Source organism: Chryseobacterium aahli (assembly GCF_022699665.1).
Lineage (GTDB): Bacteria > Bacteroidota > Bacteroidia > Flavobacteriales > Weeksellaceae > Chryseobacterium > Chryseobacterium aahli.
Genome location: NZ_JALDNB010000003.1, coordinates 346,029 through 403,699 on the forward strand (window position 1 = coordinate 346,029; position 57,671 = coordinate 403,699).

The 57,671-nt window shown below is 33.6% G+C and carries 48 protein-coding genes (2 of these 48 cut by a window edge); 36 read left to right on the forward strand and 12 right to left on the reverse strand.

What is annotated here, in order from left to right; genetic code table 11:
- Positions 1-497, forward strand: partial view of a type 1 glutamine amidotransferase domain-containing protein gene (locus MQX03_RS07715; RefSeq protein ID WP_242802395.1) — the 3' portion only. It extends 52 nt beyond the left edge of the window; only the last 497 of its 549 coding nucleotides appear in the window; the start codon falls outside the window, past its left edge; it ends in the stop codon at positions 495-497.
- Positions 498-827: 330 nt separating this feature from the next.
- Entirely contained in the window at positions 828-1,214 is a 387-nt protein-coding gene (locus MQX03_RS07720) for a hypothetical protein (RefSeq protein ID WP_242802396.1), read from the forward strand.
- Between the two features lie 79 nt (positions 1,215-1,293).
- Here the strand turns inward: MQX03_RS07720 and MQX03_RS07725 are convergent, their stop codons facing one another.
- The 4 genes from MQX03_RS07725 to MQX03_RS07740 all read right to left on the reverse strand — a co-directional run bounded on the left by MQX03_RS07725 (position 1,294) and on the right by MQX03_RS07740 (position 6,567).
- Entirely contained in the window at positions 1,294-3,555 is a 2,262-nt protein-coding gene (locus MQX03_RS07725) for a glycoside hydrolase family 3 C-terminal domain-containing protein (protein WP_242802397.1), read from the reverse strand.
- A gap of 478 nt (positions 3,556-4,033) precedes the next feature.
- The gene (gene metQ, locus MQX03_RS07730) at positions 4,034-4,843 is read right to left on the reverse strand and encodes a methionine ABC transporter substrate-binding lipoprotein MetQ (RefSeq protein WP_242802398.1); all 810 of its coding nucleotides are present in this window, start codon (positions 4,841-4,843) and stop codon (positions 4,034-4,036) included.
- A 46-nt stretch (positions 4,844-4,889) separates the two neighbouring features.
- Positions 4,890-5,546: a methionine ABC transporter permease MetI gene (metI, locus tag MQX03_RS07735; RefSeq protein WP_129534458.1), complete on the reverse strand. Its 657-nt coding sequence runs from the start codon at positions 5,544-5,546 to the stop codon at positions 4,890-4,892.
- Entirely contained in the window at positions 5,539-6,567 is a 1,029-nt protein-coding gene (locus MQX03_RS07740) for a methionine ABC transporter ATP-binding protein (RefSeq protein WP_242802399.1), read from the reverse strand. The genes metI and MQX03_RS07740 overlap by 8 nt, the downstream gene beginning before the upstream one ends.
- A 347-nt stretch (positions 6,568-6,914) precedes the next feature.
- Between MQX03_RS07740 and MQX03_RS07745 the strand changes: the two genes are divergently transcribed.
- The 5 genes from MQX03_RS07745 (at position 6,915) to MQX03_RS07765 (ending at position 13,389) form a co-directional block, all read left to right on the forward strand.
- The gene (locus MQX03_RS07745; protein ID WP_242802400.1) at positions 6,915-7,661 is read left to right on the forward strand and encodes a metallophosphoesterase; all 747 of its coding nucleotides are present in this window, start codon (positions 6,915-6,917) and stop codon (positions 7,659-7,661) included.
- Between the two features lie 120 nt (positions 7,662-7,781).
- The gene (locus MQX03_RS07750) at positions 7,782-8,336 is read left to right on the forward strand and encodes a DUF2652 domain-containing protein (RefSeq protein ID WP_242802401.1); all 555 of its coding nucleotides are present in this window, start codon (positions 7,782-7,784) and stop codon (positions 8,334-8,336) included.
- Positions 8,337-8,447: 111 nt separating this feature from the next.
- The gene (locus MQX03_RS07755; protein WP_242802402.1) at positions 8,448-9,767 is read left to right on the forward strand and encodes a phosphoribosyltransferase-like protein; all 1,320 of its coding nucleotides are present in this window, start codon (positions 8,448-8,450) and stop codon (positions 9,765-9,767) included.
- A gap of 284 nt (positions 9,768-10,051) precedes the next feature.
- Positions 10,052-11,203, forward strand: coding sequence for a reverse transcriptase family protein (locus MQX03_RS07760; RefSeq protein WP_242802403.1), 1,152 nt, complete (start codon positions 10,052-10,054; stop codon positions 11,201-11,203).
- A 59-nt stretch (positions 11,204-11,262) separates the two neighbouring features.
- On the forward strand, positions 11,263-13,389 hold the full coding sequence (locus MQX03_RS07765; RefSeq protein ID WP_242802404.1) for a type IA DNA topoisomerase: 2,127 nt from the start codon (positions 11,263-11,265) through the stop codon (positions 13,387-13,389).
- A gap of 121 nt (positions 13,390-13,510) precedes the next feature.
- Here the strand turns inward: MQX03_RS07765 and MQX03_RS07770 are convergent, their stop codons facing one another.
- Both MQX03_RS07770 and MQX03_RS07775 read right to left on the reverse strand, forming a co-directional pair.
- Positions 13,511-14,818, reverse strand: a complete 1,308-nt coding sequence (locus MQX03_RS07770) for a helix-hairpin-helix domain-containing protein (protein WP_242802405.1) — start codon at positions 14,816-14,818, stop codon at positions 13,511-13,513.
- Between the two features lie 329 nt (positions 14,819-15,147).
- Positions 15,148-15,492, reverse strand: a complete 345-nt coding sequence (locus tag MQX03_RS07775; protein ID WP_034757421.1) for a MerR family transcriptional regulator — start codon at positions 15,490-15,492, stop codon at positions 15,148-15,150.
- Positions 15,493-15,609: 117 nt separating this feature from the next.
- On the opposite strand from MQX03_RS07775, the gene MQX03_RS07780 reads away from it, so the two are divergent.
- Positions 15,610-16,488, forward strand: coding sequence for an AraC family transcriptional regulator (locus tag MQX03_RS07780; RefSeq protein WP_242802406.1), 879 nt, complete (start codon positions 15,610-15,612; stop codon positions 16,486-16,488).
- 3 nt (positions 16,489-16,491) lie between these two features.
- On the opposite strand, the gene ccoG is transcribed toward MQX03_RS07780, so the two are convergent.
- Positions 16,492-17,934 carry a cytochrome c oxidase accessory protein CcoG gene (gene ccoG / locus MQX03_RS07785; protein WP_242802407.1) on the reverse strand — a complete coding sequence of 481 codons (1,443 nt, stop codon included), beginning with the start codon at positions 17,932-17,934 and terminating at the stop codon, positions 16,492-16,494.
- Positions 17,935-18,179: 245 nt separating this feature from the next.
- Here ccoG and MQX03_RS07790 point away from each other — a divergent pair, with 245 nt between their 5' ends.
- Complete coding sequence (locus tag MQX03_RS07790; RefSeq protein ID WP_242802408.1) at positions 18,180-19,070, forward strand: SMP-30/gluconolactonase/LRE family protein; 891 nt, start codon at positions 18,180-18,182, stop codon at positions 19,068-19,070.
- A gap of 64 nt (positions 19,071-19,134) precedes the next feature.
- Here MQX03_RS07790 and MQX03_RS07795 read toward each other — a convergent pair whose 3' ends face one another.
- Together MQX03_RS07795 and MQX03_RS07800 are read right to left on the reverse strand one after the other, a co-directional pair.
- Positions 19,135-20,442, reverse strand: a complete 1,308-nt coding sequence (locus MQX03_RS07795; RefSeq protein WP_242802409.1) for a DEAD/DEAH box helicase — start codon at positions 20,440-20,442, stop codon at positions 19,135-19,137.
- 123 nt (positions 20,443-20,565) lie between these two features.
- Positions 20,566-21,147: a hypothetical protein gene (locus MQX03_RS07800; protein WP_242802410.1), complete on the reverse strand. Its 582-nt coding sequence runs from the start codon at positions 21,145-21,147 to the stop codon at positions 20,566-20,568.
- A gap of 133 nt (positions 21,148-21,280) precedes the next feature.
- Here MQX03_RS07800 and MQX03_RS07805 point away from each other — a divergent pair, with 133 nt between their 5' ends.
- The 5 genes from MQX03_RS07805 to MQX03_RS07825 all read left to right on the forward strand — a co-directional run bounded on the left by MQX03_RS07805 (position 21,281) and on the right by MQX03_RS07825 (position 25,676).
- Positions 21,281-21,703, forward strand: coding sequence for a PaaI family thioesterase (locus MQX03_RS07805; protein WP_242802411.1), 423 nt, complete (start codon positions 21,281-21,283; stop codon positions 21,701-21,703).
- Between the two features lie 58 nt (positions 21,704-21,761).
- On the forward strand, positions 21,762-22,106 hold the full coding sequence (locus MQX03_RS07810; protein ID WP_242802412.1) for a phage holin family protein: 345 nt from the start codon (positions 21,762-21,764) through the stop codon (positions 22,104-22,106).
- A gap of 325 nt (positions 22,107-22,431) precedes the next feature.
- Positions 22,432-24,426: a S9 family peptidase gene (locus MQX03_RS07815; protein ID WP_242802413.1), complete on the forward strand. Its 1,995-nt coding sequence runs from the start codon at positions 22,432-22,434 to the stop codon at positions 24,424-24,426.
- A 67-nt stretch (positions 24,427-24,493) separates the two neighbouring features.
- Entirely contained in the window at positions 24,494-25,177 is a 684-nt protein-coding gene (locus tag MQX03_RS07820; protein WP_242802414.1) for a hypothetical protein, read from the forward strand.
- 10 nt (positions 25,178-25,187) lie between these two features.
- Positions 25,188-25,676, forward strand: coding sequence for a DNA-deoxyinosine glycosylase (locus MQX03_RS07825; protein ID WP_242802415.1), 489 nt, complete (start codon positions 25,188-25,190; stop codon positions 25,674-25,676).
- A gap of 56 nt (positions 25,677-25,732) precedes the next feature.
- Here MQX03_RS07825 and MQX03_RS07830 read toward each other — a convergent pair whose 3' ends face one another.
- Positions 25,733-26,425, reverse strand: coding sequence for an AIM24 family protein (locus MQX03_RS07830; RefSeq protein WP_242802416.1), 693 nt, complete (start codon positions 26,423-26,425; stop codon positions 25,733-25,735).
- Positions 26,426-26,625: 200 nt separating this feature from the next.
- On the opposite strand from MQX03_RS07830, the gene queA reads away from it, so the two are divergent.
- From queA to MQX03_RS07855, 5 genes are all read left to right on the forward strand, one after another.
- Complete coding sequence (gene queA, locus MQX03_RS07835) at positions 26,626-27,675, forward strand: tRNA preQ1(34) S-adenosylmethionine ribosyltransferase-isomerase QueA (RefSeq protein ID WP_129534440.1); 1,050 nt, start codon at positions 26,626-26,628, stop codon at positions 27,673-27,675.
- Positions 27,676-27,722: 47 nt separating this feature from the next.
- A complete protein-coding gene (locus tag MQX03_RS07840) occupies positions 27,723-28,070 on the forward strand; it encodes a four helix bundle protein (RefSeq protein WP_242802417.1) in 348 nt (115 codons plus the stop codon).
- Between the two features lie 81 nt (positions 28,071-28,151).
- Positions 28,152-29,186, forward strand: a complete 1,035-nt coding sequence (gene rlmN / locus MQX03_RS07845; RefSeq protein ID WP_242802418.1) for a 23S rRNA (adenine(2503)-C(2))-methyltransferase RlmN — start codon at positions 28,152-28,154, stop codon at positions 29,184-29,186.
- Between the two features lie 104 nt (positions 29,187-29,290).
- Positions 29,291-30,169 (forward strand): hypothetical protein, encoded by an 879-nt coding sequence (locus MQX03_RS07850; RefSeq protein WP_242802419.1) that lies wholly within the window; start codon positions 29,291-29,293, stop codon positions 30,167-30,169.
- Between the two features lie 70 nt (positions 30,170-30,239).
- The gene (locus MQX03_RS07855; protein ID WP_242802420.1) at positions 30,240-31,217 is read left to right on the forward strand and encodes a polyprenyl synthetase family protein; all 978 of its coding nucleotides are present in this window, start codon (positions 30,240-30,242) and stop codon (positions 31,215-31,217) included.
- Between the two features lie 58 nt (positions 31,218-31,275).
- On the opposite strand, the gene MQX03_RS07860 is transcribed toward MQX03_RS07855, so the two are convergent.
- Positions 31,276-31,572, reverse strand: a complete 297-nt coding sequence (locus tag MQX03_RS07860) for a hypothetical protein (protein WP_242802421.1) — start codon at positions 31,570-31,572, stop codon at positions 31,276-31,278.
- A 138-nt stretch (positions 31,573-31,710) separates the two neighbouring features.
- Between MQX03_RS07860 and MQX03_RS07865 the strand changes: the two genes are divergently transcribed.
- Both MQX03_RS07865 and MQX03_RS07870 read left to right on the forward strand, forming a co-directional pair.
- Positions 31,711-34,143, forward strand: coding sequence for an alpha-ketoacid dehydrogenase subunit alpha/beta (locus MQX03_RS07865; RefSeq protein ID WP_242802422.1), 2,433 nt, complete (start codon positions 31,711-31,713; stop codon positions 34,141-34,143).
- Positions 34,144-34,252: 109 nt separating this feature from the next.
- The gene (locus MQX03_RS07870; protein WP_242802423.1) at positions 34,253-34,771 is read left to right on the forward strand and encodes a DUF4274 domain-containing protein; all 519 of its coding nucleotides are present in this window, start codon (positions 34,253-34,255) and stop codon (positions 34,769-34,771) included.
- A gap of 185 nt (positions 34,772-34,956) precedes the next feature.
- Here the strand turns inward: MQX03_RS07870 and MQX03_RS07875 are convergent, their stop codons facing one another.
- Positions 34,957-36,159 carry a C1 family peptidase gene (locus MQX03_RS07875; protein WP_242802424.1) on the reverse strand — a complete coding sequence of 401 codons (1,203 nt, stop codon included), beginning with the start codon at positions 36,157-36,159 and terminating at the stop codon, positions 34,957-34,959.
- Positions 36,160-36,580: 421 nt separating this feature from the next.
- Between MQX03_RS07875 and MQX03_RS07880 the strand changes: the two genes are divergently transcribed.
- The 15 genes from MQX03_RS07880 to MQX03_RS07950 form a co-directional block, all read left to right on the forward strand.
- The gene (locus MQX03_RS07880; protein WP_242802425.1) at positions 36,581-37,099 is read left to right on the forward strand and encodes an RNA polymerase sigma factor; all 519 of its coding nucleotides are present in this window, start codon (positions 36,581-36,583) and stop codon (positions 37,097-37,099) included.
- A 10-nt stretch (positions 37,100-37,109) separates the two neighbouring features.
- Complete coding sequence (locus MQX03_RS07885; RefSeq protein WP_242802426.1) at positions 37,110-39,632, forward strand: vWA domain-containing protein; 2,523 nt, start codon at positions 37,110-37,112, stop codon at positions 39,630-39,632.
- 68 nt (positions 39,633-39,700) lie between these two features.
- Positions 39,701-42,466, forward strand: coding sequence for a TonB-dependent receptor (locus tag MQX03_RS07890; protein ID WP_242802427.1), 2,766 nt, complete (start codon positions 39,701-39,703; stop codon positions 42,464-42,466).
- 3 nt (positions 42,467-42,469) lie between these two features.
- On the forward strand, positions 42,470-46,993 hold the full coding sequence (locus MQX03_RS07895; protein ID WP_242802428.1) for a TonB-dependent receptor plug domain-containing protein: 4,524 nt from the start codon (positions 42,470-42,472) through the stop codon (positions 46,991-46,993).
- A gap of 47 nt (positions 46,994-47,040) precedes the next feature.
- Positions 47,041-48,636, forward strand: coding sequence for a vWA domain-containing protein (locus MQX03_RS07900; protein ID WP_242802429.1), 1,596 nt, complete (start codon positions 47,041-47,043; stop codon positions 48,634-48,636).
- 117 nt (positions 48,637-48,753) lie between these two features.
- A complete protein-coding gene (locus tag MQX03_RS07905; protein ID WP_242802430.1) occupies positions 48,754-49,257 on the forward strand; it encodes a GbsR/MarR family transcriptional regulator in 504 nt (167 codons plus the stop codon).
- 97 nt (positions 49,258-49,354) lie between these two features.
- Positions 49,355-49,732, forward strand: coding sequence for a hypothetical protein (locus tag MQX03_RS07910; RefSeq protein ID WP_242802431.1), 378 nt, complete (start codon positions 49,355-49,357; stop codon positions 49,730-49,732).
- 57 nt (positions 49,733-49,789) lie between these two features.
- Positions 49,790-50,134 carry a hypothetical protein gene (locus tag MQX03_RS07915; protein WP_242802432.1) on the forward strand — a complete coding sequence of 115 codons (345 nt, stop codon included), beginning with the start codon at positions 49,790-49,792 and terminating at the stop codon, positions 50,132-50,134.
- Between the two features lie 6 nt (positions 50,135-50,140).
- Complete coding sequence (locus MQX03_RS07920; protein ID WP_242802433.1) at positions 50,141-50,536, forward strand: hypothetical protein; 396 nt, start codon at positions 50,141-50,143, stop codon at positions 50,534-50,536.
- Positions 50,537-50,670: 134 nt separating this feature from the next.
- Entirely contained in the window at positions 50,671-51,453 is a 783-nt protein-coding gene (locus MQX03_RS07925) for a fatty acid desaturase (RefSeq protein WP_242802434.1), read from the forward strand.
- A 1-nt stretch (position 51,454) separates the two neighbouring features.
- Positions 51,455-51,904 (forward strand): SRPBCC family protein, encoded by a 450-nt coding sequence (locus MQX03_RS07930; protein ID WP_242802435.1) that lies wholly within the window; start codon positions 51,455-51,457, stop codon positions 51,902-51,904.
- Entirely contained in the window at positions 51,901-52,605 is a 705-nt protein-coding gene (locus MQX03_RS07935; RefSeq protein WP_242802436.1) for a YqjF family protein, read from the forward strand. The genes MQX03_RS07930 and MQX03_RS07935 overlap by 4 nt, the downstream gene beginning before the upstream one ends.
- Positions 52,606-52,830: 225 nt before the next feature.
- On the forward strand, positions 52,831-54,270 hold the full coding sequence (locus MQX03_RS07940) for an alpha-L-fucosidase (RefSeq protein WP_242802437.1): 1,440 nt from the start codon (positions 52,831-52,833) through the stop codon (positions 54,268-54,270).
- A 243-nt stretch (positions 54,271-54,513) separates the two neighbouring features.
- Complete coding sequence (locus tag MQX03_RS07945) at positions 54,514-57,177, forward strand: glycoside hydrolase family 3 N-terminal domain-containing protein (RefSeq protein ID WP_242802438.1); 2,664 nt, start codon at positions 54,514-54,516, stop codon at positions 57,175-57,177.
- 266 nt (positions 57,178-57,443) lie between these two features.
- Positions 57,444-57,671, forward strand: partial view of a PQQ-dependent sugar dehydrogenase gene (locus MQX03_RS07950; RefSeq protein ID WP_242802439.1) — the 5' end (the start) only. Its footprint extends 1,083 nt past the window's final position; the window shows 228 of its 1,311 coding nt (coding positions 1-228); the start codon lies at positions 57,444-57,446; its stop codon lies beyond the right edge, outside the window.

Sequence of the window (57,671 nt, forward strand, 5' to 3'; positions counted from 1 at the left end):
TAAAATCTCCCAAAGAACATTTAGAACAACAAGGCTGGACAGCTCATATCGTCAGCCCAAAGGCTGGAACCATCAAAGCATGGGCAGAAAAAGACTGGGGACAGGAATATAACGTCGATAAAACTTTAGATGAGGTTTCTGCCTCAGAATACGACGCCTTGGTACTTCCGGGAGGTGTTATCAATCCCGATCAGTTAAGAACGAATGATAAAGCTTTGTCTTTTGTTCAGGATTTTTTCAAACAGCATAAACCGGTCGCTGCCATCTGCCACGGACCGCAAATTCTGATTAATGCAGGGGCTGTTGAAGGTAGAAATCTAACTTCTGTAGATTCCATCAGTATCGACCTTAAAAATGCAGGCGCACAATGGGAAGACAGCGAAGTAGTGGTAGACAATGGTTTGGTTACAAGCCGTACTCCCGAAGATCTTCCTGCCTTTAACGCCAAAATGGTGGAAGAAATTAATGAAGGGCAGCATGAAGATCAGAATTTGTAATATTTTCTAGGTTCTTTTGCCTTGATGCAAAAAGAAGACGTAAAATAATCTCAGCAAAATATAATCAAGACGGAAAGCTTCTGATAAAATTTAAAGTTTTATTAGGAGCTTTTTCCCGCTTTCCACTATATCTTTTGTTCCGCTTTGCTGCACAAAAGGATGTCGTTGCAATCGGGGCTAGGATTTTCGTTATTCCTTAAAATATTTTAGAATTAAATCAACTTTGTCATTTTAGTGATCTCAGTTCAAAAATTTTTTACTCTACAAATATATCTTTGAAAATATTATTTTTTCGATATATATTTATATTATTAATTTTTAAAAAGAACCATGAAAAAAGTAACATTTAATTTAATCGTTGGAGCCGGATTAGTTTTAGGAACGGCTGCCTTATTTGGACAAAAATCTTTTAACACAATTACTCCAGTTACATTAGCTGAAAAAAAACAGGATGCCGGTGTTGAAGGCACTTGGAAACTCTATAAAGCAGATGGAAAAGTCGTGAAGGAAAACGTAACAAAAATATTTGCTGCTAACGGTGTAATTATTACAAAATACCCAAAAAGAACAACAAAAACGAAATGGAAAATAGAAAACGGAAAGCTTTGTACGAATGATTATGATCGTGATGAGTTTCAATGCAACGACTATAAAGTCACAAAAACTACTTTAACGTATACTTTTTTGAATTCAGAAATAATTTACACTCGTAAATAATATATTTTAATAGATAACTTTTGAAAATAAAAATGCCCGAAGAAATTCGGGCATTCGTTTTAGAAATATATAATTAAAATTACTTCAAAGTAAACTTTACCTTAGTTTTAATCGCATCAGAAGAGTTTCCGATTTGCGCTTCAAAATCTCCAGGTTCTGCAACCCAGTCGTGCTTTTGAGCATCAAAATAACTTAACGCCGTTTTGTCGATTGTGAAAGTCACTTCTTTTTGTTCACCAGGATTTAAAAATACTTTTTCAAAACCTTTCAACTCCTTTGCCGGGCGTTCAACAGATGATTTTACGTCGGTGATGTATAACTGAGCCACTTCAGCACCGGCTTTTTTACCTGTGTTTTTTACAGTAACCGTGAACGTGATTTTATCGTCCTGAGTCATCGCTGATTTGTCTGCTTTTGCTTTTCCGAACTCAAAAGTGGTGTAGCTTAAACCATGACCGAAGCTGAATAATGGTTTGATCTTTTTGGTGTCGTGCCAACGGTAACCTACAAAGATTCCTTCGTTGTATTTTATGTTGATCGGGTTTTTCTGGTCTTTACCTTTTCCTGCTGCTAACTCTTCTTTATTTCCGGGATATTCTCCCATTGTGTGAGCTGAGTTGTCTTCCAGCTTTACAGGAAATGTAAACGGAAGTTTTCCTGAAGGATTCGCATCACCCGACAAAACGGAAGCGATAGAATTTCCTGCTTCAGAACCTAAGTACCAACCCTGAACAATAGACGGAACTTCTTTAATCCACGGCATGGCTACTGCATTTCCGCTTACTAAAACTACGGTGAAATTCTTATTTGCTTTTGCCAAAGCGGAAATTACATTGTCCTGATTATACGGAAGTCCGTAACTTTTTCTGTCATTTCCTTCACTGTCCTGAAAATCAGATTTGTTTAATCCACCTATAAAAATCACATAGTCTGATTTTTTAGCGAGTTCAACAGCTTCATTCAGTAATTCTTCAGGCGAACGGCTATCTTTTAAGTCTTGACCCGATTTTACACCGTTGTATTCTCCACCCACATCTCCTACGTAACCTCTTGCAAACTGTACGTCAGAGTTCTTACCAAACTTTGTTTTGATTCCGTCTAAAGGTAAAGTTTCATATTTTACCTTTAAAGAAGATGAACCACCACCGACAGTCATTACCTTGATAGCATTTTCGCCAATAACGGCAATTTTTTTAGCTTTATTGATGTCGATGGGAAGTACGTTTCCTTGATTTTTCAACAAAACGATTCCTTCTTCACCGATTTCTTTTGCAACAGCTTTATGTTCGTCAGAAGCAATGTTTCCAAAAGGTTTTTTGGTGCTCATCGTTGTTTTATAGGCTAGACGTAAAAGTCTGGTTACTTTGTCGTCAAGCTCTGCAGTTCCTACTTTTCCTGATTTAATTAAATCTAAATAGGGTTTTGCTAAATAATAATTGTCATAAGCATTTCTTGTTCCGGCAGAAAGTCCGTTTGTCCAGCTTCCGAATTCTACGTCTAATCCGTTGTGAATCGCTTGCTCCGTATTGTTTACTGCACCCCAGTCTGAAACCACCACGCCTTTGTATTTCCATTCTCCTTTCAGAATGTCATTTAAAAGATATTTGTTCTGACTTGCGTACTGATTTTTGTACATATCATAAGCGCCCATAATCGTCCAAGAATCTCCCTCCGTCACAGCCGCTTTGAAAGGCGGAAGGTAAATTTCATACAACGTTCTGTCATCCACAATCACATTGCTTGTATGACGGAACATTTCCTGATTGTTTAAGGCAAAATGTTTCACAGAAGTGGCTACTCCGTTGGATTGTACTCCCTGAATGTACGGAACGACCATTTTGGAAGTCAGATACGGATCTTCTCCCATGTATTCGAAGTTTCTTCCATTCAAAGGTGTTCTGTAAATGTTAACTCCTGGCCCTAAAAGAATGTCTTTCTTTCTGTATCTTGCTTCCTCACCTAATGCCTTACCGTAGTTCCAAGACATTTTCTTATTCCATGTTGCGGATAAAGCTGTTAGAGCAGGGTAGGCGATAATCGAGTCGTTGGTCCATCCGGCCTGATCCCATTCATCCCACATTACTTCTGGGCGAACTCCATGCGGGCCGTCTGTTGTCCAGAATTCAGGAATTCCTAATCTCGGAACACCAGGCGAACTGAACTTTGACTGTGCGTGAAGCATCGCAATTTTTTCTTCCAGTGTCATTCTGGAAAGCGCATCCTTAATTCGCTGTTCAACAGGTTTAGATTCGTCTAAATAAACAGGAGTAGTATTGGTTTGAGCCATTGCTGAGGCAGATATTAACGTAAACAAACTTAAGAGTACAGTTTTCTTCAACATAAAAAACTTTTTATTTGATTACTTACAAAAGTAGGTAAAATAATCATTATCTCAAATTGAGAAAATAAGTTTTTTTGAAAAATGGTTATTTTTAACCAATATACTGTGATTAATTGTAGGGTTAATTTTTCACATTTTAAATATTTAAAAATTTAAATGTGAAAAATTATTCTCGCAAATTATACAGATTAATAAAAGCGTAAAATAAAATCTGCCTAATTAGCTTAATCAGCGAGATAAATTTTTTAATTATTTAGTGAGAATAAAAATAATTTTAAAATAAAAACACCGCTTCGGAGGCAATGGTTTTTCCGAAACGATGTTTGCATATAATAGATCTTTTACAAGTTCAATGTTTAATATTGTTTAGCTACTCCGTCTTTTTGCTTTTGTAAAAATCCATCCCTTCAGAGAAGGGGCATTTTTAGTTTCACCATCAACCATCAACCATCAACTGCCAACTGCCAACCAACAACTATTACTTCCAGCCTTTTACAGCGCCGCCTTTGAAAATTTCTTTGGTTTTGTCTTCCACTTCTTTAGACTGATACGCTTTTAAAAAGTTCTTCACTTTTTCATCATTCTTATTGTCTTCTCGTGAAACCACAACATTCATGTAAGGAGAATCTTTATCTTCTTTAAAGATTCCATTTTTGTTGGCGTCTAGTCCGGCTTGTGCTGCAAAATTATTATTGATAATAGCGATTACGACTTCTTTATCATCCAGAACCCTCGGAAGTTGAGGTGCTTCTATTTCGAGAATCTTCAGCTGTTTTGGATTTTCAGCAATGTCGGTTACTTTTGGCAATAATCCGATTCCGTCTTTTAATTTTAATAAACCATTTTTCTGTAAAAGAAGAAGAGAACGACCTCCGTTGGTGGGATCATTTGGAATCACAATTGTACTTCCGTTTTGCAATTCACTAATATTTTTTATTTTTTTCGAATAAGCGACAATGGGGTAGACGAAAGTGTTTCCCACAACGGCAAGTTTATAACCTCGCTGTTTAGATTGTTCATTAAGATATGGAACATGCTGAAATGCATTGGCGTCGATGTCTCCATTGTTCAAAGCCTCGTTGGGAACTACATAATCGTTGAATGAAACAAGCTCCACTTCAAGATTATATTTCTCTTTGGCTACTTTTTTTGCAGTTTCGGCAATCTCTTGTTCAGGTCCGGAAGTTATCCCGACTTTAATGAAATTAGGATCATCTTTTCTAGGTGAACTGCACGCCCCGAATAACAGCAATCCAGCTGCTAAACTTAGAATTTTTATTTTTTTCATTGTAAATTATTTTTTATTAACTGTATAACTATAAAACTGTTTAAACTCATCGATGATCAAACCTCTTCGCCAATCTGTCGCCCGAAAACTGAATGATAAACACCAAAGCGACCAAAAGACCAAGCACAAGATTCATAATCAACGCATCATAACCAATATATCCGTACTGATACCCGATTTGTCCCAATCCACCGGCTCCCACAGCTCCACCCATTGCGGAATATCCGACCAAAGTGATAAGAGTGATCGTCGCATTATTAATGAGTGAAGGCAAAGCTTCTGGCAGTAAAACTTTTTTAATAATCTGAAACGGTGTCGCTCCTAAAGCTCTTGCCGTTTCGATCAAACCATTCGGAATTTCCAAAAGACTGTTTTCTACTAATCTTGCGATAAATGGTGCTGCACCGATACTCAAAGGAACCAACGCAGCATTCATTCCGATGGAAGTTCCGACCAAAGATCTTGTGAAAGGAATCATCCAGACAATCAAAATAATAAAAGGAATTGACCTAAAAATATTAACCAAAACCGACAGAATTCTATTGTAAATGGTATTTTCTAAAAGCTGCCCTTTTCGGGTAATAAAAAGCAGAATTCCGATCGGAAGGCCAAGCACGAAACCGAAAAATCCTGATACAAAAGTCATATAAACGGTTTCCCAGACTCCTTTTGAAAGAAGTGAAAGTACAGTGTCACTAAGCATATCCTTTTAAAGTATTTTGAATGTTATTCTGATTAAAATAATAGATGGCTTTCTGGTTTTCTTCACTCTCACCTTTCAGGTGCAGAAGAAGTTTTCCAAAATTGGAATCTCCCAAATATTCCACATCAGCTTTAAGAAGTTTGTATGGAATTTTATATTGATCGTAAATGATTGAAAGCAGTTCTTCAACGCTTATTTTTTCGTTTAATTCGATTTCAACCAACGGAAAAAGTCCGTCTTGCGGCTCTTTCTGTAGTTTTTTGTTGAGTTCTTGCGGTATAGTCATAACACCTGAGTTTAAAAATTGTTTAATGATAGGATTGTCTTTGTTGGAAATAATTTCGCTCAAAGTTCCTTTTGTTACTAATTGTCCTTTGTCGATGACGGCAACATGGTTGCAGATCGCTTTGATGACTTCCATTTCGTGGGTGATCAGTAAAATCGTGATTCCCAAACGGTGGTTGATGTCTCTCAGCAACTGCAAAATAGATTGCGTGGTTGCCGGATCGAGCGCGCTTGTCGCTTCGTCGCAGAGTAGGAGATAAGGATCATTGGCTAAAGCTCTCGCAATGGCAACCCTTTGTTTTTGTCCACCCGATAAACTTTTAGGATAATCATGAGCTTTATCTTCCAAGCCTACAATTTTTAAAAGTTCGCTGACCTTTTCTCGGATTTTTTCTTTACTTAAATTGTCCAATTCCAGTGGAAGTGCGATATTTTCAAAAACTGTTCTCGATGAAAGCAGATTAAAATGCTGAAAAATCATCCCGATTTTTTTACGCTCTTTGGCGAGTTGTTTTGATTTTAATTTTGTGAAATCTGTTCCCTTGATGATGATTTGTCCGTTATCAGGTCTTTCCAGAAGATTGACGGTTCTAATCAAAGTACTTTTTCCGGCTCCCGAAAATCCGATGATTCCTACGATATCGCCTTTTTCAATGCTGAGATTGACATCATCTAAAGCTTTAAAAGATTGCTTTTTCTGATGAAAAGTCTTTGATATGTTTTTGATTTCTATCATTTTTTTGAATTGTTGTTAAATAAAAAAGGCTCTACAACGTGGTAAAGCCTTTAAAAATATGTCATAATAAAAGTAAGGTCATCCACTAAAATTCACATATAAAGGCATGCAGCATTGCATCATCATATTATTGATGTTGATCATCTTCATTGTATTGTATCTGAAATTTGTTTTCATTTTCATTTCCAAACCTGATTACGGGTGCAAATATAAAACATATATTTTTATTAGTCTACTTTTTTTGTAGACTTTTTAATGATTCATATTTAATCTTTTGATTTTTAGAGTTTTATTTTTTTAATTAAGTTGATATTTCAGTTTTATTTAAATTAAACTATTTTTAAAATATGAAAATTCAAATCATTAGCGACTTGCATCAGGAATTTGGTTCAACAGATTTATCTTTTGATAACGCAGATGTTGTTGTGCTGGCAGGAGATGTCAATTTGGGAACAAAAGGAATTGAGTGGATCAAAACTAAAATTTTTGACAAGCCCGTCATTTACGTTCTTGGAAATCATGAATATTACAAAGGTTCTTATCCGAAAACTTTAAACAAAATAAAAGAAGCTGCAAAAAATTCCAATGTATTTGTTCTGGAAGATTCTTTTGTAGATATTGAAGATGTAAGATTTCACGGAGCAACTTTGTGGACAGATTTTTCGATTTTCGGAAGTCCGATGGCTTACGGAAGTCTTTGCCAAACTCAGATGAATGATTATAAATTAATCAGACGCGATCCTTCTTATTCTAAAATGCGCAGTATTGATACTTTCAAAATTCATCAATTCTCAAGGTATTGGCTCAAGGAGAGTCTGGAAAATTCAAAAGGAATGAAAAATATTGTCGTTACGCATCATGCGCCAAGCTTAAAATCTGTTTCTGAACATTTTAAAAATGATCCGGTCACTTCAGCGTATGCTTCCAATCTTGAAAACTTTATTGAAGAATATCAGCCGTTGTATTGGATTCACGGACACATTCATACGCCTACAAGATATAAAATTGGCAACACAGAAATTATCTGCAATCCTCACGGCTATGTTACTGAAAAATATAATGGCCATGAGAAAGAGTTAATCGTCAAAATTTAATGCTCCTACGATTTCATATAATTTTACCATTTTAAAAAATGTACAAGATTTTCAAAATCCCATAAAGTAAAAACCTCACTTCTTCGTCTCTATCAGCAAAGGTTTTAAACCATGAAAACAATGAAGAATACAAACATTCAAGACGGAATTATTCTGATTCCTGATTTCAGTGGATTCACTGAATTTGTGTTCAATACAAAACTTTATACCGGAGAATATATTGTAAGACAACTACTTTCTATTTTGATTGATGTAAACAATCAATATTTTGATATTTCTGAAATTGAGGGCGATGCGATTTTGTTCTATAAATACGATCAAAAACCTTCCTACCAAAAAGTTTCTAAGATGCTTCGAAATATGAGAAATGCTTTCAATATGAAAATTTTGGAACTGAGTGAAATGTTGAATACCACCATTGAATTATCATTAAAATTTATCGTTCACTACGGAAAATTTACACAATACAACATCGGAAGTTTCAAAAAACTATACGGAAAACCCGTAATAGAAGCTCATCAAATGTTGAAAAATGATTTGGCTGAGCAACCTTCTTATGCTTTATACAGTCATTCTTTTTTGGAGAGTTCTCAGAAGGACGATGCGGATTCAAATAAAGAACCGATGCACGTATCAGAAGTTGGAGCGATTCAATATTTTGGAAATATAGATTAGCAATTTATTATTTATTATTCTTTGTTATTTACTTTTCAATATTCGGAGAATTTTGGAGTTTTTTTGTTTTAGTTCTAAAACTTCTATATCTTTAAAATGTGATAAAAAATTATGGCTGGAAATTTTATTTTTAATAGAGAGAATATTAGGCAAGTTGAATTATTGCTACCCAAACTTAAATACTCTGTATTGCCTACAGAAATTATAAAATGGTTAGAAAATTTTGAAGACGATGATATTCCACATGCATTAGATATTCTAAAAGTATTCGAATATATATCGTTTAATGAATTCATGAATAGAATAAATAGTCTATTAAAGGAGGCATATAAAATGATTCCTATTAATGAAAGAGCTATTATATTTCCTTATGGTAAAGTTGGCAAAAGTGGAACCTTAGTTACGTATCCATTATCACATACAAATGCTTATAAAAAAAGAGAAATAGAAGCTAAAGCAGCTTTTTTTAAAAATAGAAAATATGATCATAATATCATAACACATGATTTAAAGAATATACCTAATCCGAATGATTTTAAACACATTATTTTTTTAGATGATTTTATAGGTAGTGGAAAAACTTTTGTAAAAGCTATCAATGATGAAGAAACGAAAGATTGGTTAAATTGTTATAAGCTTAATAGTTATTTTTTGCTAAGTTCGATCATCATGAAAGAAGGTGAAGAGTATATTCTTTCTAAGTTTTCAAAACAGAAGCTAATTATTTGTGGGGAGAGAAGATATAAAGTTTTTGACTCAAAAAATTCTGTATTTAAGTTGTTTAGCAATCATAAGACAATTGAAAATTTAGTTAAAACTTACGGTAATGAAATAATAGTTAATTATAATCCACTTTCGACAGCACCATTAGGTTATGATAATAGTGAATCATTAATCTCTTTTTTTCATGGAACGCCTAATAATACACTTTCGATAATTTGGGGAAATAATAAATGGAGACCACTGTATCCAAGGGCTGCTGAATTAAGAATTTCAGAAGCTTCAAAATATAAAAGAAATATAAAATATTACATACTATTATGTGAAAAATTAGGAATCAATATTTTTGATGGTTTAAATAAAATTGATGATTTACCTGATAAAAGAAAAGAGGATACTATCAAAAGAAAATCACAAAATCACTCAATTATTGCCTTATTAAATTTAAAAAACAAAGGATATGAAAATATTTATATTTGTCAATTGTTAGGTTTGACTAGAGAAGAATTACATGATGTTTATATTGAAGCTAGAAATAAAAAACTTGTTAATTCTGAGTACACAAAAATTACAAATAAAGGATTTGAAATTCTCAAAGAAATGAAAGAACTTTCAAGCAAATATATTAATCGACGAGAAATTGAAAAAAATCTTGTAATAAAAGAAGAGAATAGTTTATATATACCTTTTACGTTCATGGGAATGCAATAATTTGTTAGCATTTATCTGCAAAGATTTCTCAGTGCCGTGTATTGAGAATTAATAAAGAGTCTTTATGACAAACATAATGGCTATAAGCTGATTATTTACAGTTGCAATAAGATTATTCTATATTTCTGAAAATCTAAAAGAAGGAAATGAATTAATTCAAATTAATTGATAAAAATCATTTTCTATAATTGTGGTAACATAATTTCAGAATGATAGCGGCATATGGCTTAACATTACTAGTATTTTATTAAATAAAATTTTAACATTCAAGTATAGTAGTAACAATGAATTCATTCCCAATTGAACGTTTTAAAATATTAGCGAAAGAGCAAGGTCATTCTGACGAATATATAAGAATTTGTTTAGAATATGCTTTAAAATTGACCGAAAAGAAATATCCAGTACTTTTTACTTTAGAACACTTAGCTATAGCAATAGGGGTTAAATCAAGCTTTCTTCGATTACTTATTGGTGATTTAAAAACGGAAGAAAAAATCTCAAAGTTAAAGTACCCATTAAAAGAGAAACGTTATAAACTATTTTTCATCAAAAAGAGAAGAGGAGGTAAAAGAGAGATAATGGCTCCTGATAAAGATGTCAAATATATTCAAAAATGGATTTTGTTTAATATACTTGGAAAATATCCTTTAAGAGACAGTTGTACTGGTTTTAGACCAAACATTTCTATAAAAGATAATGCTTTAATGCATGAAGGTGCATTTAAAATCTTAAAAATAGATTTATTAAAATTTTATGATACTATCACAGAAGAAAGAGTTTATGGAGTATTTAAAAGTATGGGGTATCGTAGTAATTTAGCAGTAAGTTTATCTAAATTGTGTACGTATAAACATAAACCTGAGTATTGGAATAGTTTTAATTCAAAAGAAAAAGAACTTCTAGCTTATTATGTGAAAGAAATGCCTGCGATTTTACCCCAAGGTTGTCCATCAAGTCCAATGTTGGCAAACATCATAGCATCCAAAATGGATTATAGATTTGAAGAATTAGGAAAAAAAATGAGTTTTTCATATTCTAGATATGCAGACGATTTAACATTTTCAATTAAGGGTAATGGGATTTTACCGACTTTATCATTTATAAATAAAATTATTACAGAAGAGAATTTTCATGTAAATACTGATAAAACAAGGTATATGTTAAAAGGACAAAAGCAGTATGTTACTGGATTAACAATTACTAACGGTGTTCACACTTCAAAAAAATATAGAAAAAAAATAGCGAGACATATTCATTTTTGTCGTCGGTTTGGTGTTGAAGTTCATCTAAATAGAATCCGAAAAGATTTTTTAGGATATTCTACTTTAAATTTTCATGACTGGCTTTACGGACATATTTGTTTTATTAATTCAGTTGATAAAGAGTACAGTCAAAAGTTGTTAACTGATTTTAATAAAATTAATTGGTTTATATGATAATATATTCTCAAAAAAAATCCCGACTTTTGCACCCCTTTCAATAATTCCGAATATTCATGAAACTTTGTATTGCCGAAAAACCCAGCGTTGCCAGAGATATTGCCAAAGTATTGGGCGCAACCATGCCTAAGCAGGGCTATATGGAAGGAAACGGCTACTGCGTGACATGGACTTTCGGACATCTTTGTACCCTCAAAGAACCCCATGATTACGGCCCGCAATACAAATCTTGGAATTTGTTTTTGCTGCCGATTATTCCCACCAATTTTGGGATTAAATTAATTCCAAATCAAGGTGTTGAAAATCAGTTTAAAGTCATCGAAAGATTGGTCGCCGAATGTGATGAGGTCATTAATTGCGGGGATGCGGGGCAGGAGGGAGAACTCATTCAGCGATGGGTTTTGCAGAAAGCAAAATGCGACAAACCAGTACAGCGTTTGTGGATTTCATCATTGACGGAAGAAGCAATTAAAGAAGGTTTTCAGAAATTAAAACCAGCCGAAGACTATAAAAATCTTTATCTCGCGGGAAATGCAAGAGCGATAGGAGACTGGTTGTTGGGAATCAATGCCACCCGACTTTTTACTAAAAAATTTGGCGGAAATAAAGCGGTTTTGTCAATAGGAAGAGTGCAGACTCCGACTTTGGCGATGCTCGTTCAGCGTCAGAAAGAAATTGATGCATTCTCCACAGAAGAATATTGGGAACTGAAAACGAAATATCGTGACGTTATTTTCAATGCGGCAATAGACCGTTTAAAAACATTAGACCGAGCCGAAAAAGGTTTGGAATATTTAAAGGTCAACCCTTTTGAAATTCTTTCATTTGAAATCAAAGAAGGAAAAGAAAAAAATCCAAGATTGTTTGACTTGACCGGACTTCAGGTGGAGGCCAATAAAAAGTTTGGTTATTCTGCAGACAGTACTTTAAAATATATTCAGAGTCTTTACGAGAAAAAGCACGTTACGTATCCGCGTGTCGATACGACCTATCTATCCGAAAGTTTATACCCGAAAATAGGAGGGATTCTTCAAAGCATGGTTATTTACAAAGATTTGATTTCGCCTTTGCTGGAACAGCCTATTCCAAAATCGAAAGCAGTTTTTGATGATGCGAAAGTAACCGATCACCATGCGATTATTCCGACTGAAATTCCGCCGACTCAGAATTTAACGAGAGAAGAAAAACTGATTTATGATTTGATTGCGAAACGATTTATCGCCGTTTTTTATCCTGAATGTAAAATTTCAAATACTTTGGTGGAAGCTCAGGTAGGAACGATTCCGTTTAAAACTAGCGGAAGGCAGATTCTTGAACCGGGCTGGAGAGCCGTTTACGCAAAAGATGCCAAAGAGGAACCGACTGATAAAGAAAAAGATAAGGACGAAGAACAGACTATCCCTGAATTTAAAGTTGGAGAAACCGGACCGCACGAACCGATGATTCATCAGGGAAAAACTTCTCCGCCAAAAGCTTATACTGAAGCAACTTTACTTCGAGCTATGGAAACTGCCGGAAAGCAGGTCGACGATGAAGAACTTCGTGAAATGTTGAAAAACAACGGAATTGGTAGACCTTCAACCCGTGCTAATATTATTGAAACGCTTTTCAAGAGAAAATATATTGAAAGGAAAAAGAAAAACTTAGTTGCGACTTCGACAGGAATTCAGCTGATCGATACGATTGAAGATGAATTATTGAAAAGCCCCGAATTAACAGGGGAGTGGGAATTGAAGCTTCGTAAAATCGAGAGTGGTGAATATGAAGCCAATCAGTTCAAAGATGAGTTGATTCAGATGATCAGAGAACTCACCAAAAAAGTCGTTGACGGAAAAGCGAAAGTCTTCACCTTGCATGAAGAAAAAGAAGAGGTTAAAGAAAAGAAAAAACGTGAACCTGCCGTAAAAAAAGAATTACAGTCTTGGGAAGAAACAAAATGCCCGAAATGTAAAGGACACAATTTGATGAAAGGAAAAACCGCAGTCGGATGTTCCGATTTTAAAAACTGCGGCTTCAAAGTTTCATTTGATATTTTTGGCAAAAAGCTTTCCGATAAGCAATTAATGGATTTAGTTTTAAAAGGAAAAACTTCAAGATTAAAAGGTTTCACGACTCATCCAGATAGTTTAAGTGAAGGAATTGTCTCATTGTCTCCTGAATTTATAATTCATTTGAATTCATAATCAATTGATTAATATACCGTTTGTCATTTCGAAGGAATTTAGTTTATTTATTAGATTTTTACAGTCGAGATTCCTCCGGAATGACAAAAAACATAATAATCTAATCATTGAATTTCAATAATTACTTCAAATATAATCTCATTCTCGCTTCATACTCGGGCTTGGTTTTCAAGAATTTCCAAATTTTCTTATCGTCGGGATTACTGATTCTGTAAAAAATAATTTTATCAGCAGAATATTTAAAATAAGGATGATTTTTCAACCATTCTTCGGGAGCGTCCACCAAAGTATGTCTTGCCACTTTTGAATTGTCTAATGGCGCAATGTTTAGTAATTTCTGAACCAATTCTTTGTCAATGTTATACGTTTCTAAAATCTGTTCTTTCGTCATAAAACCGCCTAATTTTTTTCTGAAACCAATCATTGAACCGGCACTTTTTTCGTCCAAGCCAAATTCTAATAACTGTTTGAATGTAATAGAATTCATATCTGTTTTTGAGAAATCTGTTTTTTCCTGCTTAAATTCTGGCTTTTTATCCATAGAATTTTTTGCCATTGTGGAAGCACTGAATTTGATGTAAGGTTTCAATTCTTCAAACTTTTCTGCTGAAATAACAAAGCAATTTTTAATATCTTCTAAAGTTTTAAAACTTCCTTTTAAATTTCTATCACGGTAATTAACAATTACATTCGCCTGTTTTTCAGAAAATCCTAAAGCCATCCAACCGTTTACATCCAATGTATTTGGATCAAAAGCAGTTTGCGGAGTTTTAGATTTAAATGTATTCGATTTTCCAGCAAAAGCATTGAAATTGGCAGGAGTTTTTGCAGGTAAAATAAGATAGGGTTCAAGTTTCGCATAGTTTTCTTTATTGATGATAAAACACTCTTTAAACTTTTCTTTGCTCACAAAACTTCCACCCAAATAACTTTTGTATTTCAAAATGGCGGCAGATTGTTTCTCAGAAAATCCCATATTTTCCCAATCGTTTTGTGACAGTTGATCGGGATTAAATTTTCTTGTAATGTTTAAAGTTTTATTTTCATAATTTTTAAATCCAGAATTTCCAGATTTTGCTTCCAAATTGGTTTCAGGCAACAAAATAAAAGAACTAAGCTGCGAAAATTTTTCTTCAGAAATCGCATAGCATTTTTTGAATTGCTCTTTAGAAAGAAATTTTCCGCCGACAATTTTCTTATACTTTAAAATCGTTGCAGTTTGTTTTTCAGAAAATCCAAGCTTTTGCCATTGATGTTCATCTAAATCATTTGGATCGAACTCAGAAACAGATTCTACGGGTAAGCTTTCAGAAATAAAGGTAACTTCAGGAAAAGGTTCATCAGATTTTTCGGTATATTTTTGAAAGGCAAGTAGCGTGAGTAAGAGCATTCCAAGAAATGCCATTTGCTGGTAATAATTTTTTTTCATCCGTTTATTATGTTTTATTTTGATGAAATGCTGCTTCTGAAACTTTCAATTATTAAGTGAAAGTTTGTCAAAAGTGAAACATTACGGAATAAAGTTATGAATTAATTTAATTCATAGATTAATAAAATGAGAAAACATTACATTTATATATTTGTTTATCAGTTAGTTGTAGTGCAAGCTTGGTATTGGGACTCAATGAAATTAGACAGGTTTTTCTATGAAATAAGCTTTGGGTTAGGTAATTCAGCACTACCAAATTCTTAATAAAATCGTATTTATCAACAATAGATATCTTTGATTTTTTACTTTTATCACTCGGAATTATAATTTTATTCAGAATCTTTTTCTACCAATGAGTCTTTTAGCTTCAGCAATTCAGCTTTTACAAATTCCAACCGGTCGATTAAAGTAACGGTTTCAGAAATTTTTGAGTTGGTGGTCAGCGCAATTCTCGCTCCGTCAAGCGTGTAACCTTTTTCTTTCACCAAGTGATAGATGATTTTCAGGTTTTTGATGTCTTCCGGAGTGAAATATCGGTTTCCTTTCTTGTTTTTTTTTGGTTTGATGATAGGGAATTCCTGTTCCCAATATCTTATTAATGAAGCGTTTACATCGAATGCTTTAGCAACTTCTCCTATCGAATAATACAGTTTGTCGGGTAAATTTGTCTTCATTGTAAATGATCCTGAAAATTCAAAGATAAATATTTTTTAAGCTCGGGTACAAATACACGTTGTAAAATGTTCAGGTTAAATGTATTTTTGTGTTCTTTCACACTTAATAAAATCAGGATGAATTCTATCTCGGTATTGCATATCAATCTTTTTCAGTCAGAGAAAAACGCTCCGGATTTTTATTTTAATACTTTAAAAAATCACTTGGTTTCGAGCCATAAGCATATTGAGAAACCGCATCGTCATGATTTCTATGTCACCGTTATTTTCACCAAAGGACAAGGAATTCATGAAATAGATTTTCAAAAATATGATGTTTCTGAAGGGAGTTTATTTTTTCTTTCTCCGGGGCAAGTGCACAGCTGGGAACTTTCTGCAGATACTGACGGTTATATTTTCTTTTTTTCTCAGCTATATTATGAGATGCATTATGTGAATCAAAAATTAAAAAACTTTCCATTTTTCAACTCGCCGAGCTTTCCGAGAAAACTTCAGATTCAATCAGAAGAATTGGATGGCATGGTTCATCTTTTTAAAGCAATTGAAAAAGAGCATTTGTCTCAAAATGTGATGAAACATAGCTTCATTCTTTCGTTGATTACCCAAATTTACATTCATTCGGTGAGAGATTTTTCTAAAAATGATCATGAAATTTCTGCTGTCGGTATTTCTTATTTTAAACATTATCAGGATTTTGAAAACTTATTGGAAGAGTTTTTCGTTTCACAAAAATCTATTTCTTATTATGCTTCCATGATGAATATTTCTCCGAAACATCTCAACAGAATTACGCAGACGGTCATGCAAAAAACTGCTTCGGAGATTATTACTGAAAGAGTAATTTTAGAAGCCAAAAGAATGCTGATTTATCTTGATGAAAGTCTGGTGGAAATCGCCTTCAGATTAGGTTACGAAGAGTATTCTTATTTCGCAAGAGTGTTCCGCAAAAATACTGGAATTACACCTTCTCAATTCGTTAAAAATCATAAAAATTAAGCTTTATAATAAAAGTTTAAACGGTCCTTCAAACGTCGTTTCGAAAGTATCTAAAATTTCTCCTTTATCGTCTAATACAGCGATGGTAATGTTTTGTTTGGAAAATTTGACGTCTTTTTCAGGGAAAGAAATACTGATAGAACCTTTCAGAATTTCATCACCTTTTAAAATAATTTTGCTTGAACCTGACGAAATAACTTCGGCATTATCGGGATAAAGTACTTTTATTGTAACTACTTTTTTCTCATTGGTTTTATTCAGAAAAGTATACGTGAAATTGTTGATGATTTTTCCGTCCCGCACAAAAAATGTTGATCCTGCAGGTTTGATAAATTTCGCTTCCATAGAACCTCGGTCGTAAATCAAAAATCCTAGAAGACCGATAAGTAATCCCAGAAAAACTGTTGTCACAACCATTCTAGAAGTTATCCCAGTTTTTTTTCCGCTTTCAATTTCTGCTTCTGTGGCATAACGCACCAATCCGGTTGGCAAACCTACTTTTGTCATTACTTCATCACAAGCGTCGATGCAGGCTGTACAATTGATGCATTCTAATTGCTGGCCGTTTCGGATGTCAATTCCTGTAGGGCAAACCACTACACATTGTCCGCAGTCGATACAGTCGCCTTTTGAAGAGGCATTTCTGTCTTCGCCATTTCTCCATTTTGCCCGGTTTTCTCCTCTTTTAGTATCGTAATAGACATTGATGGTTTGTTTATCGATCAATACGCCTTGAAGTCGTCCGTACGGACAAACCAATGTACAGACCTGCTCACGAAGCCATGCGAAAACGAAATAGAAAACCAATGAGAATGACAACATTGATATAAAATGTAAGGAATGTTCTAAAGGGCCTTCTGCAATGATTCTGAACATATTTTCATATCCGATGATATACATAAACATGAAATGTGCAATGATCAGTGAAATCATAAAGAAAACAGACCATTTTAAAACCCTTTTTTGGATCTTTTCAGAATCCCAATTTTGTCTGTCGAGCTTCATCTGTTTGTTTCGGTCGCCTTCAATCAAATATTCAATTTTACGGAAAACCATTTCCATGAAAATAGTTTGCGGACACAGCCATCCACAAAATATTCTTCCAAAAACTACCGTGAAAATCATTACAAAAATCACCGAAATTACAGCTCCCAAAGCTAAAATAAAGAAATCCTGAAGGTAAAAAGGCATACCGACAATGAAGAATTTTCTGTCAAGAAGATTGATGAGAAGAAACGGATTGTTGTTAATTTTTAAAAATGGAATTCCAAAAAATAATGCCAATAAAACATAACTTGTGTAATCTCTGTAATTGGTAAATTTCCCTTTTGGCTTTCTTGGGAAAACCCATTTTCGTTTTCCCGTATCGTCCATTGTTCCTACAGAATCTCTGAAAGCCTCACCATCACTTCCCGGAATTTTTATATTGCCTTGCTGAATACTCATCTTTGAATTTTATTTAATTAAAAGGACTTTTTAGAATATCATGAAATTATTTTCATGCTCAATTTTCCCTTAATAAAAGATGATGCAAAGCTCCTGATAATAAGTTTTGATAAATAATAATAAATACTTACAGAATAGGACAAAAAGGACATTCTGAAATGTTTTGTTTAAATTAAATAATTGATAATTTAAAATTGTCAGACCTTTTTACAAATCGTAAATTGTCAGCTTTAAATTTTAAAAGAATGAAAAATATATTGAATGCAGGTCTTGTTGGTTTGGTTTTGGCATTTCTCAGTTGTAAATCACAAAATTATAATGCTATGTTGGAGAACACTGAGCCAAAATTAATTTCAGATCAATTTACATTTACAGAAGGTCCTGCAACCGACAAAATCGGAAATGTATACTTCACAGATCAGCCCAATGATAAAATTTACGTTTGGGATTGGAAAACAGATAAAATATCTTTATTTTTAGATAAAACAGGTCGTGCCAACGGAACTTATTTTGATGATAATGACAATCTGATTACTTGTTCAGACAACGAAGGTGAAATCTGGAAAATAGGTAAAGACAAATCAATTGAGGTTTTATCTAAAGGTTTTGAGGGTAAAAGGCTCAATGGTCCTAATGATCTTTGGCTCGATGGAAATGGCGGAATTTATTTCACCGATCCTTTGTACAAAAGAGATTACTGGGAAAATTTCAAAGTAGAGATTCCTGAGAAAAATCTTTACTACCGAAATAAAGACGGCAAAATTTCAAAGTTGGAAACTTTTGTACAGCCGAATGGAATTATTGGAAGTACTAAATTGAAAAAGCTATATGTTTCAGATATAGATGCTGGAAAAACATATGTCTACGATATTTTAGGTGAAGGAAAATTGTCTGAAAAGAAATTATTTTGCGAAATGGGCTCAGACGGAATGACTTTAGATAAAGAAGGAAACTTATATTTAACAGGCGACGGCGTGACAGTTTTCAACAATAAAGGCGAGAAAGTTCATCACATCAAAATTCCTGAAGACTGGACCGGGAACGTGACTTTTGGAGGAGAAAAAAATAATATTCTGTTTATTACCGCTTCAAAATCGGTGTATACTTTACCGACAAAAACAAGTGGATTGAAATAAATTGAAATAAAGGTTGAGGTTTAAATTGAAAGAATTTTCAGTAAGCCTCAACCTTTGCCTTATCTTAATAAGCTACCTCCATTTTTACTTTCTTACCTTTCAGTTTTTCGGTGCTCAGTTTTTTCAGTAAATCTCTCACTTTTGTTCTTGAGACAGCCACATAAGACGTCGTATCTTTTACCTCAATCAGGCCTAAATCTTCTTTCTGTAATTCCCCTTTTTTCAATAAATATCCAACGATGTCTACTTTGTTGACTTTGTCTTTTTTTCCGGCACTTATGTAAATTGTCTGAAATGGCGGATTGGCAGGAACTTTAGAAAATTCCTTTACAGATTCTTCGGGCGTATCTTTTTTGATGAAAGGAAATTTTTCTTCCTCAGTCATCACCAGATAAGCAAAACCTTTGGCGTTCATTCTCGCAGTACGGCCATTTCTGTGGATAAAAGCATCTTCAGTTGTCGGCAACTGATAGTGAACAATCGATTCAACTTCAGGAACGTCTAAACCACGCGCAGCCAAATCGGTTGTGATTAAAACTCTCGCAGTATCATTTCTGAATTTTAGCAAGGCACGCTCTCTTTCGTCTTGTTCCATACCACCGTGGAAGGTTTCTCTGGCAATGCCTTTATCTAAAAGCAAATCGGCGATACGATCAACGGTTTCTCTATGATTACAGAAAATCAGGGTTCTTTTATTCCCTATCTTACAAATCAGATGAAATAAAGTATCGAGTTTTTCCTCAGAAATCGTCATTACTTTTCTTAACTGAATGTCAGGTTTATTCTCACCTAATTTTAAGAAATCGACTACTTTTTCGTCTTTTAGACCAGTGAACTTCGGAATTTCATCCATAGAAGTTGCTGACGTCAGGATTCTCTGAAAAAGGTTGTACATATTTTCGATAATGTATTCCATATCATCATGAAAACCTAATTCTAAAGCCTTATCAAATTCATCAAGTACCAGATTTTTGATTGTTTTTACATCAAGATTTTTATTTCTCATGTGATAGGCAATCCTTCCCGGAGTTCCGATCAAGACTGCAGGGGCTTCTTTGAGATTGTTTATTTCAATCTTTTTATCATGGCCGCCGTAGCACACCGTCACCTTAAAATCTGTTCCCATCGATTTGAAAACCTGCTCGATCTGAAGGGCCAGTTCTCTCGCTGGAACTACAATTAAAGCCTGAATTCCTGTAGATTCTTTTTGCAGATTTCTTAGAACCGGAAAAAGAAAAGCCAATGTTTTTCCTGAACCCGTAGGCGAAAGCAAAACAACATCCGTATTGTTTTCCGTAGTTTTGTATGTAGATTTCTGCATCTGATTCATATCCTGAATCTGCAGTTTTTTATAAATAGATTCTAATTCCATTTTGCAAAGGTAAAGGATTTTGGAAATTGAACCTATTTTAAAAAGATCTTGACTTTATATTTATAGTAATATCGAAAACCAGTAAGAGAAAAATTTTATTTCGAATTCAACCAATATTAAATTTTAGTCGCTTGTCGGTAAGGCAATTTTTATAGGTTTAATATTTTTATAAGGTTCCTTTTCATGTGCAAATTGTAAATTATCAAAAGCAATTGCAGATTTACCTTTACTTATTTCTTTATTCACTATTTTTTCTAAAAAGGTAATTCCCATTGCAGAAACACCGTAATAGTCTATAAGAATAAACTCATTTTTTTCAAAATGTGCTTTTATAGAAAGGATCTTTTTATTGTTAAAACTTAAATGCTCATACTTTTCATTTGGATTCAGTTTTATTTCGTCAATAATCCTTTCTGAATTTACTTTATCAATTTTCATTTCATTCATTAGATACTTATGGACTGTCAATGGATTGAGAAATGATGAAAAATAATTTTGCTGGTGATTTTTTGCCCAAGGTAAATCAGTTTTTTGATTTTGGAATCGTTTGATTAATTCTATGGTCAAATCGAAACCTAAAGGTTTATTTTCATTATTGAAATTAGGAATGTAAATTCTAATTAAATTCCCGCTTTTAAGTTTAAATTCAGGGATTTGGATTCCGTTAATTTCAAAATTTTCACTGTGAAAAGTACTGTTTTGCATTTTGCTATTCAACTTTTTTAAATTTAAACGATTTAAAGATAATTAAATATTCATTGAAGTTGAGATATAAAAAAGTGATTATAGTGAAATTCAAAATATTTTAAAGAAATTTGTAACTATCAACTATCCTCCCATGACTCCCGAAAAAAGAAAACTCATAACCGACAGTTTCAACCGCTCCGAAACGTTGAAATTCTACAATGCCGAACTTCTCGAAGTAGAAACTGATTTCGTTTCCATTAAAATTCCAAAAATGGAAATGATGACCAGAACTGCCGGAATGTTCAATGGTGCAATGATTGCTTCGTTGGTAGATGTTTCTTCGGGTTATGCCGCTGTCAGCCATTACGAGCAAGATTGTTATGTTGTGACTGTAGAATTGAAAGTAAATTATCTGCGTCCGGCGATTGGAGATGCGTTAGTTTCAAAAGCGTATGTGGTGAAAGGCGGAGCTAAAATAAGCGTAATTCGCACAGAAATTTATACGGTGAATGAAGACCATTCTTCAGAAAGCCATGTCGCAACTTCTCTCGTCACCATGATGAAAATTAAATAACCCCCAAATAATTATTGGAACAGCTTTTGTTAAAATCAATGCATTTAAAATATAAATTATGAATATACTTATCCGACTTTTTATCACTGCGATTGTCGCTTTTTTACTCACAAAAATTCTTCCGGGCGTTCATTTTGACGGATTCACCGGAGCCGTTATTTTTGCCATCGTTTTAGGAGTTTTAAATCTTATTTTAAAACCAATTTTAAGCCTTTTTGGGCTTCCGCTGACGATTATTACTTTAGGTTTCTTTGCTTTGGTCATCAATGCCATTATCATTCTCGTTGCTGATTATTTCATAGATTCTATGGAAGTCAAAGGTTTCTGGTGGGCTTTTATTTTTAGTATTTTGCTGTCAATTATTACTTCACTTGCCAACTCGATGTTTGCAGATAAGGATTAAATTAGGAATTGTTTTTAATTAATTATAGTCGTCAGTTTTTCAGCTGACGATTTTTTTGTGATATTTCCAATCAATTATTTTTTTAATTCTTATATAAGCGTTAGCGGCTTTGTGAAAAAAACACAATTTGTTTAAATAAACTTTGTGGCCTCTGTGTTCACAACTCCAAAGCATAACAAGATTAAATAAAGAATTATAATTCCTAATTAAACTAAACTCATAATTTTCTCGCTCAATTTTATTTTAAATATTAACTTTGGCATTCTTTGAAATTAATATGAATTGAAGAATCAAAATTCTGAAATTCTTTTAAAATGATTCTCTTATGAAATTAAAGCACAGTCTGCTCGCTTTGGCAGCACCATTTTTAATGAATGCACAACAAGTAATGACTCCCGAAATTCTCTGGACTTTAAAGAAAGTCGGAGTTCAGGCAGTTTCACCTGATCAGTCTTCACTTATTTATAAAGTAGGACAAGTTGATTTAAAGACTGAAAAAACTAAAAACGAAAACTATTTCCTGAATGTTTTAAACAATCAATCTTCTAAAATTGATTTAGGTAAAAAAGCATTAATTCAGTGGGATAAAAACGGATTGTATGCTCAGGAAGGCGACAAAATTTTCCTTTCAAAAGATAGCGGAAAAACCTGGACAGAATTTTACACGATCGGCGAGGTTGATAACATCGTAATTTCTCCTGACGGAAAGAAAATAGCTTTCAGCAAGCAGGTTTTGGTTGAAAAATTAATGGGGAAAGATAAATATGCTGATACTCCGAAAACCACTGCTCAGGTTTATACAGATTTGAATCACAGACATTGGGATTACTTCAATGAAGGAAAATATAATCACGTTTTTGTGGTTGATGTTTCTGCAAACGTAGATTCTGCAAAAGATTTATTGGAAGGAAAAACCTGGGATTCTCCGCAAAGACCTTTCGGTGGAGCTGAAGATTTCGTTTTCAGTCCAGATTCTACGCAGCTTTTATATGTGACAAAACCTAAAAGCGGAAAAGAATATTCTACAAGTACAAACACCGATATTTTCGCCTACGATTTAGCATCAGGAGCAACTAAAAATTTAACTGAAACTAATAAAGGTTACGATGTAAATCCTAAATTCAGTCCGGACGGAAAATCTTTGCTTTGGCAAAGTATGGAAAGAGATGGCTACGAAGCTGATAAAAACGACATCAAAATGATGGACTGGAAATCAGGGAAGTTATCAAACCTTACGAAAGCTTGGGACGAAAGTGTTTCCGGCGATGTTTTCTGGAGCGGAGATTCAAAAAATATTTATTTCACAGCAGCTTACAGAGGGACAAAACAGTTGTTTTCTTTAGACACAAAATCTTCAAAAGTTCAGCAGATTACCAAAGGTGATTTTGATATAAATGAAATTTTTGCAGATCAAAAAAGTTCACTTCTAGTTTCAAAAACAGATATTAACCATGCGTCAGAACTGTTTTCTGTAAATCTTAAAAACGGAGAATTAAAACAGGTTACTGAAGCTAATAAAGATTCTTATGCAAAATTGGCTCAGGGAAAATCTGAATTGAAAATGGTAAAAACTTCGGATGGAAAAGAAATGGGAGTTTGGTTTCATTATCCGCCCAACTTCGATCCGAACAAAAAATATCCGACTTTAGTGTATTGTCAGGGTGGTCCGCAATCTGCGTTAACCCAATTTTTCAGCACAAGATGGAATTTTGCATTAATGGCAGCCAACGGATACATCGTAGTCGCACCAAACAGAAGAGGAATGCCGGGTTGGGGAACAAAATGGAACGAAGAAATCTCAAGAGATTGGGGCGGACAACCGATAAGAGATTATCTGTCTGCCACGGATTATGCTAAAACTTTACCTTATGTAGATGGTGATAGAGTAGCGGCAGTTGGTGCAAGTTATGGTGGTTACAGCGTATTTATGCTAGCTGGAGTTCATAATAACAGATTTAAAACATTCATCGCCCACGATGGTCTATTTGATATGAAATCTTGGTATTTAACGACCGAAGAACTTTGGTTTGCGAATTGGGATTTGGGTTCTCCGTGGGAAAAACCACTTCCGAAAGCTTATACAGAATTCAACCCAAGTAATTTTGTTGATAAATGGAATAAACCGATCATGATTTTCCAGGGTGGAATTGACTTTAGAGTTGGATATGAGCAAGGTCAGGAAGCTTTTCAGGCTGCTAAATTAAGAGGTTTAAAATCTAAATTTGTCTATTTTCCAAATGAAAACCATTGGGTACTTCATCCTCAAAACGGTTTGGTTTGGCAGAGAGAATTTTTTGATTGGCTGAAAGAAACACTGTAAAACCAGAAATGAATATTTATATTGCGGTTGGAATTTTCAATCGCAATTTTTATTTAAGACAAGCCTTATGAAATCAATTTTATTGACGTTATTATTTATTCCCGTTTTGGTGTTGTGCCAAAATTATCAATTTGATCATTTACTTACTTATAAAGTCACCCGAATAAAACCAAGTATAGAAAGTTTTGGGGAATCTAAAATTTATATCAATTCCGAACAACCAAAATACAGTATGGATACTTTTATTACGAATGATAATAGGGTTAATTGGTTAAAGGATCCCAGTAATAGATTACATTATAAATTTAATGTTGTTGAAAGAGAAAAGGATGGAGATTTATATTATTATGAATATGCTAAAAGATTTATTAAAGAAGATGAAAGACATTTTAGGTTTATAGAACGTGTTGAAGTTGAAAAGATTAATGATTTATCATATATCGTTAAAGCCTATCATAAAAAGAAAAAAATAAGTTTTGTAATCCGGATTGAACTTGAAAAATCTGATGTTAATCTTATGAATTTTCATTTGTTGGATGTTCCAGAGTTTACGGAAGAAAAAATATTTACTGAATTTAGAAAAGTTTTGCCAAATGAAAACTTTGTAATTAAAAAAATAAAAACCGATCGTAGAAACGGTTATGTTTTTAGTGAAGAGTTAATTGATATTAAAAATTTGAAGAAGCAAGTTAACTTACCTAAGGAAATTGAAAAAATGGTGAGTAAGCAGTTCGAAAATTATAAAGATTAGTAATAAATAAATGCAAAATAGAATATTCTCATTCCCGCCATTTATTGATCATCAATCGGAAATTTTAATTTTAGGCTCAATTCCAGGTGTGAAATCTTTAGAAAAGCAGCAATATTATGCACATCCTCAAAACAAATTCTGGAAAATTATTTTTGAGTTATTCAATGAAGAGTTTACAGAAGATTATGCTAAACGGATTACAGTCTTAAAGAAAAATCATATTGCAATCTGGGATGTGATTGATTCCTGCGAAAGAAAAGGAAGTTTAGATTCAGAAATAAAAAATGAAGAAGCTAACCAAATTCCTGAACTTTTAGAAGAATACCCAAACATCCAAGCAATCTTTTGCAACGGAGGAAAATCTTATAAAAATCTACAGAAACTATTAGGCAAAAATTTTAAAATTCCCATTTACTTATTGCCTTCGACAAGCCCACTTCACACAATTTCTTTTGAAAGAAAGTTTGAAGATTGGAAAAAGATTTTAGAATATATTTAAAAAAATAAAAGCAAGAACGATAAAATTCTTGCTTTTTTAATATCTTAAAATATAATTTACTTTGCTACCACATAAACCTCCTCATACGGCTGTATCAGCACCCATCCATTCCCAGAAAACTTCATCTGAAATTCTTCACCACTACCTCTTCCAATTAAACTTTTAAAAGAAACATTGGTTTTCAGTTCCGGACTTAAATTTCCAGACCACGCAACTGTTGCATTTGGATCAGTAAAAACAGGAGCGTCAGGAGTAACCATTAAGGTTAAAGGCTCACCATGAGTAGTAATTGCAATGTGACCAGTTCCTGAAAGTTTTACTTGGAAAAGTCCTCCAGACATCATTCCGGCAATACTTTTTAGCATAGTAATGTCACTTTTAACACTTTGTTCGTGCGCTAGAACATCATTTCCATTCACGAAAAGAGTTTCGTTGTTCAAATATAAGATTCTAACCTTTTTCCCTGAATCGGCAACGTATAATTTGCCTGTGCCTTCCGCTTTCATCAGTTTTGCACCTTCTCCGCTGATGGCTTTTTTCAACATATTTCCCAATCCGCCGGAAAGCATTCCTTGTCTTTCAAAGTTGACATTTCCAACGTAGCCAACCATGCTCCCTGTTTTTGTCCAGACTGCCTGATTGTTGAGGTTGATTTCTAAAAGTGCAGGTTTTTCCAATTCAAAATAATCTCTTTCAAGAGGATTTTCTTTGGTTTCTTTTACGAATTCTTCTAAAGAATATTTGCTCATAGGTGTAATTTTAATTCCGTCTAAAATACTGTTTTTTCTTGTAATAATTAAACAAAATAAAAAAATGTAGTACTTTAAAATCCCTGCCAGTACCGATAGTGAAATAAAGACTTGACAAAGGGGTGTCGAATGTTGTATATTTGCAGTCCGAAAAATTACATCCGTAATTTTTGTATAATTTTTAAACCGTAATTTAAAAAATGAAGACATCCGATTTTAATTTTGATCTCCCTGAAGAATTATTAGCAGAGCACCCGTCTGAACATAGAGACGAGTCTAGGTTGATGGTTCTTGATAGAAAAACTCAAACTATAGAGCATAAAACATTTAAAGACGTTGTAGATTATTTTGATGAAAAAGATTTGTTCATCTTCAACAACACTAAAGTTTTCCCGGCACGTCTTTACGGAAATAAAGAAAAAACAGGAGCTAAAATCGAAGTTTTCTTATTGAGAGAGCTTGATAAAGAAACCCGTGTTTGGGATGTTTTGGTAGATCCTGCAAGAAAAATCAGAATTGGTAACAAATTATTTTTCACCGAAGATGAATCTTTGGTTGCTGAGGTAATTGATAATACAACCTCTAGAGGTAGAACATTGAGATTTTTATTCGACGGTTCTTACGAAGAATTTCGTAAAAAATTGAACGAGCTAGGAGAAACTCCTCTTCCAAAATATATCAAAAGAGATGTGGAACCGGAAGATGCTGAAAGATACCAGACCATTTATGCTAAAGTGGAAGGAGCTGTAGCAGCACCAACTGCTGGTTTGCATTTCTCAAGACATTTGATGAAGAGATTGGAAATCAAAGGAATCGATTTTGCTGAAGTGACCCTTCACGTAGGATTAGGAACTTTCAACCCGATTGAAGTAGAAGATCTTTCTAAGCACAAAATGGAATCTGAAGAAATCATCATCGATGAGAAAAATGCTGAAATCATCAACAAAGCTGTTCAGGAAAACAGAAGAGTATGTGCGGTAGGAACAACCACGATGAGAGCAATTGAAACTTCAGTTTCTTCAAACAGAAAAATCTCAGCATTCAATGGCTGGACAAATAAATTTATTTACCCACCTCACGATTTTGGGGTTGCCAATACGATGATTACTAATTTCCACACGCCAAAATCTACATTGATGATGATGATTGCAGCGTTTGCAGGAAAAGATTTCTTAATGCAAGCATACGAAGAAGCCGTAAGAGAAAAGTATAAATTCTATTCTTACGGTGACGCAATGCTTATTATATAATATAAAGTAAAAAGAGCCAAGTAAAAAGGAAAAAGTAAGGAAGTGTAATGAAACAGAATGATTTGCTATTAAGAACGTTTGACTTTGGTGTTAATTGTCTTAAATTTTTAAGAAAACTTCCAAACGATTCTGAAAGTAAATTAATAAGATTTCAATTAGGAAAATCAGCAACTTCAATTGGTGCAAATTATGAAGAATCCCAAGTAGGATCTTCAAAAGCAGATTTTAGAAATAAAGTTAAAATTGCATTACGTGAAGCCAGAGAAACTAATTTTTGGTTAAGAATCTTAGAAAAATTAGACGCTTACGATTCTGAAGAGTTTAAAAATTTGTTGAAAGAAAGTAACGAATTAAAAAATATTCTCGCAGCGATTGTAAACAACACTAAAATATAATTACATAAAACCTTTATTCCTTTCGTTTTTACTTGGCTCTTTAAACTTTTTACATTTACCTTTTACCTTGGCTCTTTAATCATGAAAGATATCCGTACCTTATCCCTAGACCAACTCAAAGACTATTTTGGTACTATTGGTGAAAAACCTTTTCGTGCTAAGCAGGTCTATGACTGGATCTGGAGTAAAAATCTTCATTCATTTGAAGAAATGACGAATCTTTCAAAAGACCTGAGAGAGAATCTTATCCGTGACTTTATCATGAATCCGGCAGCAGTAGATCAATTTCAGAAATCTACAGACGGAACGATAAAAAATGGGGTGAAGCTTCATGACGGTCTTATGGTAGAATCTGTTCTTATTCCTACAGAAACGAGAACTACAGCGTGTGTTTCGTCACAGGTAGGTTGTTCGTTAAACTGTGAATTTTGTGCTACAGCAAAGCTCAAAAGAATGAGGAATCTTGAAGTGGCAGAGATCGTAGATCAGGTTGCTTTAATAGACAGACAAAGTAAAGAATATTATAACCGTCCGCTTACCAACATTGTTTTTATGGGAATGGGTGAGCCGATGATGAATTATAAAAATGTGGTTGAAGCCATCCGAAAAATCACTCAACCTGAAGGTTTAGGAATGTCACCGAGAAGAATTACCGTTTCTACATCAGGAATTCCAAAGATGATTAAAATGCTGGCTGATGACGAGTTAAAAGTAAAGCTCGCCCTATCATTACATTCTGCGGTTGAACAAACCCGTAATGAGATTATGCCGTTTTCAGATAAATTTCCTTTGACGGATATTATGGAAGCGCTTCAGTATTGGTACAAAAAAACAGGTTCTGTTGTTACGTTTGAATATTGCGTATGGAAAGGTATTAATGACAAAGATGAGGACATTAAAGCTTTAATTAAATATTGCCGACAGATTCCTTCTAAAGTCAATTTAATTCAATACAATCCGATTGGTGAAGGGAAATTTGACCATAGAAGCGTTGCTGCCGAAGAAAAATATGTTCGTGAACTTGAAAAAGCTGGAATTACAGTGATGGTCAGAAAAAGTCGTGGCGGTGACATTGATGCCGCTTGCGGGCAGTTGGCGAATAAAAACGCTGAATAATTCCTTAATTAAATTCTTTTTTAAATAAACTCAATCCACAAAGTGGAAGTATAACTTCAAAATTCTTAACAATCCATTCATACCAAAATCTGTAATTTTGCGCTATGAAGAAGGTTTTTCTATTACTGATCATTATTACTTTTCAAACTGCTTTTTCTCAACAAGCAGAAATTTTTAAGCTTAAAAAATTCAGAGTTTCAGTTTTAAATGATTCGATTCAAGAGACTTCCGGACTGAATTTCTTTGATGGAAAACTCTACACTTTCAACGATAGTGGAAATCCTGCAGAATTATATGAAATCGATAAAAATTCAGGAAAAATTCTCAAAGTTTTAAAAACAGATACTGAAAATAAAGACTGGGAAGCTTTAGCCAGCGACGGTGAAAATTTCTACATTGGAGATTTTGGCAACAATGCAGGAACTAGAAAAGATTTAAAAATATATAAAATTCCTTTTCAAAATAATCAGTTACAGAATGATTTAATGAAAACCATTTCGTTTTATTATCCCGAACAAAACGATTTTACATCAAAAAATATTTCAACTGATTACGATTTGGAATCGATGATTTATTTAAACGGAAAAATCCATATTTTCACCAAAGAATGGGCTTCAAAATCTACAACGCATTACACACTTGATCCTGAAAATTTTGAAAATCAAGCTGCTCAGAAAGTAGAATCTTACCAAACAGGTTTTGTGGTGACTGATACTTATTATTACGAGCAGAAATTGTACGTCGTTGGTTATACGAAGAAAACTGAAGTGTTTTTAAATGTATTTAATGAAATGGAACCGGGAATATTTTTCAAAGAAAATCCAAAACATCTTTATTTAGGCAGTGCATTGACCATCGGGCAAATCGAAGGTATTGCCGTTGGCGAAAAAGGAATTTATATTTCAGGGGAAAAATTCTATTCACCGATCAAGAAAACCCAACCGTTTTTTTATTTTATTCCTAAAGAAAAACTCAAACTTTAATTTTTGTTAAAATTGGTTTAAAAAAATTATCTTTGTGAATTAATAAATACTCACCCATCATTCTCAGATAGTGGCCAATATTGTAGAAGAAATCAAACGACCGATCAATGAGGAAATGAAACTTTTCGAACAAAAGTTTTATGAATCCATGCAAAGCAAAGTCGCTTTACTCGATAAAGTTACCCGTTTTATTGTTACGACAAAAGGGAAGCAGATGCGTCCGATGTTTGTTTTTCTATGCGCAAAACTAATTGGAAGCGTCAACGAAAAAACCTATCGTGGAGCTTCAATGATTGAGTTGATTCATACGGCAACTTTGGTGCATGATGATGTTGTGGATGAGAGTTTTAAAAGACGTAATTTCTTTTCTATTAATGCTTTATGGAAAAACAAGATTGCAGTTTTAGTTGGTGATTTCTTACTTTCAAAAGCGGTTTTGCTTTCTACAGACCATAAAGATTACGATTTGCTTTCTGTGATTTCGAGAACTATCAGAGAAATGTCTGAAGGCGAACTTCTTCAATTGGAAAAAGCCAGAAAATTGGATATTACTGAAGATGTTTATTATGAAATTATCCGTCAGAAAACAGCGACCTTAATTGCTGCATGTTGCGAAATCGGTGCTTTATCCAACGATGCTGATGAAAATTTAGCCAAGAAAATGATGCAGTTCGGAACGTATACCGGAATGGCTTTCCAAATTAAGGATGATTTATTCGATTATTTAAGCTCAAACTTTATCGGAAAACCGGTGGGAATTGATATTAAAGAGCAAAAAATGACTTTGCCTTTAATTCATACTTTAAAAATTGCCAGCGAAACCGATAGTAAATATTATTTCAACACAATAAAACGCTATAACAATGACCAAAAACGTGTGAAAGAACTGATTGCTTTTGTGAAAAGTTCAGGCGGTTTAGACTACGCCATTCAGGTGATGAAAGATTTTCAGCAGAAAGCTAAAGATATTCTTGATGAATTTCCTGATTCTGAAGTGCGAAAATCTTTGCACATGATGTTGGATTACGTCATTGAAAGAAAATTCTAATTAATAATTTGCGTTAGAATTCCAATATTAATTTAAAGAAAACAAAAAAACAGGAATTTTAATCCATTATTGCTGTTGTTATAATAATCACAGACAGAATAATACAAAATAAAGCGATTAAAAATAGATAATCCGCAATACTCTCGTATCTGTTTCCCAGACTCTCCTTATCAGTTCTTATCGACATAAACGAAAATAAACTGCTACACGCAAAAAGTACACATGCGATGCCTGCAAACTCATCTAAAAATGTATGATGGCTCGTTTTAGTGATTTTCAATGAGGTGATGATGATCATAGAAAACCCTAAAAGATTAGACGATGCATTAAGAATATGAGTGGACTTTTTTTCCATATTACAGAGTTTTATTCAAAGTAAACACATTTTTTTTCATTATCAAATTTATAAAAAACATTCTTGAAAATTAAAATTAATATAAAAAGTGTATATTAGCAAAATACTTCAGAATTAAAAAATATTTAATATTTGGCTATGCAGACAACCTATATTGAAACTCAGCAGATTTCTTTTCAAGATTTTAAAAATCAGATACTTGAAGACTATAAATTAGGTAGAATCTCTCGTGAAATGTCTTATCTGGGCAGAAGAGAAGTTCTTACCGGAAAAGCGAAGTTCGGAATTTTTGGAGACGGAAAAGAGTTGCCGCAGTTGGCAATGGCGAAAGTTTTCAGAAACGGAGATTTCCGTTCGGGATATTACAGAGATCAGACTTTTGCGTTGGCTATAGATGCTTTATCGGTTGAAAGTTTCTTTGCTCAGTTATATGCAGATACAAGTGTGGAAAGAGAGCCTGCATCTGCCGGAAGACAGATGAATGGTCACTTTGCCACAAGAAGTTTAAACGAAGACGGAAGCTGGAAAGATTTAATGGCTCAGAAAAATATTTCTTCTGATATTTCTCCTACTGCAGGGCAAATGCCAAGATTATTAGGTTTAGCGCAAGCTTCAAAAATATATAAATCCGTAAAATTTGACGGTTCTGAAAAATTCTCCAACGAAGGTAACGAAATCGCTTTTGGAACCATTGGAGATGCATCAACTGCTGAAGGTCATTTTTGGGAAACTTTAAATGCTGCATGTGCTTTGCAAGTTCCGATGATTGTTTCGATTTGGGATGACGGTTATGGAATTTCGGTTCCTACGATGAAGCAGAGAGCAAAAGCTGATATTGCTGAGATGTTGAGCGGTTTCCAAAGAAAAGAAGGCGAAAATCAAGGTTGTGAAATTATTCAGGTGAAAGCTTGGGATTATCCGGCTTTGTTGGATGCTTATGCAAAAGCTGAACATTTTGCAAGAACAGAATCTGTTCCTGTGGTTGTTCACGTGATTGAAGTTACACAGCCTCAAGGTCACTCGACTTCGGGATCTCATGAAAGATATAAGAATGAAGAGCGTTTATCTTGGGAAGCAGATTTTGACGGATTGTTAAAATTCAGAGAATGGATTTTAAATTATTCAATCGAAATTGAAGGAAAAGAGGAAATCATTGCAGCTGTTGAAGAACTCGATGCGATTGATGAAGAAGCGAAGAAAAAAGTAAAAGCAGGACAAAAATCGGCTTGGGAAAACTATCAGAAAACGCTTACTGAGTTGGCTTTTTCAGTTTTACCTTTAGTTGAAAATTTAAAAGGAAAACACACTGAGATTGAAGAATACATCAATCAATACAATAAATTAGTTTCTAAAGCTAAGAAAGACGTTTTCCATTTGATCAGAAAATCTTTATTGGCAACAAGAGGAACCAATTCTGCGGAAAGAACTCAGTTGATGAACAAATACAACGAAGTTTTTGAAGTTGAAAAAGATAATTATTCTTCACACTTATATTCGCAGTCTCAATGGAGAGCTGAAAATGTAAAAGAAGTAAAGCCGGTATTCACAGAAGCGTCTCAGGATGTTGACGGAAGAGTAGTGGTAAGAAATAATTTTGATAAAATTTTTGAAAAATATCCTCAAACTTTGGTCTTTGGTGAAGATGCCGGAAATATCGGTGACGTGAACCAAGGTCTTGAAGGAATGCAGGAAAAATATGGTGACATTCGTGTTGCCGATACAGGAATTCGTGAAGCGACCATTCTTGGTCAGGGAATCGGAATGGCAATGAGAGGTTTAAGACCAATCGCTGAAATTCAATATTTAGATTATATCTTGTACTGTTTACAGGGAATGAGCGATGATTTGGCGACAGTTCAGTACAGAACAAAAGGCGGTCAGAAAGCTCCTGTAATCATCAGAACAAGAGGTCACAGATTGGAAGGAGTTTGGCATTCAGGTTCGCCAATGGCGGGAATTCTGAATCTTTCTAAAGGAATTTTGGTTTTAGTGCCAAGAAACTTAACGAAAGCTGCCGGATTCTACAACACCATGCTTCAAAGCGACGATCCTGCTGTGATTGTTGAATGTCTGAACGGTTATAGATTAAAAGAAAAACAACCTGATAATTTAGGTGAATTCACTGTTCCTGTCGGGAAAATTGAGGTTACAAAAGAAGGAAAAGATGTGACTTTGGTAACGTACGGTTCGACTTGGAGAATCGTTATGGAAGCAGCAGAAGAATTAGAAAAACTTGGAATCTCTGCAGAAGTTATTGATGTTCAGTCATTAATTCCTTTCGATTTAACGCATGAAATCGCAGAATCTGTGAAAAGAACCAACAGATTGGTTGTAATCGACGAAGATGTGGTAGGCGGAACTTCAGCGTTTATCCTTCAGCAGATTTTAGAAAAACAAAAAGCATTTAGATATTTAGATTCTGATCCATTGACAATTGCTGCAAACGATCACAGACCTGCGTACGCAAGTGACGGAGATTATTTCTCTAAGCCATCTTCCGATGATATGGTGGAAAGGATTTATGCTTTATTTAATGAAACAAATCCTCAGAAATATCCTGCGATATTTTAATTGAGATTTTAGATAAATTTGAAACCGCTTTCTTTTTTGGGAGCGGTTTTTTTGTTGATTATTGTATATATAAAAATTGTAATTTAGTTAGATCTAACAAATAACATAAATGATTGTAAAACCAAGCCGTGAAAATTTTATTAAAGAAAATTTTTTTGAACTATCTTTTAGAGATGAAAATCCCAATTTTGAAAAATTTAAATCATTAAGTTCTACAGAGCTTCATTATCTTGCAGATATTTATAATTGGGATGATGGTGTCGAAATTTTATTTTGGATTATAAACTCGGATAAATGCGATAAAGGAACGGCTTTGATGATTTTTTGGAGGGCTACTCCAGATTATTATCTTGAAAAGAATGAAGATGAATTAGAGATTTATGAGAAAGAAGTTCATCAATTATTAAAAAAAATTATAGAGTCTTTTATATCGAATAAATTTAGAAAATCAAGATTAAAATATAATCCTGCTGACGATTTTGATACTGATGTACAAGAAATATTAAATTGGAATATTCCGAATGAAATGATAAATGAAACTAGCGGGTTCAGACCGATTTATTTAGGAACAATATTGCATTCGTTGAGAAATCATTATAAAAAATCTAAAAAGAAAAGACGAAAGTGATTTACTATTAACTAATTAAATATGAGAATTACCAAGCATATTACCTTTTTGATATCAAAGTTAGTATGTAATTCTTACTGTGAAAAAACATAAAAGCAAAAAACCGCCTCAAGAAAATCTCAAAGCGGCCTATTAACAAGTTTAAAAATATCTAAAATTGTCAAACGAATGACAATAATGATTTCCTACAAACCAATACTTCTGTTTGGCTTTAATTGTTTTCTGATGTTCTTTGGAATTGCATTTTTATGAACCAAAATCGCTGTCGATTTATACTCAACATAAGGTTTTGTCACATACAAATATCCATCAAAATCGTTGGTTACACCCCAAGAATTTTTCACCATATAATATTCTTTTCCGGTTTGATCTTTTGCCAAACCTACGATGTGCATTCCGTGATCATCGGTCGTAGAAAGATTATTTAAGGCTTTCTGACGTAGATCTTCAGTGATGGTTTTGTCTTTTTTAGGCTGTGTAAACAATTCTTTTTTTACTTCTGGAGTAATTTGATCCAAATCTACATCAGGAACATACGCAACACCGTTTTTGTAAGAGAAATATGGTTCAGAAACGTCAGTTGCCCAACCTACAGAATATCCTTTTGCGACAGCATTATCGATAATGGCAGTCATTTCATTCATCGGAATATTCCAGTCAGAATCATGGCTCCAGTTATCAGGAATCGGCACGACAAATTTCTGATAGTACGGATAATCTTTGTAAGAAGATAATTCCACATAATCTTCAGGATTAATACCAACAACTTCTTTCGCAAAGGTTTTTGGAGTATAATTTTTACCTTCATACGTAAAGTTTGCCGGAACTTTTCCTAAATATTCATCAAGAATTGCACCCACAGAATCCATCCAGTTATCTTGAAGTTTTCCTTTTGCAGATGCCGCAACCAAACCTTCTAAAACAGGCTTCAGTTTCCCCTGCATTTCATTGAAATTATTTAAAGTCTGTCCGGATTTTAAACCGGTATAAACATCCTGCGGAACAGCACCGTATTTTTTGTACATATTCACCACATCATGCAACTCTCCGCCGTCGCCCCAACTGATTGCTCCGCCATTTAAAACATATAATTTTGCCTTATCATGATAAGAATTTCTTGCGGTGAAAATTTCTGCCAGATCAACAGGTTTTTTACCCATTCTCTGCATTTCAGATTCCAGAAAAGAGTTTCCGGAATAACTCCAACAAGTTCCTGACGAACCTTGATTTTTTACAGAAGTTGCCCCTATATCTTTTAAAGTAGTGAACTGAAAGTTAGCATTTTGAGACTGATTGTTTTTCAACTTATTGATCAGGTCATCCTGAGCAAACATCATACTTCCTGCACATAAAACAACAAGCAAAGATGCAAATCTTTTATTTTTCATAAGAAAAGGTATGTTTATTTTACAGTTGTGTTTCAATGTTTTTAGAACTTTGAAACTATTTAAGCAATCTTACAACCGTAAAGAATTATATCTAAATAGTCGGCAATGTTAAGCGAATGTTACGTGAATTAATGTTAAAAAGGGTTAAAGCCGATGTATTAGTTATACAGTTTTCCAGTTAAATAGTTTTTCAGTTTAACAGTTTAAATAACGTCGCAAGCAACTAACTAACTAACTAACTAACTAACTAACTAACTAACTAACTAACTAACTAACTAACTAACTAACTAACTAACTAACTAAAAAAACTGAATAACTTTCCAACCCTTTAGTTTGAGTATTTCCTTATTTTTAGAAAAAGTTTACAATGTTTCCAACCTTTCTGAAATTTCCTGCATCTATAAGAGTATAAAGCCTGACTATGGAAAAAGAATTACTGATAGAATGCCAACGGAACGACCGCAACGCCCAGCGGAAGATTTATGAGAAAATGGCGGGCAAACTGTACTCAGTCTGCAAGCGCTATCTGAAAAACGACGAAGACATCGAAGAAGTATTGGCCGATACGTTCTACAAAATTTTCACAAAGTTGAATCAACTTCAAAATCATGAAATTTTCGAAGCCTGGGCAAGAAAAATTGCAGTGAATGAATGTTTGCAGAAATTGAGAAGTATGAAAGCGCTCGATGTGTCTTTAGAAGAAGAGTTTGTAGAATCAACAGGTTCTCCAACAGATAGTATTTCTTTTGAAAAAGATATTTTGAAACTGCTCAATTTTCTTCCGGAAGGCTGCAGAGCGATTTTCAACCTGTTTGCTATTGAAGGTTATCCGCATAAAGAGATTGCAACAATGCTTTCCATCAGCGAAGGTACTTCAAAATCTCAACTGAATTTTGCGAGAAAAAAATTGCAGGAACTCTTGGTCAATCACAACATTTAAACTTTACACAATGGAAAACAATCACGATATAGATAAAAAATTCAATGAGGCTTCTCAATCTTTGGAAGAACCTGCTACTTTTCCGGGTTTTGATAAAGTTTGGGCAAAAGTTGAAGAAAAATTAGATAAAAAAGAAGATAAAAAGAGAATCGTACCTATCTGGTTTCCTTATGGAATTGCAGCGAGTTTGATTATTGGTTTGGGAGCATTTTATTTTATTGATAAAAATAATGTTTCTGAAATTAATAAACCTCAAATTGCTCAGAATACAGTTTCACCTAAAATAAATTCTAGTGTTCAGACAACTGACAGTTTGGTAAAGTCTAATATTGATAAGGAAATTCAATCTCAAAAAGATATTCAAAAGCCTGAAGTGATAGCGTATGAATCTATCATTCCTGAGCCTGTAATTTCTCCGGTGTATCATAATGAATTACCATCACAGAGTTCAGATATTGTAAAAGAAAATATAATTTACGAAGGAACAGATGGAGATGGTGTTTTAGATAAAGATGATAAAGCTCAAAGCATTGAGGAGGTAGTTTTAGTAGGACTACGACCTGTGAAAAAGCAATCCTATACGTCAAGTGCAGTTTCTGTGGTAAGTTCGCGAAGTTTGGAAGGCAAGCGTTCAAAAAAAGCGAAAGGAAATATAAACACATCTCAATCGATTGCAATGAATGATTTTGGAAATAGTGGTTATAATAATTACTCATCTACATCAAATATCAAAAATGAATTTAAACAGAGTAATAATATTTCACAGGCTTTAGTTGGAACAGTTTCAGGTCTTCAAATAACATCAGGTCAAGGAACTCCTGGTTCTTCTAAACAAATTGTAATCAGAGGCATGAGTACATTAAACGGAAGCGACCAACCATTATACGTGATTAATGGAGTTCCGCAAAGTGCTGATGAATTTCGTAAAATTAGCCCTAACTCTATTGAAAGTGTAGAAGTTTTAAAAGATGCTTCCGCAACAGCAATGTATGGAAGTAGAGGAGGAAACGGAGTTATTATAATTAAAACCAAAAAACTTTCCAGAAAAGAAAGAAGAGCTTTTGAAAGACTTCAGAAAATTCAGGATAGCATTAATTTATCAAAACAAATTCAGAAGCAAAATAATGAAGAATACGATGCTTTTGTAGAAAATCCCTTTGAGCTGACAAAAAATCAATCTGTTTCTACGTTTTCAATTGATGTGGATAAAGCGGCGTATTCCAACATCCGAAGAATGATTAACAATGGAGAATATGTCAATAAAAATGCTGTGCGAATTGAGGAAATGATTAATTATTTTAAATATAATTATCCGCAACCGAAAAATAATCAGCCGTTTTCCATCAACACAGAATACAACGATTCGCCTTGGAATTCTAAGCATAAATTGTTAAAAATTGGTCTTCAGGGAAAAAATATTCCGACAGATCAATTGCCGAGTTCAAATTTTGTATTTCTGATTGATGTTTCAGGTTCGATGGATGAAGCTAATAAATTACCACTTTTAAAATCGTCTTTTAAAGTGCTTTTAGATCAATTGAGACCGCAGGACAAAGTAGGAATTGTAGTTTACGCAGGAAGTGCAGGGATGGTTTTGCCACCGACTTCAGCTAAAGAGAAAAATAAAATCATTGAAGCTTTAGAAAAACTTCAGGCAGGCGGAAGTACAGCAGGTGGACAGGGAATTGAGTTGGCTTACAAATTAGCTCAGGCAAATTTCATTAAAAACGGAAATAATCGTGTTATCATCGCAACCGACGGAGATTTCAATGTGGGAACATCTTCCACGGGCGACCTTCAAACCTTGATTGAAGAAAAAAGAAAATCCGGCGTTTTTCTGACGTGTTTAGGTTTCGGAATGGGAAATTTTAAAGACAACCGAATGGAAACTTTAGCCAACAAGGGCAACGGAAATTATGCATACATCGACAATATGCAGGAAGCCAACAAGTTTTTAGGAAAAGAGTTTGCCGGAAGTATGTATGCGATTGCAAAAGATGTCAAAATTCAGATTGAATTCAATCCGAAATATGTGAAATCTTACCGTCTGATTGGTTATGAAAATAGAAAACTGAAGAATGAAGATTTTACAAATGATAAAATTGATGCCGGAGAATTGGGAAGCGGTCACACGGTTACGGCTTTATATGAAGTCATTCCAACTGATGTCAAGTCTGAGTTTTCACCCAAAGAAAATGATTTAAAATACACTAAAAACACAAATGATGAAAACTTTAATGACGAATCGGCAACGGTTAAATTCAGATATAAAAAGCCTGATGGCGATACAAGTTCGGAAATCGTTCAGGTGGTGAAAAATTCAAATAAAAACATTTCTCAAGTAAGTGATGACTTTAAATTTGCCTCTTCAGTAGCTTGGTTTGGTTTGGCTTTAAGAAATTCAGATTTAATTAAAAATAAAGATTTGAAAGAAATTGAAAAACTAGCAAAAAAGGGTAGAGGTAATGATGAAGAAGGTTATAGAGCAGAGTTTGTAAGATTGATCGAAAGCTATAGATCAATGCAGAAATAACATTCATAAAAAAAGAAATTTCTTCGGAGATTTCTTTTTTTTCTCTATTTTTAGAAATATTATCAAAGATGAAAAAAGTTTATCTGTTGTTGCCTCTGTTTGCGGTACATTTTGCATTTGGGCAGAACTCGCAGCGTTATTATTCGGGGACGTTTTTTAATGAAAAGAAAAAGCCTCAGAATTTTCTGAAAATTTTCAATAAAAATACAGGTGTTCATGAATTGACTGACGAAAGAGGCTTCGCAATTATTGCGGCAAAAGAATATGATACTTTAGTTTGGAACGGCGGTAAAAATATTCAGGTCGTTCACGGTGTTTACGAACTTAAATATATTTTAGAAAGACAAATAAAGAAAGAAGCTGTTGAAAATATCAATTCAAAAGATTATCAAAACCAGATTGAACCATCTGAAGTAGATGAGTTCAGCATTCAAAAGTCTTACGATTCATTAAGGAAAAATTCAGACCGCAATTTTTCTTCGGTTCGAAAACTTAAATATAAATCAGATTCTTTATACAAAATTAAAAATCAGCCGAGAAAATATCTTGTTTTTAACGGAAGTTTCAGTACATCCCTTGATGTCAAAAACAGAAATTGTATTCCCAAAACTCAAAATAAATTTGTGCAGGGAAGATCAGAAAACGGATCGTTGGTTTGGAAAGGACCGGATACTGGCGAGATGTTCAGCTTCGGCCCTGATATTTCTACTTTAGGTTTCAACGGGCAGCCTTATGAATATGATTTCAATGGACAATTAGTTGGTTTATCAGACGGAATTTCTCCAGCAACAGCATATAACAACAATATTTTTAAAACTACTGCCGGCTACAGCAATCAGTTGAATCTGAATATGATTATTAAAAGTGATGGAAATGAAGATGCAAGACTTTCTGTGAACATCGGTCAACGAAAAGATCAGATGTATTTTGAAGATCAGTTTGATGTAGCCAATTCTTTTAAAGCAAAATTCAGCACAAAGATTTTAAATTTTAACATCAACGCAGGATTTAATTATGAAGAAAATAAAGCGACAAATACCAACAGAATCGGACTTTTCAACAGAGTATACCAAAATTCACTTTTAACTCCGATTTCATTTTCGAATCTGCAGAATGCGTATCTAAATAATGGATTGCAACGTCGTTACAGTCCACACGCAGATAACCCGGAATTTCTCTTTAAACAGAAAGATAAATACAATTATTATGATCATATCCGACAGTTTAATTTTGATGTAAATAAAAACTGGAACCGTTTTAAACTTAATATCAGTCAGGCTTACGACAATCAGGACATGATACATCGTGATGTTTATCAAATTTCAACTTACGGTTTTGAAGACGGACTTTACAATATCAGAAATCAGAAAAATGAATTTTACAATTCAAACATTCTGGTGAGTTATGAATTGAGAGATTCAGATTTAAAAAATAAATTCAGTTTAAATCATATTCTAAATAACAGAAAAGTTAATATTAATCATAGTTTAGACAAGAATTATTTTTATCAGAGAACATCGCAGGATTATATTTTTAATTATAATTTAGATTACGAAGATTATAATAATGATATTGAGTTTGGTGTCAACCTTGGGAATTCATTTTATACCTCAAACACCTCGCTCAAAAATAATTTTTGGTTGCCAAAAGCCAATGGATACTTCACATTTACCGACATTTTTAATTGGAATAATACAGATTTCCAGTTAGTAGGAGCGTACACGCAACTGTCTGCAGAACCCGAAATTGCAAAATCTTATTCTTCATACGCAACTACGCAGTTTTCTGCTCAAAATTCGCACCTGTATTTTCCTTTAAAGGAAGTAGAAACCTTTAATAACCTTTCTAATATCAACATCAAAGAATGGAAAACCGGATTTAAATTTATTGTTAATTACAAAATGAATTTAACCGCAGAATATTTTAACCGCAGAATATCTGATGATGTTTTTCCTGTTTTTGAAGGACAAAATCTGGTGCTGAAAAATCTTGCAGATCATACTTATAAAGGGTATGAGGTTAATTTTAATTATGACAGAATAATCAATAATTATCAATTTAGTTTAAGCAGCAAAGCTTCCTTTTTCAAGTATCGTGATGTTGTTGATCGAGTAAACTCAGGATATAATAATCTAATGATTTCGGGTTTCAATGATATTTATAAAACATTATCTGAAGGTCAGGTTTTGGGCGCTGTGATGGGAAGTTATTACGAAAGAAACTCAGATGGGAAACTAATTATTGATGATTTGGGTTATCCGGTAAAAGCAAAGGGTTTAAAAATAATTGCAGATCCTACACCGGATTTTGTGATGAAGTTTTCTCACAACATCATTTACAAGATGTTTGCGTTAGACGTTAATTGGGAATGGAAAAAAGGCGGACAAATCTGGAACGGAACCCAGGCTGTTCTCGATTATTATGGTCGTTCACAAAGTTCTGGTGACGAGAGAAATATTAAAAATTATGTTTTTGAAGGGGCGAATTATAACGGAAGTATTAATCAGACTCCTGTTGATTTTTACAATCCGAATCAATCGGTCACCGAGAATCGTTGGACTAGATATGGTTTTCTTGGGGTTTCAGAAAATTATGTTGAGAAAGCAGATTATATAAGAATTAATGACATTACGCTTTCTGCATATTTTGATGTAGGAAATTACAGAAGAGCTTTAGGCGTGAGCTTTTACGTAAATAATATTTTCCTTTGGCAGGGCAATACCGGCGTAGATTCTGATCAGAATTTTTATGATTTCGACAACAGCAGAGGTTTAGATTTCTTTAATCTTCCCTCTTTCAAAACGTTCGGATGTACGGTTTCTTTTAAATTTTAAACTATGAACTTCAAATTTTTATCCAATATAACTTTTGTTTTTATTCTTTTGTCAAGCTTGTTTTTAAATGCACAGAATATATTCAGCGATTTCAAAAAAGAGAAAACTTACATACAGACCAGCCATGTTTTTTACAAGCCGGGTGAAGAAATGTTTTTTAAAATTTTTATCGTTCAGACAGAAAACAATCTTCCCGCTAATCAAAGTAAAGTGGTTAATTTTGAACTTATAGACCCCAGCGGAACTGTGGTAAGAAAATCGAAATACGAAATTAAAAACGGTCACGCAGATGGTTCTTTTTATTTTGGAGAAGAAATGAAGGGCGGAATTTACAAAATCAGAGCTTTCACAAATTGGATGCAGAATGAAGCAGGCAAAAATGTTTTTGAAAAGGAAATTACGCTCCAGAAAATTGTTTCGCCAAGAATTTTAATGAAACTTGATTTTCCTAAAAAAGGCTATGGGGCAGGCGATGAGGTTTTGTCAGATTTTTCTATGAGAAGTTTGAGCAATCTTCCGATTCCTTTTTATGAAGCGTATTTTACCGTGATGCATCAAGGTGAAAAAATAAACGAAGGTTCATTCATTACCGATAAAGAAGGAAAATATGTATTAAAATTCAAACTTCCTGAAGTCTTGAAATCTTCAGATGCTCTATTAAATATTAAAGTGAATTTTGACGGCTTTACAGAATCTATTTCTAGAAATATTCCTATTGTTTTAAATAATTTGGATGTTAAATTCATGCCCGAAGGCGGAACTTTCATTAATGGTGCCGAACAAAATATTGCTTTTAAAGTTCTGGATGAATTTGAAAAACCGGTAGACGCGGTTTTAGAAATTTACAATCAGAATCATAAGAAATTGACGGAAGTTTCAGCATACAATTTCGGTATGGGAAGTTTTCTCTTTACTCCCCAAAAAGGAGAAACATATTACGCAAAAGTTCTTAAGCCTGAAAACATCAGTAAAATTTACCAACTTCCAATAACAAAAGATAACGGAATTGTTTTTAATGCGAAAAAAGAGAATCAAAAAATCAGTTTAAATATTAATTCAACCTCAGAAAGGAATGTTATAATCTCCGGAAATTTCCGTGGAAAAGAGATTTATTCTAAGGCAATGAGTTTGAAACAAGGTTTAAATCAGATTGAAATTTCAGAAAATGAACTTCCTATCGGGATTTGCAGGTTCACTGTCTCAGAAAATAATATTCCTCTGGCTGAACGTATTGTTTTTACCAGTGAAAATAAGCAGATGAAGGTGAAAATTACTCATACAAAGAAAAATTATCTGCCCAGAGAGAAAGTAATCGTCAATTTAGAAACAACCGACGAAAACAATCAACCCATTCCTGCAAACCTTTCGATGAGCGTGGTTGATGACAAATTATGGACGTATGCCGATGATAAACAAAATCATATTCTTTCCTGGCTGTTGTTAGATTCTGAACTGAGAGGAAAAATAGAAAGACCTCAGTTTTATTTCGATAAAAAAGAAGAAAAAGCAATAAAAAGTTTAGACTTGGTCATGTTGACGAATGGTTACCGATATTTTGAGATGATTCCGGATCTTGAAAAGAGTGGTAAATACAAATATCTTCCCGAAAAGAAGAATCCAATCTACGGAATTATAGAAGATGAAAACAAAAAACCTGTAAAAGCTGAAGTTTTTTTGGTGGAAGGAAATTCTAAAATAAAAAAACAGATTACTACAGAAAATGGTTTGTTTTATTTTTCAGATTTAAACAGAAATGAATATTATACCGTCATTGCAAAATCTCTAAGTAAGAAACAGAAAGTGAGTGTGAGAATGCTTTCTTATAAATTGAATATTAATCCTTTGGTAAAGCAGTCTTTAGAAAATATTGATGTTGAAGAGATTATCAGAGATGCTGAAATCAAAGAAAAACCAAAAACTGCAGCTCAAGGAGTTGAAAATATCATCAGAACTTTACCTTCAGTGAATTCTGCAAGAGACACAATTTCTAAAAATACACAAATTGAAGAAGTCGTCGTTGTTGGATACAGAACTGTAAAACAATACGCTGCCGCTTCATCAATTACAAATTTTAATGAAAGACCCTACGCCAATGTTCTCAATGTGGTTCAAGGTCAACTTGCAGGTGTTAATATAACCACTGGTAGTGGCCAGCCTGGAGGAAGCTCTACAATTACTATTAGGGGTACTGGATCATTATCAGGAAATGTCGAACCTTTATACATCATTGACGGAATGGTTTCAAATTCAACACAATTCAGAAACCTGAATGCAAACAGCATTGATGCCATTTCTGTTCTGAAAGATGCTGTAGCAACATCCATTTACGGAAACAGAGGTTCAAACGGAGTTATTATTATCAATTCAAAAAATGAGAGAAATTCAAACATAAAATTCGATATAACACCAGAAACCTACTTCGCTGTAAAAAATATTCCAAATGATAGTTTGGTGAATTATAATTACTCACGCCAGTTTTCTTATCCTGTTTATGAATCTACCAACACTGCATATCGTCACGATTACCGTGAAACATTATATTGGAATCCAGTCGTAGAAACAGATAAAAACGGAAAAGCTAAAGTAGAATTTTATCAGTCTGATGCCAATTCGGCTTTCAGAATTATGACGGAAGGAATTTCTGCGTCAGGATTGATTGGAAGAGACGAAACCACATATGCTGCTCAAAGTTTGATTTCTATTGATGCTAAAATCCCGCAATATTTAACAAGAACAGATCAAATGACAATTCCTGTAGTCATTAAAAATAATTCAGCTGAAACAAAAACTTTAACTCTGAATGTCATAGTTCCGAACCATGTTAAACTGATGAAAGTTGATAGTTTGATTACTTTAAAGCCATTAGAATCCGGAAGATTGTTTGTGACGATTCAAACCGATAAACTGATCAGTTCAAATATTCAGTTTGCTGTAAAATCTGGAGATTTCAGAGAAACCATGATTTTGCCTTTAAAAGTTGAAGAAAAAGGTTTTCCGTATCATTTTTCAATCGTCAATAATAAAACTGAGAAGATTAAAATCAACATTCCTGAACATATCAATGGTAGTTTGGAGTCGTCTTACTATGTTTATGAAAATTCTGCATTGCAGATGTTTGAAGATTTGGAACGACTGAAAAATGAACCTCACGGATGTTTTGAACAGCTTTCTTCAACAGTTTATCCGAATGTTTTTATTTTGGATTATTTAAAATCTACAAAAAAAATCAATTTTGATACTGAATCTACAGCAATCAAAAATCTAAGAAAAGGCTATCAGAAAATGATTTCTTACAAAAACAGCGATGGCGGATTTTCTTATTTTGGAGGCAGCGAATCTGATGTGGCACTTTCGGCTTTTGCTTTGATGGAATTCAGAGATTTAAAGAAATATGTAAATGTTGATGCAAAACTAATTCAGAATCTGACGTCATTTATTTTATCTAAGAAAAATGCAAACGGACTCTTTGAAGTGAGAAAAAACTATGAAATGAAAACCGCCTATTCCGAGTACTCATGGTCAAGAAATATGTATGTATTATACGCTTTGTCTAAAATTGGTTTTAAAAATGAACTTCGGGATACCTACGAAACCAGTTTAAAAAGAGCCTTGGCAACAAAAGATTCTTATCAGCTGGCTTTGATGGCAAATTCAGCGGCTCATTTGGATAAAAACGAAGATTATAAAAAGCTTCTTACCATTTTAAATGAACAATATTCAACTAAAAATGTAAAAACAAATACAACATTTACGGGTTCTGGCGGAATTTCTGCCAACGCAGAAACCATTTCTCTTTACATGATGGCTTTGCAAAAAAACGCAAATTCAGATCAGTTAAAGATTGCCGAAATTGCTGATGAACTCATCAGTTGTAACGGTTATTACGGTTTTGGTTCTACTCAGGCAACTGCTTTGGCTTTGGAAACTTTATCAGATTTCTTCGCTAAAAATGAAAAATTATATGGCGTTGATAAGCCAACGATTACCCTTAATAATGCTAAAATTAAAGCCGATAATAGTGTTGCTTCTGCTTTCAGAAAAGGAGAAAACGACTTGAATATTGAATATATATGTCCTAAAGGTTTGCTTTATAAATTAGATTATCAATATTACACTTTGCAGGCTCCAGAGAGTGAAAACATCCCGCTAACGTTAGAAATAAAGCTGAAATCTGAAATTTCAAAAGTAGGAGAAACCAACAGAATGACAGTAACCGTAAAAAATAAGATCAACGGAGAATTACCAATGGCAACCGCAAAAATCGGTATTCCTGCTGGCCTCACTTTGCAAAATGCTCTGTTGAAAGATATGGTTGATAAAAAGCAGGTTTCTTATTATGAAATTTTTGATAACTATCTGGTTTTATATTGGGAACATTTTGATGCTAATGAAACGAAAACAGTTAACTTAGATTTAAAAGTAGAATTTGCCGGAGAATACACCGGGAAAGCGAGTAATGTTTATCTTTATTATATGCCGGAATCTAAGTTTTGGAATGAAGGAATTAAAGCTAAAATAGAACCTTAAAATTTAGATTAAAATTCTATATTTAAAACCAATAAAAATCATATCGTATGAATAAAATTATTATAACAATCTTATCATTAACAATTATTGTTAGTTGTCAAAAGAAAAAAGAAGAAGTTGTTTCTTCAATCGATATGATATCTGAAGCTCCGATGGTGGCTAAAGAAATGAAAATTGATGAAACTGGTCAAGATAATCAGGTAACAAATACTGAAATAGATACTGACGATGAAGAGTACGCATCTCTTGTTGAAAATCCTTTTGAGCTTACTAAAAGCCAACCTGTTTCTACTTTTTCTATTGACGTGGATAACGCATCCTATTCCAATATCAGAAGAATGATTAATGAAGGTCAAACTGTTGATAAAAATGCAGTAAGAATCGAGGAGATGGTGAATTATTTTAAATATGATTACCCGCAGCCTCAAAACAACCAGCCTTTTTCAATCAATACTGAATACAGTGATTCGCCTTGGAATCCTCAACATAAGCTATTGAAAATAGGACTTCAGGGTAAAAATGTTCCAATGAATAATTTGCCTCCATCCAATATTGTTTTCTTAATTGATACTTCCGGATCAATGTCGGAAGACAACAAATTACCTCTATTGAAAGAATCTTTAAAAGTTCTTTTAGATCAATTAAGACCTCAGGATAAAGTCGGAATTGTAGCCTATGCAGGAAGTGCAGGAGTGATTTTGTCTTCAACTTCTGCTAATGAGAAAGCCAGAATTCTTGAAGCGTTTGAAAAACTTGAAGAAGGTGGAAGTACGGCAGGTGGTGAAGGTATTGAGTTGGCGTACAAATTGGCAAAGGAAAACTTCATAAAAGGAGGTAACAACAGAGTGGTTTTGGCTACGGACGGAGATTTCAATGTTGGAACATCTTCTGTTGCAAATCTTGAAACTTTAATTGAGGAAAAAAGAAAAACAGGTATTTTCCTTACATGTTTGGGTTACGGAATGGGTAATTACAAAGATAATAAAATGGAAACTTTAGCAGATAAAGGAAACGGGAACTATGCCTATATCGATAATCTGCAGGAAGCTAATAAATTTCTAGGAAAAGAATTTGCCGGAAATATTTATACCATAGCAAAAGACGTAAAAATTCAGATTGAGTTTAATCCTAAATACGTCAAATCTTACCGCCTGATTGGTTACGAAAACCGAAAACTGAGAAATGAAGATTTCGAAAACGATCAGATTGATGCCGGAGAATTGGGAAGTGGTCATACGGTAACAGCTTTGTATGAAATTATTCCTGCCAATGTAGATTCTGAATTTTTACCCAAAGAACAAAAATTGAAATACAGCAAAACGGCAGAATCTAATAAAACGGCTTCGGGAGATGAATTAGCAACCATAAAATTCAGATATAAAAAACCTGATGGTGATAAAAGTACAGAAATCAGTCAGATTGTAAAAAATTCAGGTTCAGGAATTTCAGCAGCAAGTCCTGATTTTAAATTTGCCACATCTGTAGCGTGGTTCGGATTGGTTTTAAGAGATTCTAAACTGATCAAAAACAAAAATATAAATGCGATCGAAAGTTTGGCAAAACAAGGTAAAAGCAGAGATGATGATGGCTATCGTTCTGAGTTTATGAGGTTGGTGCAGAGCTATAAAAATATTCAAAAATAATAGTGCAACAGACATTTTACAAAAGTGTCTGTTTTATTTTAAAATAAACTTTCAAATATTATTGAAAATTCAAAAACTATTATTATATTTGTAATAGGAATTTAAAACAAAGTAAAAATGAAACTTTCAGAAGCAAAAGAAAAATACATTCAGACCTGGGGAACATTCGCAACGAGTTGGGGAATCAACCGTACGATGGCGCAGGTTCATGCTTTACTTCTGGCGAATGGAAAACCGCTTTCCACTGATGAGGTAATGGAGCTTTTAGAAATTTCAAGAGGAAATGCCAACATGAATCTCCGTGCGTTGATGGATTGGGGAATTGTGAAAAAAGAGTTCATTAAAGGCGACAGAAAAGAATATTTTACTGCTGAAAAAGATGTCTGGTTTTTATTTAAGCAAATCACAAAAGAACGTAGAAAGCGAGAAATCGAACCCGTTGTTTCTTTTTTGGAAGAGTTGAAAAATATTGAAGACAACGATTCTGTTGAAGCAAAAGAATTTATCAAATTGATGGATGATTTCAGCAACGTCACCAGCAAAATCAATAATATTATGGATCTCGCAATTAAAAGTGATGATCATTGGCTGGTCGGAAAGATCACCAACTTATTAAAATAGAAAGGACTTCAAAATCCTTTTTTATTTCAAATTAACTTTCAAAAATTACTGAAAGTATAGTAAATAAAAGTAATTAACTAAATAAAAAACTTCAATCATGAAACTGAAAATTTTAATTACAGAATTGGTTTTCCAAATCTTATTAAGTGCCGGAAGTATTTTTTGTGTTATATATGAATACTTTAAAAATGACCAACTCATGGCATTCTTTATTGCATTGTTTTTTGTCGGATGTGGTAATTTATTTGGTTTTCTCATCAGAATATCAGTGATTGCAAGCAAGTTCCACAGATACTATTTCTTCGGAGTGATTGTATTCTTCTTTTTAATTTATTTGCTATCTAAGTTTGACCCGAATGTTGAAATTATATTTAATTTTTTAGGAATGGGTGGGGTACTTTTCAATTTGTATTACTTAATCTACGGATATTTTATGATAAGAAAATTATCAGACGAAATAAAGATTAGGAACTAAAATCCTTTTTATTTCAAATAATCTTTCAAAAATTATTGAAAATATAATAATTATAAAATGTTTAATATTATTTCATATATCATTTTCCTGGCTATCACTTCGTACATCACGGTCGATGTGGGCAGAAGATGCTTCAATTCAGGGAAATTATATCTGGAATATTTGATAAAAGACAAGGATTTTTGCCTCACAGTCAACAGAATTCTTCTTGGAAGCTATTACCTCGTCAATCTGGGTTATATCTCAATTAGTTTAAGTTTTTGGGGCAAAATTTCAACCATTGAAGAACTTCTTTATACTGTTTCCAGTCGCATTGGAACCATTGTTTTAATTCTCTGTGCATTACATTTTATCAATATGTTCACACTTTATGCTTTAAGAAAAAAATTAACAATAAAATAAACTATCATGACAGCAACAATTCTTACCCAAACGTACAACTTTTCAGCGTACATGATCTACTTACCAATCGTCATCACGCTCACTGTGCTGGTTTCACAATTTCTGTTTAAAAATTCAAAAACATTTATGATTGATATTTTTCATCAGAAAGAAGATATTGCAATGGCGACCAACTCACTTTTTAAAATTGGTTTCTATCTTTTAAACATCGGGTTTGCCCTTTGTATTATTGAATTTTTTCAAATAGAAACTGTTGAAAGACTTGTCGTTGCTTTAAGCAAAAAAATCGGAGGATTTTCAATTTACTTGGGAGTAATGATGCTTTTGAACTTACTGCTTTTCCTGAAAGGTCGAAAACATGCGATGAATAAAGATAAAATCCAGACTGAAGAAACTGCATAATTGTAATTTTTAAAATTAAATATGATGAAAGACTTAATCATCCATCTATTTCTTATTTTCTATTTCGGTGGAAAAACGAAAAGAATTACATTTTAAATTATAGTACTAAGAGAAAAATTATAGAACTAAAAAAAATGAATCACCTTGAATTAACAAAAAAAGTAGAATGGAAAGACCTTAAAAAACTTTCCGTCAAAGAAATGTTGATTGAAAATAATATCAGTTTGCCATGGCTTTTTATTTCCTTGTTTTTGGCTTATAAAGGATATTGTTGGGCTGCACTTCCGTTTTCAGGATTCTATTTTTTGACGGCGCTCAGACAGGTTCACAACGGTTTTCACAACTCGTTGGGAACAGGGAAATTTCTCACTTGGTTATCAATGTATCTCAATAGTGTTTCAATGATAGCCTCCATTCATGCGGTGAAATTTAATCACATCAGACACCACAAATTTTGCCTTTCCGATGAAGATTACGAAGGGAAATCTGCTTCAATGAAATGGTACGAAGCAATTTTATACGGTCCAAAACACATGTTTTTAATTCATTGGATCACATTTAAAAAAGCCAATAAAAACTATAAAAAGAACATGATTTTTGAAATGATTTCTATTTCAGTATTTGTCTTTATTGCTTTTTATTTTAAAATTAATTTTTTGATTTATCACATTTCAATTATGTTTTTTGGAGAACTTTTAATGGCATTTTTTGCGGTTTGGACGGTGCATCATGATACCCACGATCATCCTGAAATCGCAAGAACCCAACGCGGATTTTGGAAGAATAAATTGACATTCAGCATGTTTTATCACATGGAACATCACCTATTTCCCGCAGTTCCAACCATTAAATTACCCGAACTTGCAGAAAGAATTGATAAAGTTCTGCCGGACTTTAATAAAAAACAAACATTTTAAGATGTCAAAGATTTATTTAACAACGATCATCAAAGCTGATATTAACACAGTTTTCGATTTGTCAAGAGATATCGATTTACACCAAAAATCAACTTTTAAAACTGGCGAAAAAGCAATTGCAGGAAAAACATCAGGATTAATTGAATTGGGAGAAACCGTAACTTGGAGAGCGAAACATTTGGGATTTTACCAAACTCATACTTCAAAAATTACTGAGATGGAAAAGCCAAATAAATTCACGGATGTTATGTTGAAAGGAAGATTTAAATCGTTTAAACATCAGCATATTTTTAAACAAGAAGGTAAAAACACAATAATGACCGATATTTTAGAATTTGAATCTCCTTTCGGAATTATCGGAAAACTTTTCAACATATTTTTTCTTAAAAATTATATGAAAAACTTCTTGTTAGAAAGAAATAAAATAATTAAAAACACTGCACAAAGATGAATTTCCTTAAAGCCGAATGGCGAAAATTAGCTATTATCAATTACGAAATTGATCCTCAAATCTTAATTAAATATCTTCCAAAAGGCACAGAACTCGATTTTTATCAAGGTAAATGTTATGTAAGCTTAGTTGGATTTATGTTTTTAAATATAAAATTATTAGGACTTCCGATTCCTTTTCACCGAAATTTTGAAGAAGTAAATTTGAGATTTTATGTAAAGAAAAAAGAAGGAAACAATTGGAAAAGAGGAGTCGTTTTTATCAAAGAAATCGTTCCAAAGGCGGCTTTGAGTTTTGTAGCCAATTCCATCTACAAAGAAAATTACAAAACAATGCCGATGAAAAATAACCTAAAGCAGGATGATAAGGAGATATCAGTTAAATATTCATGGAAAGATAAAAATTGGTATTTTATGGAAATTACTGCCGAAAATTTAGCTTTGCCGATGGAAAATGAATCAGAATTTGAATTTATCACTGAACATTATTGGGGCTTCACCAAAAAAGGAAACAAAACCTCTGAATATGAAGTCTGTCATCCGCAATGGTATTGGTATGTCGTTAAAAGTCATCATCTGGAAATTGATTTTAGTGAAATTTACGGAAAAGATTTTGAATTTTTAAACGATCAGAAACCAATTTCAGTCATGCTTGCAGAAGGCTCTGAAATTGAGGTGAGGACTAAAAAGTATTTAGTTTAAAAAGAGCTAAGTAAAAAATATTGAAGTTAATTTTCCAGAATGAAAATCTTAGATTTTCAAAACTCACATACTCTAAAATATTTTCAAAACTGTAAACTTAAAACCCCTGTGACTTATGTATTAAAATTACATTATCACCAATAGATAAACTCAAAAATTCCCAGTAAACTAAAAAACTTTTGTGCCTTTTGTTGTTAAAGTTTAAATTAGCAAAAACTAAACTTTATGTTAAGTAAAAAAACTAAAACCTTTTTTCTTTCATCACTACTCATCTCATTATCCCTATTTTCACAGGCTCACAATGTTTCGGAAGGCTATCAAAAACCGACTGATCCATTGGTTATTCAAAATCTTGAATACTGGCAAGATTTAAAATTCGGATTGTTTATGCATTGGGGAACTTACAGCCAATGGGGGATTGTCGAAAGTTGGAGCTTATGTCCGGAAGATGAATCATGGACTCAACGTAAAGCCGAACATGGAAAATCTTATAATGAATACGCTAAAAACTACGAAAATCTTCAGACGACTTTCAATCCGACTCAATTTAACCCGCAAAAATGGGCAGATGCAGCAAAAAAAGCAGGAATGAAATATGTGGTGTTCACAACAAAGCATCACGACGGTTTTACTATGTTTGATACGCAACAGTCTGATTATAAGATTACTTCTTCAAAAACGCCTTTTTCCAAAAATCCGAAAGCGGATGTGACGAAAGAAATTTTCAGTACATTCCAAAAAGAAGGCTTCAAAATCGGAGCTTATTTCTCAAAACCCGATTGGCATTCTGATGATTATTGGTGGTCATATTTTCCGCCAAAAGATAGAAATGTAAATTATGATCCAAAAAAATATCCCGAAAGATGGGAAAATTTCAAAAATTTCACATTTAATCAACTCAACGAGATTACTTCAAACTATGGTAAAATTGATATTCTTTGGCTAGACGGAGGTTGGGTTCGTCCATTTAATACCATTGATCCAAAAGTGGAATGGCAAAGAACAATCAAGGTTGAACAAGACATTGATATGGATAAAATCGGAACGATGGCTCGCAAAAACCAACCCGGAATTATCGTTGTAGACCGTACCGTTCCCGGAAAATGGGAAAATTATGTAACGCCCGAACAAGCTGTTCCTGAAAAGGCGCTTTCGATTCCTTGGGAAAGCTGCATAACGATGGGAGATTCGTTTTCATACGTTCCAAATGACAATTACAAATCATCTCAGAAAATCATTGAAACGTTAGTTAAAATCATTTCGAGAGGTGGAAATTACCTGATGAATATTGCTCCCGGACCCAACGGAGATTATGATGCAATTGTTTATCAAAGATTAAAGGAAATCTCAACTTGGATGGATAAAAATCAGTCCGCTGTTTTTGCAACGAGAGCTGTCGCACCTTATTATGATGGGAATTTTTATTACACACAAAGCAAAGACGGAAAAACGATTAATATTTTTCATTTGAATGAAAAGTTAAATTATCAAGTTCCATCAACTCTGAATTTTATAATTCCTGAAAATTTTAAACCAAAATCTTTAAAAGTTTTAGGTTTAAAAAATAAAATTCAATGGAAAAAAACAGGCAATTCAATTGAACTCGTCTTACCAAAAGAAAGAACTCAATTAAAATATTCAACCGTAATTCAGATTACACAATAGTTGAAATTATAAACTACTTCTATATTAAAATGACATAGGAAATCGAAGCGTTAAGAAAATAAAGTCTGTGAACGTGAAGAAAATTCTACTGTTTGAGCGCGACACAAATGTTGAATTGAAGAACCAATATTTCATTCGCGCGAGTTTTAGAATTTTTAGAGAACAGATTTTAGAGTTCCAAGTCTTGAACTTTTGGTTCTTTTGTTTCAAGACAAAAGAACAATAATTAAATAAAATTTAGCAATGCATTTTAAACTTCGATTTAAAATTATAGGAATTTCATTATTGAGTTCGGTATTCATTTCGGCACAAAAACCTTTATACAAAGATCCAAAGCAACCTGTAGAAGCCAGAGTTCAGGATTTGCTGAATAGAATGACACCTGAAGAAAAACTCTGGCAGTGTTTCATGATTCCCGGAGATTTAGATAACGTTCCGAAAGGTCAATATTCTCATGGGATTTTCGGATTGCAGGTAAGTGCAGGAAATCAAGGCGGCGGAGCTGCCGGACAAATATTGAAATATAATGCGAACGAAGATGCGGAGAGGTTAGCGAAAAAAATTAATGCGATTCAAAAATATTTTGTGGAAGAATCACGATTGGGGATTCCAATTATCCCTTTTGATGAGGCTTTACACGGATTGATGCGGGAAGGAGCAACGGCTTTTCCGCAGGCGATTGGCTTGTCAGCAACTTTCAATTCTGTGTTGATGAAGGAAGTTTCAACAGCGATTGCAAAAGAATCAAAATTGAGGGGAATTCGTCAAATCTTGACTCCGGTGGTGAATCTGGCGAGCGACGTTCGATGGGGAAGAACGGAGGAAACGTATGGGGAAGATCCGTTTCTGACTTCGGTGATGGGTGTAAATTTTGTCAGTTCATTTGAAAATCAGGGAATTATTACCACCCCAAAACATTTTTTAGCAAATGTAGGAGAGGGTGGAAGAGATTCATATCCAATTCATTGGAGCAAAAGATATTTGGAGGAAACGCATTTGCTTCCTTTTCAAAAAGCCTTTACACAAGGCAAAAGTAGATCGGTGATGACTTCTTATAATTTGTTGGATGGAAGACCTTCAACGGCAAATCATTGGTTGTTGACCGAAAAATTAAAAAAAGATTGGAATTTCAAAGGTTTTGTCATCAGTGATGCCAGTGCGGTGGGTGGTGCAAATGTTCTCCATTTTACGGCAAAAGATTACGATGATGCTTCTGCGCAGGCGATCAATGCAGGGCTTGATGTAATTTTTCAGACAGAATATCAACATTATAAATTGTTTATTCCACCTTTTCTGGATGGAAGAATTTCTCAGGAAAGAATTGATGATGCGGTTTCGAGAGTTTTAAGAGCAAAATTTGAACTGGGTTTGTTTGAAAATCCTTACGTTTCTGATGCAGCTATTTCGGAATTAAAGAAATTAAATCACAAACCATTAGCCGAAAAAACAGCCATTGAATCTTTTGTTTTGCTTCAAAATAATAATCAGACGCTTCCGATTTCGGAAAATGTTAAAAAGATTTTAGTGGTTGGATCCGATGCTGTTGATGCGAGATTGGGTGGTTATTCAGGACCGGGAAATAAGAAAGTGAGTATTTTGGATGGAATTAAAAATTTTACTAAAAATAAAAAAATTGAAATCAATTATTCAAAAGGAATTGATTGGAATTTGAAGAACTTCACGACCGTTCCAACCGAATTTTTATCTTCAGAAAATCAAAAAGGGTTGAAAGGAAATTACTTTTCAAATTCTGATTTAAAAGGAAATCCTGAATTTGAAAAGCAGGGTGAACAGCTAAATTTCAAATGGACTTTATATTCTCCAAATCCTGAAAAACTGCAACCCGACAATTACAGCGTTCGCTGGACAGGAAAACTCGAAGCACCAAATTCCGGAAAATATCAGCTTGGATTACGTGGAAACGACGGTTTCAAATTATATTTAAATGGAAAATTAATGATCGACAATTGGGAAAAGTTGAGTTATTCAACCAAAATTGTTGATGTAGATTTTGTGAAAGGCCAAAAATCTGATATTGTTATTGAATTTCATGAAAATAGAGGAGAAGCAAACATTGAACTGATCTGGAATTATGGTTTAAATGATTATCAAAAAGACTTTAATGATGCATTGAAATTAGCTAAAAATGCAGATTATATCATCGTCACAGCGGGAATTCATGAAGGTGAATTTCAGGATCGTTCTTCATTGAATCTGCCCGGAAATCAGGAACAATTTATTCACGAAGTTTCAAAATTAAATAAACCGACAACAGTTGTTTTAGTTGGTGGTTCTGCGATAAAAACTACGGATTGGAAAGATAAAGTTGGAGCTATTTTAGATGTTTGGTATCCCGGAGAAGAAGGCGGAAATGCGGTGGCAAAAGTGCTTTTCGGAGCAGAAAATCCATCGGGGAAATTGCCGATTACGTTTCCGGTTGAGGAAGGGCAGTTGCCCTTGACGTACAACCATCATCCGACAGGGAGAGGAAATGATTACCACGATTTGAGCGGAGAACCGTTGTATCCTTTTGGTTTTGGATTGAGTTATACGACTTTCGAAATTTCTGATTTACATTTAAATAAATCAAAATTTAAAGAGAATGAGATAGTCATTGCAAAGGTAAAAGTTAAAAACATAGGTTCAAAAGCCGGAAGCGAGGTGGTTCAGCTCTATATCAAAGATTTACTGGCTTCCGTTTCAAGACCTGTTTTGGAACTAAAAGGATTTCAAAAAGTGTATTTAAAATCTGGTGAATCCAAAGAAATTTCAATTGAAATTCCGGTGAAAGAACTTCAGTTTTTAGATGAGAAGATGAACTGGATTGTTGAAAAAGGTACCTACAGAATTATGGTAGGAAATTCGTCTAAAAATCTTCCGTTGAAACAGAATATTGAGGTGGAATAAAGATTTAGACAAAATTTTACATGATTGTCCGGAAAAAGTAATGATTATAAAATTTGGTATTTCTTTATTAAGTTCACGCCTTTGTATAACGTAAAAGCGACCATTATTTAAAATTCTTTGTTTGACCTTGCTTTAAATTAAAAAATATAAATAATAGAGGATATTCACAGATTCATTTTCAAAAATGTGCAACCGTTTTCTTTTTAGGGAACGGTTTTTGCAATTTTTGAGGCAAAATGTTTCTAACACCTCACATCATTTATTTTATGAAAAAATATCTTCTACCGGCAGTCGCAGTGCTGTTTTTCAGTTGTAAAGAAAATAAAAATCAGAATACTTCAGAAACCGAAGTGGTTACAAAAACAGATACTTTAAAGCTTCCCGCACCTGACGAAAAAGGTGCCAAAAGCAAATTCAGCAACGTCATCGGATGGCCTGCAGGAAAGGCTCCCAAAGCTCCAGAAGGATTTGTAGTTAACCGTTTTGCTGAAAAT

Excerpts from the sequence above, each read along its gene's own strand:
- MQX03_RS07915 (WP_242802432.1), top strand. The coding sequence starts at position 49,790 with ATGTTTAATATTATTTCATATATCATTTTCCTGGCTATCACTTCGTAC.
- MQX03_RS07765 (WP_242802404.1), top strand. The coding sequence starts at position 11,263 with ATGAAACTTTGTATTGCCGAAAAACCCAGCGTTGCCAGAGATATTGCC.
- MQX03_RS07760 (WP_242802403.1), top strand. The coding sequence starts at position 10,052 with ATGAATTCATTCCCAATTGAACGTTTTAAAATATTAGCGAAAGAGCAA.
- MQX03_RS07830 (WP_242802416.1), bottom strand. The coding sequence starts at position 26,425 with ATGAGCAAATATTCTTTAGAAGAATTCGTAAAAGAAACCAAAGAAAAT.
- MQX03_RS07750 (WP_242802401.1), top strand. The coding sequence starts at position 7,782 with ATGAAGAATACAAACATTCAAGACGGAATTATTCTGATTCCTGATTTC.
- MQX03_RS07945 (WP_242802438.1), top strand. The coding sequence starts at position 54,514 with ATGCATTTTAAACTTCGATTTAAAATTATAGGAATTTCATTATTGAGT.
- MQX03_RS07865 (WP_242802422.1), top strand. The coding sequence starts at position 31,711 with ATGCAGACAACCTATATTGAAACTCAGCAGATTTCTTTTCAAGATTTT.
- MQX03_RS07810 (WP_242802412.1), top strand. The coding sequence starts at position 21,762 with ATGAATATACTTATCCGACTTTTTATCACTGCGATTGTCGCTTTTTTA.
- MQX03_RS07885 (WP_242802426.1), top strand. The coding sequence starts at position 37,110 with ATGGAAAACAATCACGATATAGATAAAAAATTCAATGAGGCTTCTCAA.
- MQX03_RS07725 (WP_242802397.1), bottom strand. The coding sequence starts at position 3,555 with ATGTTGAAGAAAACTGTACTCTTAAGTTTGTTTACGTTAATATCTGCC.
- MQX03_RS07920 (WP_242802433.1), top strand. The coding sequence starts at position 50,141 with ATGACAGCAACAATTCTTACCCAAACGTACAACTTTTCAGCGTACATG.
- MQX03_RS07770 (WP_242802405.1), bottom strand. The coding sequence starts at position 14,818 with ATGAAAAAAAATTATTACCAGCAAATGGCATTTCTTGGAATGCTCTTA.
- MQX03_RS07900 (WP_242802429.1), top strand. The coding sequence starts at position 47,041 with ATGAATAAAATTATTATAACAATCTTATCATTAACAATTATTGTTAGT.
- MQX03_RS07745 (WP_242802400.1), top strand. The coding sequence starts at position 6,915 with ATGAAAATTCAAATCATTAGCGACTTGCATCAGGAATTTGGTTCAACA.
- MQX03_RS07940 (WP_242802437.1), top strand. The coding sequence starts at position 52,831 with ATGTTAAGTAAAAAAACTAAAACCTTTTTTCTTTCATCACTACTCATC.
- MQX03_RS07720 (WP_242802396.1), top strand. The coding sequence starts at position 828 with ATGAAAAAAGTAACATTTAATTTAATCGTTGGAGCCGGATTAGTTTTA.
- MQX03_RS07825 (WP_242802415.1), top strand. The coding sequence starts at position 25,188 with ATGCAAAATAGAATATTCTCATTCCCGCCATTTATTGATCATCAATCG.
- MQX03_RS07870 (WP_242802423.1), top strand. The coding sequence starts at position 34,253 with ATGATTGTAAAACCAAGCCGTGAAAATTTTATTAAAGAAAATTTTTTT.
- metQ (WP_242802398.1), bottom strand. The coding sequence starts at position 4,843 with ATGAAAAAAATAAAAATTCTAAGTTTAGCAGCTGGATTGCTGTTATTC.
- MQX03_RS07740 (WP_242802399.1), bottom strand. The coding sequence starts at position 6,567 with ATGATAGAAATCAAAAACATATCAAAGACTTTTCATCAGAAAAAGCAA.
- MQX03_RS07805 (WP_242802411.1), top strand. The coding sequence starts at position 21,281 with ATGACTCCCGAAAAAAGAAAACTCATAACCGACAGTTTCAACCGCTCC.
- MQX03_RS07815 (WP_242802413.1), top strand. The coding sequence starts at position 22,432 with ATGAAATTAAAGCACAGTCTGCTCGCTTTGGCAGCACCATTTTTAATG.
- MQX03_RS07930 (WP_242802435.1), top strand. The coding sequence starts at position 51,455 with ATGTCAAAGATTTATTTAACAACGATCATCAAAGCTGATATTAACACA.
- queA (WP_129534440.1), top strand. The coding sequence starts at position 26,626 with ATGAAGACATCCGATTTTAATTTTGATCTCCCTGAAGAATTATTAGCA.
- MQX03_RS07820 (WP_242802414.1), top strand. The coding sequence starts at position 24,494 with ATGAAATCAATTTTATTGACGTTATTATTTATTCCCGTTTTGGTGTTG.
- metI (WP_129534458.1), bottom strand. The coding sequence starts at position 5,546 with ATGCTTAGTGACACTGTACTTTCACTTCTTTCAAAAGGAGTCTGGGAA.
- rlmN (WP_242802418.1), top strand. The coding sequence starts at position 28,152 with ATGAAAGATATCCGTACCTTATCCCTAGACCAACTCAAAGACTATTTT.
- MQX03_RS07775 (WP_034757421.1), bottom strand. The coding sequence starts at position 15,492 with ATGAAGACAAATTTACCCGACAAACTGTATTATTCGATAGGAGAAGTT.
- MQX03_RS07875 (WP_242802424.1), bottom strand. The coding sequence starts at position 36,159 with ATGAAAAATAAAAGATTTGCATCTTTGCTTGTTGTTTTATGTGCAGGA.
- MQX03_RS07890 (WP_242802427.1), top strand. The coding sequence starts at position 39,701 with ATGAAAAAAGTTTATCTGTTGTTGCCTCTGTTTGCGGTACATTTTGCA.
- ccoG (WP_242802407.1), bottom strand. The coding sequence starts at position 17,934 with ATGAGTATTCAGCAAGGCAATATAAAAATTCCGGGAAGTGATGGTGAG.
- MQX03_RS07905 (WP_242802430.1), top strand. The coding sequence starts at position 48,754 with ATGAAACTTTCAGAAGCAAAAGAAAAATACATTCAGACCTGGGGAACA.
- MQX03_RS07925 (WP_242802434.1), top strand. The coding sequence starts at position 50,671 with ATGAATCACCTTGAATTAACAAAAAAAGTAGAATGGAAAGACCTTAAA.
- MQX03_RS07910 (WP_242802431.1), top strand. The coding sequence starts at position 49,355 with ATGAAACTGAAAATTTTAATTACAGAATTGGTTTTCCAAATCTTATTA.
- MQX03_RS07755 (WP_242802402.1), top strand. The coding sequence starts at position 8,448 with ATGGCTGGAAATTTTATTTTTAATAGAGAGAATATTAGGCAAGTTGAA.
- MQX03_RS07790 (WP_242802408.1), top strand. The coding sequence starts at position 18,180 with ATGAAAAATATATTGAATGCAGGTCTTGTTGGTTTGGTTTTGGCATTT.
- MQX03_RS07860 (WP_242802421.1), bottom strand. The coding sequence starts at position 31,572 with ATGGAAAAAAAGTCCACTCATATTCTTAATGCATCGTCTAATCTTTTA.
- MQX03_RS07795 (WP_242802409.1), bottom strand. The coding sequence starts at position 20,442 with ATGGAATTAGAATCTATTTATAAAAAACTGCAGATTCAGGATATGAAT.
- MQX03_RS07840 (WP_242802417.1), top strand. The coding sequence starts at position 27,723 with ATGAAACAGAATGATTTGCTATTAAGAACGTTTGACTTTGGTGTTAAT.
- MQX03_RS07895 (WP_242802428.1), top strand. The coding sequence starts at position 42,470 with ATGAACTTCAAATTTTTATCCAATATAACTTTTGTTTTTATTCTTTTG.
- MQX03_RS07850 (WP_242802419.1), top strand. The coding sequence starts at position 29,291 with ATGAAGAAGGTTTTTCTATTACTGATCATTATTACTTTTCAAACTGCT.
- MQX03_RS07935 (WP_242802436.1), top strand. The coding sequence starts at position 51,901 with ATGAATTTCCTTAAAGCCGAATGGCGAAAATTAGCTATTATCAATTAC.
- MQX03_RS07800 (WP_242802410.1), bottom strand. The coding sequence starts at position 21,147 with ATGCAAAACAGTACTTTTCACAGTGAAAATTTTGAAATTAACGGAATC.
- MQX03_RS07880 (WP_242802425.1), top strand. The coding sequence starts at position 36,581 with ATGGAAAAAGAATTACTGATAGAATGCCAACGGAACGACCGCAACGCC.
- MQX03_RS07780 (WP_242802406.1), top strand. The coding sequence starts at position 15,610 with ATGAATTCTATCTCGGTATTGCATATCAATCTTTTTCAGTCAGAGAAA.